General features: G+C 52.7%; 53 protein-coding genes (1 of these 53 running past the window's edge). 27 read left to right on the top strand and 26 right to left on the bottom strand.

Going from position 1 to position 57,671, the window contains the following annotated elements:
• Nucleotides 1-1,243 carry the 5' portion of an MFS transporter gene (locus EI42_RS24770; protein WP_111325332.1) on the bottom strand. 164 nt of this gene lie to the left of the window's left edge, so the window shows 1,243 of its 1,407 coding nt (coding positions 1-1,243); it begins with the start codon at nt 1,241-1,243; its stop codon lies off the left edge, out of view.
• Between the two features lie 571 nt (nt 1,244-1,814).
• Between EI42_RS24770 and EI42_RS24765 the strand changes: the two genes are divergently transcribed.
• The 14 genes from EI42_RS24765 (at nt 1,815) to EI42_RS24700 (ending at nt 17,221) form a co-directional block, all read left to right on the top strand.
• Nucleotides 1,815-2,168, top strand: coding sequence for an NADH-quinone oxidoreductase subunit A (locus EI42_RS24765; RefSeq protein WP_111325331.1), 354 nt, complete (start codon nt 1,815-1,817; stop codon nt 2,166-2,168).
• Complete coding sequence (locus tag EI42_RS24760) at nt 2,159-2,764, top strand: NADH-quinone oxidoreductase subunit B (protein ID WP_246046336.1); 606 nt, start codon at nt 2,159-2,161, stop codon at nt 2,762-2,764. The genes EI42_RS24765 and EI42_RS24760 overlap by 10 nt, the downstream gene beginning before the upstream one ends.
• 233 nt (nt 2,765-2,997) lie before the next feature.
• Entirely contained in the window at nt 2,998-3,642 is a 645-nt protein-coding gene (locus EI42_RS24755) for an NADH-quinone oxidoreductase subunit C (protein ID WP_111325330.1), read from the top strand.
• A 24-nt stretch (nt 3,643-3,666) separates the two neighbouring features.
• Complete coding sequence (nuoD, locus tag EI42_RS24750; protein ID WP_111325329.1) at nt 3,667-4,920, top strand: NADH dehydrogenase (quinone) subunit D; 1,254 nt, start codon at nt 3,667-3,669, stop codon at nt 4,918-4,920.
• Nucleotides 4,917-5,429, top strand: a complete 513-nt coding sequence (nuoE, locus tag EI42_RS24745; RefSeq protein ID WP_111325328.1) for an NADH-quinone oxidoreductase subunit NuoE — start codon at nt 4,917-4,919, stop codon at nt 5,427-5,429. The genes nuoD and nuoE overlap by 4 nt, the downstream gene beginning before the upstream one ends.
• 17 nt (nt 5,430-5,446) lie before the next feature.
• Entirely contained in the window at nt 5,447-6,739 is a 1,293-nt protein-coding gene (gene nuoF, locus EI42_RS24740; RefSeq protein ID WP_111325327.1) for an NADH-quinone oxidoreductase subunit NuoF, read from the top strand.
• A 67-nt stretch (nt 6,740-6,806) separates the two neighbouring features.
• Entirely contained in the window at nt 6,807-8,981 is a 2,175-nt protein-coding gene (nuoG, locus tag EI42_RS24735) for an NADH-quinone oxidoreductase subunit NuoG (protein WP_111325326.1), read from the top strand.
• On the top strand, nt 8,974-10,212 hold the full coding sequence (gene nuoH, locus EI42_RS24730) for an NADH-quinone oxidoreductase subunit NuoH (protein WP_111325325.1): 1,239 nt from the start codon (nt 8,974-8,976) through the stop codon (nt 10,210-10,212). Before nuoG ends, nuoH begins: the two co-directional genes overlap by 8 nt.
• 147 nt (nt 10,213-10,359) lie before the next feature.
• On the top strand, nt 10,360-10,977 hold the full coding sequence (nuoI, locus tag EI42_RS24725) for an NADH-quinone oxidoreductase subunit NuoI (protein ID WP_111325324.1): 618 nt from the start codon (nt 10,360-10,362) through the stop codon (nt 10,975-10,977).
• Nucleotides 10,978-11,053: 76 nt separating this feature from the next.
• Nucleotides 11,054-11,590, top strand: coding sequence for an NADH-quinone oxidoreductase subunit J family protein (locus EI42_RS24720; RefSeq protein ID WP_111325323.1), 537 nt, complete (start codon nt 11,054-11,056; stop codon nt 11,588-11,590).
• A 12-nt stretch (nt 11,591-11,602) separates the two neighbouring features.
• Nucleotides 11,603-11,923, top strand: coding sequence for an NADH-quinone oxidoreductase subunit NuoK (gene nuoK / locus EI42_RS24715; protein WP_111325322.1), 321 nt, complete (start codon nt 11,603-11,605; stop codon nt 11,921-11,923).
• Between the two features lie 11 nt (nt 11,924-11,934).
• Nucleotides 11,935-13,914: an NADH-quinone oxidoreductase subunit L gene (gene nuoL, locus EI42_RS24710; protein ID WP_111325321.1), complete on the top strand. Its 1,980-nt coding sequence runs from the start codon at nt 11,935-11,937 to the stop codon at nt 13,912-13,914.
• Between the two features lie 7 nt (nt 13,915-13,921).
• Complete coding sequence (locus tag EI42_RS24705; protein ID WP_111325320.1) at nt 13,922-15,487, top strand: complex I subunit 4 family protein; 1,566 nt, start codon at nt 13,922-13,924, stop codon at nt 15,485-15,487.
• Nucleotides 15,488-15,547: 60 nt separating this feature from the next.
• The gene (locus EI42_RS24700) at nt 15,548-17,221 is read left to right on the top strand and encodes an NADH-quinone oxidoreductase subunit N (RefSeq protein WP_111325319.1); all 1,674 of its coding nucleotides are present in this window, start codon (nt 15,548-15,550) and stop codon (nt 17,219-17,221) included.
• A 73-nt stretch (nt 17,222-17,294) separates the two neighbouring features.
• On the opposite strand, the gene EI42_RS24695 is transcribed toward EI42_RS24700, so the two are convergent.
• The gene (locus EI42_RS24695) at nt 17,295-17,801 is read right to left on the bottom strand and encodes an NUDIX hydrolase (protein WP_111325318.1); all 507 of its coding nucleotides are present in this window, start codon (nt 17,799-17,801) and stop codon (nt 17,295-17,297) included.
• A 450-nt stretch (nt 17,802-18,251) separates the two neighbouring features.
• On the opposite strand from EI42_RS24695, the gene EI42_RS24690 reads away from it, so the two are divergent.
• On the top strand, nt 18,252-20,189 hold the full coding sequence (locus tag EI42_RS24690; RefSeq protein WP_111325317.1) for a S9 family peptidase: 1,938 nt from the start codon (nt 18,252-18,254) through the stop codon (nt 20,187-20,189).
• Between the two features lie 174 nt (nt 20,190-20,363).
• Nucleotides 20,364-21,902 carry a carboxypeptidase M32 gene (locus EI42_RS24685; protein WP_111325316.1) on the top strand — a complete coding sequence of 513 codons (1,539 nt, stop codon included), beginning with the start codon at nt 20,364-20,366 and terminating at the stop codon, nt 21,900-21,902.
• A gap of 107 nt (nt 21,903-22,009) precedes the next feature.
• Here the strand turns inward: EI42_RS24685 and EI42_RS24680 are convergent, their stop codons facing one another.
• Nucleotides 22,010-22,795 carry a class I SAM-dependent methyltransferase gene (locus EI42_RS24680; protein ID WP_111325315.1) on the bottom strand — a complete coding sequence of 262 codons (786 nt, stop codon included), beginning with the start codon at nt 22,793-22,795 and terminating at the stop codon, nt 22,010-22,012.
• A 308-nt stretch (nt 22,796-23,103) separates the two neighbouring features.
• On the opposite strand from EI42_RS24680, the gene EI42_RS24675 reads away from it, so the two are divergent.
• Complete coding sequence (locus tag EI42_RS24675) at nt 23,104-23,967, top strand: heme NO-binding domain-containing protein (RefSeq protein WP_111325314.1); 864 nt, start codon at nt 23,104-23,106, stop codon at nt 23,965-23,967.
• A gap of 93 nt (nt 23,968-24,060) precedes the next feature.
• Here EI42_RS24675 and EI42_RS24670 read toward each other — a convergent pair whose 3' ends face one another.
• The 3 genes from EI42_RS24670 to groES all read right to left on the bottom strand — a co-directional run bounded on the left by EI42_RS24670 (nt 24,061) and on the right by groES (nt 27,444).
• A complete protein-coding gene (locus tag EI42_RS24670; protein ID WP_170142890.1) occupies nt 24,061-25,140 on the bottom strand; it encodes an FUSC family protein in 1,080 nt (359 codons plus the stop codon).
• 308 nt (nt 25,141-25,448) lie between these two features.
• A complete protein-coding gene (gene groL, locus EI42_RS24665) occupies nt 25,449-27,080 on the bottom strand; it encodes a chaperonin GroEL (RefSeq protein ID WP_111325312.1) in 1,632 nt (543 codons plus the stop codon).
• Between the two features lie 70 nt (nt 27,081-27,150).
• Complete coding sequence (gene groES / locus EI42_RS24660; protein WP_111325311.1) at nt 27,151-27,444, bottom strand: co-chaperone GroES; 294 nt, start codon at nt 27,442-27,444, stop codon at nt 27,151-27,153.
• Nucleotides 27,445-27,747: 303 nt separating this feature from the next.
• Between groES and EI42_RS24655 the strand changes: the two genes are divergently transcribed.
• A complete protein-coding gene (locus tag EI42_RS24655; RefSeq protein WP_111325310.1) occupies nt 27,748-29,796 on the top strand; it encodes a serine/threonine protein kinase in 2,049 nt (682 codons plus the stop codon).
• Between the two features lie 48 nt (nt 29,797-29,844).
• Here the strand turns inward: EI42_RS24655 and EI42_RS24650 are convergent, their stop codons facing one another.
• From EI42_RS24650 to EI42_RS24635, 4 genes are all read right to left on the bottom strand, one after another.
• Nucleotides 29,845-30,501, bottom strand: a complete 657-nt coding sequence (locus EI42_RS24650) for a RecX family transcriptional regulator (protein ID WP_170142889.1) — start codon at nt 30,499-30,501, stop codon at nt 29,845-29,847.
• A gap of 154 nt (nt 30,502-30,655) precedes the next feature.
• The gene (gene panD, locus EI42_RS24645; RefSeq protein ID WP_111325308.1) at nt 30,656-31,069 is read right to left on the bottom strand and encodes an aspartate 1-decarboxylase; all 414 of its coding nucleotides are present in this window, start codon (nt 31,067-31,069) and stop codon (nt 30,656-30,658) included.
• 241 nt (nt 31,070-31,310) lie between these two features.
• Entirely contained in the window at nt 31,311-31,568 is a 258-nt protein-coding gene (locus EI42_RS24640; RefSeq protein WP_111325307.1) for a hypothetical protein, read from the bottom strand.
• Between the two features lie 16 nt (nt 31,569-31,584).
• Nucleotides 31,585-32,166: a ribonuclease FAU-1 family protein gene (locus EI42_RS24635; RefSeq protein WP_170142888.1), complete on the bottom strand. Its 582-nt coding sequence runs from the start codon at nt 32,164-32,166 to the stop codon at nt 31,585-31,587.
• A 92-nt stretch (nt 32,167-32,258) separates the two neighbouring features.
• On the opposite strand from EI42_RS24635, the gene EI42_RS34485 reads away from it, so the two are divergent.
• Together EI42_RS34485 and EI42_RS24630 are read left to right on the top strand one after the other, a co-directional pair.
• Entirely contained in the window at nt 32,259-32,393 is a 135-nt protein-coding gene (locus EI42_RS34485; protein ID WP_281278945.1) for a hypothetical protein, read from the top strand.
• A 42-nt stretch (nt 32,394-32,435) separates the two neighbouring features.
• Nucleotides 32,436-33,854 (top strand): class II fumarate hydratase, encoded by a 1,419-nt coding sequence (locus EI42_RS24630; protein ID WP_111325305.1) that lies wholly within the window; start codon nt 32,436-32,438, stop codon nt 33,852-33,854.
• A gap of 167 nt (nt 33,855-34,021) precedes the next feature.
• On the opposite strand, the gene EI42_RS24625 is transcribed toward EI42_RS24630, so the two are convergent.
• Together EI42_RS24625 and EI42_RS24620 are read right to left on the bottom strand one after the other, a co-directional pair.
• Nucleotides 34,022-34,324: a hypothetical protein gene (locus tag EI42_RS24625; RefSeq protein WP_111325304.1), complete on the bottom strand. Its 303-nt coding sequence runs from the start codon at nt 34,322-34,324 to the stop codon at nt 34,022-34,024.
• Nucleotides 34,321-34,758, bottom strand: a complete 438-nt coding sequence (locus EI42_RS24620; protein ID WP_111325303.1) for a hypothetical protein — start codon at nt 34,756-34,758, stop codon at nt 34,321-34,323. Before EI42_RS24620 ends, EI42_RS24625 begins: the two co-directional genes overlap by 4 nt.
• A 306-nt stretch (nt 34,759-35,064) precedes the next feature.
• On the opposite strand from EI42_RS24620, the gene EI42_RS34990 reads away from it, so the two are divergent.
• The gene (locus tag EI42_RS34990; protein ID WP_371860000.1) at nt 35,065-35,244 is read left to right on the top strand and encodes a helix-turn-helix domain-containing protein; all 180 of its coding nucleotides are present in this window, start codon (nt 35,065-35,067) and stop codon (nt 35,242-35,244) included.
• A gap of 159 nt (nt 35,245-35,403) precedes the next feature.
• Here the strand turns inward: EI42_RS34990 and EI42_RS24610 are convergent, their stop codons facing one another.
• Genes EI42_RS24610 through EI42_RS24590 form a run of 5 tightly spaced genes read right to left on the bottom strand, consistent with a single transcriptional unit; the run spans nt 35,404 to nt 37,200 of the window.
• The gene (locus tag EI42_RS24610; RefSeq protein ID WP_111325301.1) at nt 35,404-35,853 is read right to left on the bottom strand and encodes a hypothetical protein; all 450 of its coding nucleotides are present in this window, start codon (nt 35,851-35,853) and stop codon (nt 35,404-35,406) included.
• The gene (locus EI42_RS24605; RefSeq protein WP_111325300.1) at nt 35,843-36,391 is read right to left on the bottom strand and encodes a hypothetical protein; all 549 of its coding nucleotides are present in this window, start codon (nt 36,389-36,391) and stop codon (nt 35,843-35,845) included. The genes EI42_RS24610 and EI42_RS24605 overlap by 11 nt, the downstream gene beginning before the upstream one ends.
• Nucleotides 36,388-36,642, bottom strand: a complete 255-nt coding sequence (locus tag EI42_RS24600) for a hypothetical protein (protein ID WP_111325299.1) — start codon at nt 36,640-36,642, stop codon at nt 36,388-36,390. Before EI42_RS24600 ends, EI42_RS24605 begins: the two co-directional genes overlap by 4 nt.
• Complete coding sequence (locus EI42_RS24595; protein ID WP_111325298.1) at nt 36,639-36,869, bottom strand: hypothetical protein; 231 nt, start codon at nt 36,867-36,869, stop codon at nt 36,639-36,641. The genes EI42_RS24600 and EI42_RS24595 overlap by 4 nt, the downstream gene beginning before the upstream one ends.
• Nucleotides 36,862-37,200: a hypothetical protein gene (locus EI42_RS24590; RefSeq protein WP_111325297.1), complete on the bottom strand. Its 339-nt coding sequence runs from the start codon at nt 37,198-37,200 to the stop codon at nt 36,862-36,864. Before EI42_RS24590 ends, EI42_RS24595 begins: the two co-directional genes overlap by 8 nt.
• A gap of 206 nt (nt 37,201-37,406) precedes the next feature.
• Here EI42_RS24590 and EI42_RS24585 point away from each other — a divergent pair, with 206 nt between their 5' ends.
• A complete protein-coding gene (locus EI42_RS24585; RefSeq protein ID WP_137686142.1) occupies nt 37,407-38,645 on the top strand; it encodes a helix-turn-helix domain-containing protein in 1,239 nt (412 codons plus the stop codon).
• A gap of 82 nt (nt 38,646-38,727) precedes the next feature.
• On the opposite strand, the gene EI42_RS24580 is transcribed toward EI42_RS24585, so the two are convergent.
• Nucleotides 38,728-39,066 carry a hypothetical protein gene (locus EI42_RS24580; protein ID WP_111325295.1) on the bottom strand — a complete coding sequence of 113 codons (339 nt, stop codon included), beginning with the start codon at nt 39,064-39,066 and terminating at the stop codon, nt 38,728-38,730.
• Nucleotides 39,067-39,272: 206 nt separating this feature from the next.
• On the opposite strand from EI42_RS24580, the gene EI42_RS24575 reads away from it, so the two are divergent.
• A complete protein-coding gene (locus EI42_RS24575) occupies nt 39,273-40,505 on the top strand; it encodes a helix-turn-helix domain-containing protein (RefSeq protein ID WP_111325294.1) in 1,233 nt (410 codons plus the stop codon).
• 31 nt (nt 40,506-40,536) lie between these two features.
• Nucleotides 40,537-41,673 (top strand): hypothetical protein, encoded by a 1,137-nt coding sequence (locus EI42_RS24570; RefSeq protein ID WP_111325293.1) that lies wholly within the window; start codon nt 40,537-40,539, stop codon nt 41,671-41,673.
• A gap of 136 nt (nt 41,674-41,809) precedes the next feature.
• Here the strand turns inward: EI42_RS24570 and EI42_RS24565 are convergent, their stop codons facing one another.
• On the bottom strand, nt 41,810-42,361 hold the full coding sequence (locus tag EI42_RS24565) for a GNAT family N-acetyltransferase (RefSeq protein ID WP_111325292.1): 552 nt from the start codon (nt 42,359-42,361) through the stop codon (nt 41,810-41,812).
• Between the two features lie 266 nt (nt 42,362-42,627).
• Between EI42_RS24565 and EI42_RS24560 the strand changes: the two genes are divergently transcribed.
• The gene (locus EI42_RS24560; protein ID WP_111325291.1) at nt 42,628-43,293 is read left to right on the top strand and encodes a DUF6915 family protein; all 666 of its coding nucleotides are present in this window, start codon (nt 42,628-42,630) and stop codon (nt 43,291-43,293) included.
• A gap of 45 nt (nt 43,294-43,338) precedes the next feature.
• On the opposite strand, the gene aspS is transcribed toward EI42_RS24560, so the two are convergent.
• Entirely contained in the window at nt 43,339-44,646 is a 1,308-nt protein-coding gene (aspS, locus tag EI42_RS24555; RefSeq protein ID WP_111325290.1) for an aspartate--tRNA(Asn) ligase, read from the bottom strand.
• Between the two features lie 455 nt (nt 44,647-45,101).
• Nucleotides 45,102-46,403, bottom strand: coding sequence for an MFS transporter (locus EI42_RS24550; protein ID WP_111325289.1), 1,302 nt, complete (start codon nt 46,401-46,403; stop codon nt 45,102-45,104).
• Between the two features lie 466 nt (nt 46,404-46,869).
• On the opposite strand from EI42_RS24550, the gene EI42_RS24545 reads away from it, so the two are divergent.
• Entirely contained in the window at nt 46,870-47,376 is a 507-nt protein-coding gene (locus EI42_RS24545) for an NUDIX domain-containing protein (RefSeq protein ID WP_281278999.1), read from the top strand.
• A 29-nt stretch (nt 47,377-47,405) separates the two neighbouring features.
• Here EI42_RS24545 and EI42_RS24540 read toward each other — a convergent pair whose 3' ends face one another.
• From EI42_RS24540 to EI42_RS24530, 3 genes are all read right to left on the bottom strand, one after another.
• Nucleotides 47,406-49,028: a PrsW family intramembrane metalloprotease gene (locus EI42_RS24540; RefSeq protein ID WP_111325287.1), complete on the bottom strand. Its 1,623-nt coding sequence runs from the start codon at nt 49,026-49,028 to the stop codon at nt 47,406-47,408.
• Between the two features lie 464 nt (nt 49,029-49,492).
• A complete protein-coding gene (locus tag EI42_RS24535) occupies nt 49,493-53,005 on the bottom strand; it encodes a DNA polymerase III subunit alpha (protein ID WP_111325286.1) in 3,513 nt (1,170 codons plus the stop codon).
• Nucleotides 53,006-53,174: 169 nt separating this feature from the next.
• Entirely contained in the window at nt 53,175-54,305 is a 1,131-nt protein-coding gene (locus tag EI42_RS24530) for a lysylphosphatidylglycerol synthase transmembrane domain-containing protein (protein ID WP_170142887.1), read from the bottom strand.
• 241 nt (nt 54,306-54,546) lie between these two features.
• Between EI42_RS24530 and EI42_RS24525 the strand changes: the two genes are divergently transcribed.
• A complete protein-coding gene (locus tag EI42_RS24525; RefSeq protein ID WP_170142886.1) occupies nt 54,547-55,191 on the top strand; it encodes a TetR/AcrR family transcriptional regulator C-terminal domain-containing protein in 645 nt (214 codons plus the stop codon).
• A gap of 29 nt (nt 55,192-55,220) precedes the next feature.
• On the opposite strand, the gene EI42_RS24520 is transcribed toward EI42_RS24525, so the two are convergent.
• Nucleotides 55,221-57,284 carry a prolyl oligopeptidase family serine peptidase gene (locus tag EI42_RS24520; RefSeq protein ID WP_111325283.1) on the bottom strand — a complete coding sequence of 688 codons (2,064 nt, stop codon included), beginning with the start codon at nt 57,282-57,284 and terminating at the stop codon, nt 55,221-55,223.
• Nucleotides 57,285-57,331: 47 nt separating this feature from the next.
• Nucleotides 57,332-57,671, bottom strand: a 340-nt coding sequence (locus EI42_RS24515) for a zinc ribbon domain-containing protein (protein ID WP_146505420.1), incomplete at its 5' end; no start/stop codon positions are given.

The raw sequence follows: 57,671 nt of genomic DNA, 5'->3' as shown, positions 1-57,671 counted from the left end.
CCAGCACGACAGAGTACAGGCCCATGACCGCGCCACGTTTGCCAGGCATGCTTTCAGCAATGGCGTTCATCTGAGAGAGCGCTACCGGCGTAAAGCCAGCCAGCAGCAGCAGACCAACCACCGCAAGCACCAGCATCGAGATGGCAAACGGCAGTATCCCGGCAGGCAGGCTCTCCATCGTGCCACTCAGGCTATTGACGATCGAGAGGGAGGCAATCAGCAGGGCCAGCCCGGAGAGACCGATATACATCACGGTTGAGCGACGCATGCGCGGGACAATAAACATCCACAGGCCCATTCCTATCAGGAAGAAGAGCGCGAACAGTCCCACCCACATCGTCGATGCCATGCGATCGAAGCCGCCGTAGAAGAGCTGTCCCGGATGACGTGCACTGGCGGCGGGCTCTGGATAGGTCATAATCAGCAGAATCTGGTTCGGGAGTGCGCCAATCAAGGCGTTCACGGCGAACCATGCCGGGATAAAGGTGAAGATGCGGCGATGGCGGATCATCGCGAACCCTTCCCAGATCGAAGGGTGAGACGCTGTCTGCTGCTCACCGATGTGATGGCTCTCTTTTATGCCGAAGAAGGACACAGCGACGATGGTCAAGTAGAGCGCAAGCACGATCAGGAAGCCCGTCGTCCCGGCCATTTTGCTGATTGCCCCACCAAGCGGGATTGCTAGCGCCAGTCCGGCCACCGTGACGACCTCAAAAGCGGTATTTACTTTCGCGCGCAGCTTCTCAGAACCAATCGTCACATCTGTGAAATAGCCGAGCGTGCCGGGCACATTCATGCCAGTGGTGGCACCTTCGAGCAGACGCCCAACCAGAATGACGCCGAGCAGGATCAACAGATGCAGATTGAACTGATCCGCGTTCGGGCTCGGGTAGATGCGCGAGATGGTGAAGAAGCCGAAGACAGCAATAGCTGCCGGAAGCGGACCAAAGACCAGGAAGGGACGGCGGCCAAAGCGGTCTGAAAGGCTGCCGATGATGGGAGAGAGAAACAGTTCAGTCAGGTAGTAGGATTCAAGAACAAGGGTGACCAGGAAGGCCGATTCAAAATGCTCTCCCAGGTAGAAGGTCAGAATAATAAAGCTCACACGCCCGGCGACACGAAGCAGCAGGGTCGACAAAATGATGACCGCCAGGGATGAGATACTGAGTTTTGGTGTGGTTTCAGGCTTTTTTACGAGCTCCCTTGGAGGACTCTGTTCATGTGAATTGGTATTTGTAATCATGCAGGCGTAGCTTTCCAATCATGAGTAAAGAATAGGAACAGAAAAACTTCTACCATGTTTATTTAAGGAAAAAAGGAACGCCGCGCCGTAATCCATGCCAGAGATGCGATAACAGGAAACAGGGCAATGGTCGGCCACGTGTGCCCCGAAAAAGCACTTACTCTTCAGAAGAGTATACGTGTCATGTGTCGAAAAAGTTTGTCAAAAGTGTCGCGATCCTGTCTCAATTGTGTATGCTTCCCCAGTATACAGAATTGTGCGTGAACTGTGATGGGTCTGGAGACGGATCATCGGGTAGTCTCCAGATGGGTTATTGCTTTTCAGCAAGTGAAAAGAGCGTCACCTGAAGATGCCAGAAGGCGTAAAGGTATTTCTCCCTGTATCATGGTAACGTGGAAAGGCAAGAAAAATCAAAGGTGGTGGCCCTTTCTGGGGGATGAAAAGGCAATTTGACACTCCCCCTTGACTATACTACAATAGACACTGAGGAAGTGTATTTTTGACACTAGCTCGTACATGTCGATGTGTGTATAGGGCGTATTATTACGGAATAAAAAAGGAATCCCGTCTTATGGGAACACCACTCCCCATTTTTATAATGGTTACGCTGGCTGTACTCTTCGGCATCCTGGTAATGGTTGTCTCAAGCATTCTGGGACCGAAAAAACCGACACCGGCAAAGCTAGCGCCATACGAATGCGGTATCCAGGAGGTTACGCCGCCAAAGCGACGCTTCCCTGTCAAATATTTGTTGACAGGTATGCTCTTTATCGCGTTTGACATTGAGATAGTCTCGTTTTATCCGCTCGCCGTCCTGATGAATAAGCTGGAAGTGTTCGGGCTTATCGAATTACTGGTCTTTCTGGCAGTTCTGGCGGTGGGCTACATTTTTGTTTGGCGGAAAGGGGCTTTTACATGGGAGTAAAGAATCCCTGGGAGCCAGTACAGACGTATTCCAATACGCAGACGCCGCGCTTGCGCAAAGAGTTGAACGTCCATAACAAGGATGGCAGCTTCGGCATTCTGACCACTCAGGTAAGCAAACTGATTGATTGGGGCCGTAGCTCTTCTCTGTGGCCCGCGCTATTTGGTCTGGCTTGTTGTGCTATTGAAATGATGTCCACGACTGGAAGTCGTTTCGACCTTGCTCGCTTTGGAGCCGAGGTGTACCGTGCTTCACCGCGTCAGGCTGATCTGATGATTGTTGCCGGGCGCTGCTCGGTGAAGATGGCTCCTGTGCTGCGGCAGATTTATGACCAGATGCCCCATCCGAAATGGGTTATTTCGATGGGGGCATGCGCCTCCTGTGGTGGCGTCTTTAATAATTATGCAATCGTACAGGGTGTAGATAAAATTGTTCCTGTTGATGTCTATGTCCCTGGCTGTCCCCCGACGCCTGATATGTTGCTGTTTGGCTTTACCGAATTGCAACGCAAGATCCGTGAAGGTATCCCCAATCCACCTGATCCACTCGAAGCCAGCGGCCTCAAGCTGGTGGGTCCCGTGGGTGAGGACCAGTAGAAGCCGGGTGAACAGGACACCCACAAGAACAACCACGAAGAGTTTCGGGCCAAGCGTTGGAGGAGAGAGAAAAGCCCGCACCTGAGCGAAACATGCCTGCTGGTTGGCGCAAACCACAGAGGGGGAAACAGGTTTTACCCCCTCTTTCTGGCGTTTAGGCGGGTTTTTCAGGGACCAAACGACGTCACTGGCCTGCTCGGGCTTTTTATGTTTTAGTGTAGGGATGTAGATATATGGTCATAACAGCAGCTTCGACAGTGGATGTGGTACGGGAAACGTTCCCGCAAGCTGTGGTTGAGATCGTCGAATCCAATGGCGAACAGACGATTGTGCTCAAACCAGAATATCTTCTGACCGTTTGCGCGCATCTGCGCGACAAGCTGGGCTATGATTTTCTGGAGACCGTTACCGCTCTCGACTGGCTTGAGCGTGTACCACGTTACGATGTTGTATACCACGTGTTGTCGTATTCAAACCGCTGCTTCATCCGCTTGAAAGTACGCGTTGGTGAGCGCGGTGAAGAGTACCCTGTTGTTCCAAGCGTCGTGCGCATCTGGCCCGCCGCCAACTGGTATGAGCGCGAGGTCTATGATATGTTCGGGATCAAGTTCAGCAACCATCCCGACCTGCGACGTATCCTTATGCCGCCCGATTGGACAACACACCCGTTGCGGAAAGATTATCCCCTTTCCGGCTTTGATCTCCCTGAGCCCCACTGGGGTGGGCAGGTTCCTTATGACGTTGATCCCGGTGTGGGCTCCTATTATGAACAGTCGCTTCGTAGTGCAGAGGGCCGCCAGGTAGATGATCCTCGTCGTGTGCTGAATCCCAATCAGGAACCGGGAACGCTTCCACAATCGAACGAAGAGACGCTTTAAACGGTTATCTGCAAGAGGATGTCTATGCAGCAGAAAGAAAAGTTGAGTATCCCGGCAGGAACGTCCTATTCCCTTGAAGAGGGATCGCCTCTGGTCGATGGGCGCCATGACGATACTATGACGATCAATATGGGACCGCAGCACCCGAGCACTCACGGTGTGTTGCGCCTGATCCTGACCATCGATGGCGAGACCATTGTGAAGGCTGTTCCTGATATTGGTTTTCTGCATACCGGGATTGAGAAAACCGCCGAGTCCAAGTCGTATCATCAGGCGCTGGTGCTGACAGACCGTATGGAGTATCTGTCTCCACTCTGCAATAACCTGGCTTACAGTCTTTCGGTTGAACGGCTGCTCGGCATTGAAGATCAAATCAATGAGAAGATCAAGCATGCTCGTGTGGTGTTGGCCGAATTGCAACGTATCGCCAGCCACTTGATCTGGCTTGGCACCTCGGCTCTCGACCTGGGCGCACAGAGTATGTTCCTGTACTGCTTCCGCGAGCGTGAAGTCATCCTGGACATCTTTGAGATGGTCTCAGGCGTTCGCATGATGACCAGCTACATTTGTCCCGGAGGCTTGCAGGCCGAGCTCCCTCCTGGCTTCGATCAGAAGGTGCGCGATTTTCTGGACTACTTCCCGGAGCGCTTGCATGAGTATCATGACCTGCTGTCCAACAACCAGCTCTTCCTTGATCGCACCAAAGATGTCTGTAAGATTACCAGAGAACAGGCGATTGCCTATGGTGCGACCGGCCCGGTGTTGCGCGGCAGTGGCGTGGTCTGGGATATTCGCAAGGTCTTCCCCTATTCAGGGTATGAGAAGTTTGAGTTTGATATCCCGGTTGGCTCAAATGGCGATGTCTATGATCGCTATCTGGTGCGTATGCTTGAGATGGAAGAGAGCATGAAAATCATACGCCAGGCGCTCGATGGCATGCCAACTGGCCCTTATCGCGTGCTTGACCGCAAGGTCGCGCCGCCGCCGAAATGGCAGATTACCGGCAATATGGAGGCGCTGATCCATCATTTCAAGCTGTTTACGGAAGGATATCGTCCACCGAAGGGAGAAGCCTTTGTTCGTACCGAGGCTCCGAAGGGCGAGCTTGCAATCTATATGGTAAGCGACGGCAGCCCCAAACCGTACCGTATGCATGTACGCGCTCCTTCCTTTGGCAATTTGCAGGTGCTTCCAGTGATGATTGAGGGAAGCCTGCTCTCAGATGTCATTGCTGCTATTGGTAGCGTTGATCTTATGCTCGGGGAGGTTGACCGATGATTTCAGAACAGGCCAAACAGCGCATGCGTGAGCTGGCGAAGCGCTATCCGGCTGCCCGTTCGGCGGTGTTGCCCGCGCTCTATATCGCACAGGAAGAAGAAGGCTATATTACCCGTGAGGGCATCGATGCGGTCGCCGATGTGATCGGTATTACGCCCGATGATGTGGAGAGCGTTGCGACATTCTACACCATGTATCATAAGCAGCCTCCCGGCAAGAAGGTGATCAAGGTCTGTACCAGCATCTCCTGCTATCTGCGCGGCTGCGATAAGCTCATGCAGCATCTGGAACAGCGACTCGGGATCAAGGCGGGCGAGACGACTCCTGATGGGAACTATACCTTGCAGGGGGTGGAATGTCTGGCGTCCTGTGGTACCGCTCCTGTGTTGCAGGTCAATGGCGAGTTCGTGGAAAATGTCTCGCTCCATGATGCTGATGCATTGCTGGATGAACTGGACAAAGAGTTAAAGGCAAAAAAATATGAGCCCAGAACCGAAGCCCGGTTGTAGGGGAGGAACCCGATAGCATGCCAGAGATGGAAAAATTTCTAACGAAACATATTGATGTTCCCGGCATTGATACGCTGGACGTCTATCGCCAGTATGGCGGATATGAGGCGCTGGCGAAGGCACTGCGTGAGTATCAGCCCGACCAACTGATCGAAGAGGTGAAGAAGTCGGGGCTGCGGGGGCGTGGTGGTGCGGGGTTCCCTACCGGCATGAAGTGGAGCTTTCTGGCCAAGAACGATAAACCGCGCTACCTCTGCTGTAATTGCGATGAGAGTGAGCCGGGCACGTTCAAAGACCGGATGCTGATGGAGAAGATCCCGCATTTGCTCGTGGAAGGCGTGCTGATTACCAGCTATGCCTGTCGCATTTCGACTGCATTTATCTACATTCGCGGTGAACTGGCCCTGGCCGCCCGCCAGGTCGAGAGAGCCGTCAAAGAAGCCTATGAGGCCGGCCTGATCGGTAAGAATATTCTGGGTTCTGACTTCAGCGTGGATATCATTGTGCATCGGGGCGCCGGTGCCTATATCTGCGGTGAGGAGAGCGCTTTGATGGAGTCACTGGAAGGGAAGCGCGGATATCCTCGCCTCAAGCCGCCTTTCCCGGCTGCGGTTGGCCTCTATGGTGGCCCGACCGTGATCAATAACTGCGAAACTCTCTGTACGGTTCCTGCCATTATCCGTCATGGAGCCGACTACTATGCATCCTTTGGCACGGAGAAGAGTAAAGGAACGCGTATCTTCTGTCTCAGTGGTCATGTGAAGAAGCCCGGTAACTATGAGCTGCCGCTTGGTATTCCTATGCGCACCCTGATCTATGATGAGCAGTACGGGGGCGGTGTCCTGGGAGACAAAGCGGTAAAGGCCATTATCCCTGGTGGCTCGTCGACCTTCTTCCTGGGACCTGATAAGCTGGACACTCCGCTCGATTACGAGTCGATTGCCGCGGCTGGCTCAATGCTTGGCTCGGGCGGCGTCATCGTGCTGAACGAAGATACCTGTATTGTCGGGGCTATTTTGCGTGCGGTTGAGTTCTATCGCGATGAGTCCTGTGGCAAGTGTACGCCCTGTCGCGAGGGAACATTCTGGCTCACGCAGATTCTGGAACGCCTGGAACATGGCGAGGGCAAGATGAAGGATATCGATTTGCTGACAGATATCTGTAGCAACATCAGTGGCAAGTCCTTCTGTCCGCTCGGTGACGCGGCGACCAGTTTGATTACCAGTGGTGTGCGTCTCTTCCGCGAAGAGTTTGAGTATCATGTCAAACACGGACACTGTATGGTAAGCAGTCAGCCCGCGCTGGTATAAAACCTGAAACGTATGCTCGTTTGACATCTTACGGCGAAGAAGCCGCCTGAACAGGTAGAAGTACATTATGTCAGAAGAGAAGAAAGACGAACTCGTACACCTTACCATTGATGGCATTCCCGTTGAGGTGCCTCCTGGTACGCTGGTGTGGGCTGCGGCTCAGAAGGCTGGCATCGAGATCCCGATTTATTGCTATCATCCCAAGATGCCGCCGCTGGGTGCATGCCGTATGTGCTTTGTCGAAGTTGAGGGAATGCCCAAACCTCCACAGACCGCCTGTACAACACCGGTCAGTGAGGGTATGGTTGTTCATACAAAGACAGAGAAAGTGCAGAAGGCGCGCCGTGGCACGTTGGAATTCCTGTTGATTAACCACCCGCTGGACTGCCCGATCTGTGATAAGGCAGGCGAGTGCGATTTGCAGGATTTCACTTTGCGTCATGGCCCGGGGAGCACGCGCTTTGATCTGCATAAGCGCCATTATCCCAAGCCGATTCCTGTCAGCAAGGACATCAATCTTGACCGCGAGCGCTGCGTGCTCTGTCAACGCTGTACGCGCTTCAGTTCAGAGATCTCGATGGACAATGGCCTCGTAATGGTCAAACGAGGCTACCGTACAGAGGTCGGTACGGCCCCTGGACATGCCTTCGATTCGATCTTCTCGGGCAACACAGTTGAGATGTGCCCGGTTGGGGCGCTGACCGCGACCAGCTATCGCTTTAAGGCGCGGCCCTGGGAATTGAAGCGTATTCCAAGTGTCTGTAACAATTGCAGCGTAGGGTGTAATGCCCGCGTTGATGTGCGTGTTGACCGCGTGACTCGCCTGTATTCGCGCAACAACGACGCGATTGATGATGGCTGGCTGTGTAACCGTGGTCGTTGGGGGTTTGAGTTTATCAATAACCCGCAGCGCCTGCGCACGCCGCTGATCCGACGCAATGGCCAACTGACCCCGACCTCCTGGGAAGATGCGCTGCTCTATATCGCACAACGCTTTAAAGAGATCGGCGATGCGCATGGCGCGAAGGCAATCGGTGGCATTGGCTCAACGCGAACCACAAACGAAGAAAATTATCTTTTCCAGAAGCTGCTGCGTGAGGTTGTGGGTACCCCGAACGTCGATCACCATCACGGCTATTTCCTGGGTCCCCGTGATCGTTTGACCGGGCGTCCCTGGATGATGACCAATAGTATCGCTGATATGGAAAAGGCGTCGCACATTATCCTGGTAGCCTCCGATCCATACCAGCGTCAGCCGATTCTCAATCTGCGCCTCAAGAAGGCGATGCGGAACGGCACGCGCATTATCATTATCAACGATCAGCCGACCGAGATGGATCGCTTCGAGAAGAACGAGCTCTATGCGGTCACGAAGATTACAATCCCTGAGAAGAGTGCTGGCCTGGCCGCCAAGCTGCTACTGAAATATGCTGTGCAGCACGGAGCCGTGAAGGTTGAGGGCTATGAAGATGTCCCGAGCCAGCTTCTACGCGAGTCCTCGCAGTTGGAAGAGGCGGAACGCTCTTTCGGCGAGGAAGCTGTCAAGCGCTTACAGGCGACAGCGAGCGAGCTGGTTGATGCCCGAGCTGCGATCGTGCTGTACGACGAGATGGCAACGCTGGAGGAGGGCGCGGAGAATCTAGCAACCGACCTACAGGCGCTGGCTTTCCTGACCGGCAATATCGATAAGCCCGGTGCTGGGGTGGGCCCGCTCTTTGAGGATGCGAACTCGCTTGGCGCCCGCGATATGGGCGTATTGCCTGATGCGCTGCCCGGCTATCAGCTCGCCCCTGAAATCGGTATGACCTACTCGGAGATGCTGAATGGCACTGGCCTGAAAGCGCTCTATGTAATGGGTGCGAATCCACTGCGCCATGTGGATGCGCTGCCACAGAGCCTGGAATTTCTGGTTGTGCAGGATATCGAGCTGACCGAGACGGTAAAGCAGGCTGATGTGGTGCTGCCGGCGGTCACGTTTGCCGAGAAGGATGGCACTATGACCAATGTCGATCACCATGTGCAGGTGATTCGCAAGGCGCTGCGTCCGCTGCCGGGGGCAAAGGCTGACTGGGAGATCTTACAGGCGGTCGCGCACAAACTGGGGGCGCAGTGGAACTACACCGGCCCGCGTGAGATCTTCCGGGAGATCGCCGATAGCAACCCGTTCTATCTCGGCCTGACCTATGAAGAGCTGGGCATGCAGGGACTGCGCACGCAGGAAAAGGAGGCTGCTCATGCTTGATTTCCTGAACAATGAAATCGTGGCCTCGGTCATTAAAAGCATCATCCTGATCTTTATCCTGCTGACCATCTTTGCCTACATGACGCTGATCGAGCGTGTGGTGCTGGCACGCATGCAGGGGCGCCTGGGGCCGAACCGCGCTGGCCCCTTCGGTATGTTCCAACCGCTGGCAGACGCGATCAAGATGGCGTTTAAGGAACAGTTGGTGCCAGCTCAGGCGAAGAAGTTCATCTATATGCTGGCTCCGGTGATCTCGATTGTGGTGGCGCTGTCGGCTTTTGCAGTGATCCCTATCGGCATGCCCTGGAGTGGTGATGTCAGCAAGCGGGGGCCCTGGGACCCCTTTATCGGCGATGTCAATATTGGCCTGCTCTGGCTGCTTGCCATGTCGTCGTTAGCTGTCTATGGCATTGTGCTCGGCGGTTGGTCGTCGGGAAACCGCTACTCGCTGCTTGGCGCATTGCGCAGTGCAGCACAGATGGTCTCCTATGAGACCAGCATGGGGCTTGCGCTGGGTGGCATTCTGATGTTCTCTGGAACGCTGAGCATGGTCGGTATTGTGCAGATGCAGCGTGATATGGGCATCTGGTTTGTGGTAGCGCAGCCGCTTGGCTTTGTGATCTATGCCATTGCGGGTGTTGCCGAGGTGAACCGTGCCCCGTTTGACCTGCCAGAGGCGGAGCAAGAGCTGACCGCTGGATATCTGACCGAGTATGCGGGGCTGCGTTGGAGCCTCTATCAGATGTCCGAATACATCAACATGATCACAGTCAGCGCTGTGGCATCAACCCTGTTCTTTGGTGGTTGGAGCTTCTTCGGATTGGAAAACATTGCGCCCATTCTTTCGGTGGTGTTTTTCGTTATCAAAGTCGCTTTCTTCCTGTTCATTTTCATGTGGCTGCGTGCAACTCTGCCGCGTATTCGCTATGACCGCCTGATGATGTTTGGCTGGCAGTTTCTGTTACCGCTGGCCGCGTTAAATGCGGTGATTACGGCGACAACGGTTGCACTTCATCTGCCCTGGTTTGTCAGTGGTATTGCCGGATTGCTGGTGATTGTTGTTGTGCTGTTCCTGGTGCGCCGATATGAGGTTATCAAAGGGCTGCGCTTTGAGGAGGATAGCAAGAAAGGCAAGTTGGTACTGCCTGCGACCGTGCGCCTGGTGAAGTTTGAGGCCTCTGCACCCTCGAATGGCTCCACTGAGAAAGACACAACACCTGTGCAGGTATAGCGTCACGTCGCACCTTGTTCCGTGTGAAGTGGATCGCGTGATATGAAAGCATGAAAGACACCGTCCGAGCCATCACTCTGCCTGTTTCCGGGGGTATCAAAGGTTGCAAGCAGGGGCGGCTCGGACCGCGTGATAGGAGCATCTACAATGTCAATGGAAATTCTCAAGGGGATGGCAACAACCCTCAAAAATATGGTGCGTAAGCCTACCACCGTTTCGTATCCAGAGGTAGAGCGTGAACTGCCGGCGCGTTTCCGTGGTCGTCATGTGCTCCATCGCTATGAGAATGGGCTTGAGCGCTGTGTTGGCTGTTATCTGTGTGCTGGTGCCTGCCCGGCAGATGCCATCTATATTGAGGCGGCGGAGAATACCGAGGAACAACGCGTCTCTCCGGGTGAGCGCTATGCCCGGGTGTTCGATGTGAATATGCTGCGCTGTATCTTCTGCGGGTACTGTCAGGCGGCCTGCCCGACCGGCGCCATTACCCTGGAAAAAGAATATAAGCTGGCTTCGTATTACCCGGAAGATATGATCTATCATAAGGAACAGTTGCTTGAGCCAGTCGGACAGTCAACGATCGGCTCCGCTGCCGTGTGGGCTGATCCCGCACCGCCAGAGGCAGAAGAGCAGCCTGTTCCTCAGGCAAATCTGGTCTTTGATGGTGCACAGGCCAGTGCGGCAGCGGTCGGTATGGGAAACCTGAAAGCCGAGCGCCCTGTCCTGCTAGAAGACGAGGAGCAAGACGCCGACAGACGGACGCTGTAAGTGAGGGCTGGCACGGTATCGGGCTGCGGTAGCGTGTCAGCGTTTGGTTCGGCTTCGATTCGATGAGGAATTCGTTATGACACCTGATATAGCAAATATGTTGGCGTTCGGCGTGCTGGCGCTTGCCAGCATTGCTTCTGCCATAGGAGTTATCGCTTTTAAGAACGCGGTACACAGCGCGCTCAGCCTGATTCTCACGCTGTTCTTTGTGGCGATGTTCTATCTCCAGCTCGGGGCGATGTTTATTGCCGTGGTGCAGATTCTCATTTATGCCGGTGCGATCATGGTTCTCTTCCTCTTTGTAGTGACAATGCTCTCACCGGACACACAAGAGATGGAGAAGAATCGTCTTTCCTGGCAGCGGTATGCAGGTATTCTGCTTGGCATCGTTCTGGTGGGCGCCTTGAGTTACCTGATCTACTCACAGGTCTCATCGGGGAGCATCATGCAAACTCAGCATGAGAGTCTGCAACAGGTTGTGCAGAAGCAGGGAGATATCCAGGCTTTTGGTCTGGCGCTCTTTCATGGCTTTGCCTTCCCCTTTGAAGTGACCAGTTTGTTGATTGTTGTCGCGATCATTGGCGCTCTGGTCTTCGGGCGCAGGTCGTCGTAGGGAGGAATGCTGATGCCAGCAGTTGTCAATTTGCCGCCATTGTCGGCATATCTGGTGGTAAGCGCCGTCCTGTTCACCATTGGGGTGCTGGGTGTGATTATTCGGCGCAACCCGCTGATTGTCTTTATGTCGATTGAGTTGATGCTGAATGCCGTCAATCTCTCTTTTCTCGCTTTCTCACGTTTTCTTGACTCGGCAGATGGACAGATGTTTGTGTTTGTTGTGCTCACCGTCGCGGCAGCCGAGGTCGTGGTGGGACTGGCAATTATCGTCACCATCTTCCGCACGCGCCGCAACATCGATGTAGATGAGATGAATATGTTGCGCGGCTAAGAGAGGGAAGTATGCAGAATTTTGGTTTATGGATGTTGCTCCCTCCCCTGCTCGGTTTTATCATTCTGGGGTTGCTGGGCAAGGTATTCTCGCGGGCCGTGATCCAGACGGTGGCCTGGGCTGCCTGTGGCATCTCCTTTCTGGCTGCCGGGTTGAACTTTCTGGTGATGCTCGGCACCGCGCCAGATCAACGGGTGAGCGACGTCGTTCACTATACGTGGATGGCCTCTGGCCTCGCGTCCGAATTCAAGGTCGACTTCGGCATTCTCTATGATCCCCTGACGGCAGTAATGATGCTGGTGATCACCGGGGTTGGCCTGCTGATTCACATCTATTCCGCCGGGTACATGAAAGATGATCCCGGTTTCTGGCGTTTCTTCGCCTACCTGAACTTCTTTATTTTCTCAATGGCGCTGCTGGTCCTGGCGAACAACTTCCTGTTCCTGCTTGTCGGGTGGGGGTTGGTCGGTCTGGCATCGTTCTTGCTGATCGGTTTCTGGTATCAGCGTCCCGCGCCTGTCGCGGCGGCTCGCAAGGCATTCGTCATCAATATTATTGGTGACTTCGGCCTGATGATTGCGCTGTTCCTGATCTTCAGCAATTTCGGATCGCTGCAATATCAGGAGGTCTTCAGCCATACCGCGAAACTGGCAGCGGGTAGCACTACCGCTATCGTGATCTGTCTGCTGCTCTTTGTGGCCTGTGCGGCCAAGTCGGCGCAGTTGCCGCTCTATATGTGGTTGCCGGATGCAATGGAGGGCCCGACTCCGGTCAGTGCCCTGATCCATGCTGCGACGATGGTTACTGCCGGTGTCTATCTGGTGGCTCGCACGCATGTGCTGTTTGAACTGGCTCCCACTGCGCTACTGGTGGTTGGCATTATTGGTGGCCTGACCGCGCTGTTTGCCGCGACGATTGCCCTGGTCCAGCTGGATATCAAGCGGGTGCTGGCGTACTCCACAATCAGTCAGCTCGGCTACATGTTTATGGCCGAGAGTGTACATAACTATGGCGCGGGCATCTTCCACCTGATGACGCATGCCTTCTTTAAAGCGCTGCTCTTCCTGGGCGCGGGCGCGGTGATTATCGCGCTTGCTCATGAGCAGGATATGCGCAAGATGGGCGGCCTCTGGAAGCGGATGCCTATCACGGCCTGGACCTTCCTGATTGCGACATTGGCGATCAGTGGTGTGCCTCCGTTCGCTGGCTTCTGGAGTAAGGATGAGATTCTCAGCACGCTGTTCGCGCAGGCTATGTCGACCGGGAACGCGGTCTATTATGTGCTCTGGGGTCTTGCCCTGCTGACGGCTGCGCTGACGGCTTTCTATATGTTCCGCCTGTTCTTCATTGTCTTCACTGGAACGTATCGCGGCGAGCAGGCTGTGGTGCGTCGCCATGAAGAAGAAGAGGAGGAAGAGGAGGAGCCGGGGCACCACGCCACTCCTGTTCCGTACTATGAGATCAGAGAAGTGCCGGGTGTGATGTCGACGCCTTTGGTCCTGCTCGGTATTCTCTCGGTAGTTGGCGGCTTGATCGGTATGCCCTTCTGGTCTCCGTTCGGACAGTTCCTTGAGCCAATCTTCCACGGCGTTGAAGCTCCGCACCTCTCTGGAGGGATGGAATGGGTCTCTGTGATCCTGAGCCTGGTCGCGGCTGCCATTGGTTTTGGCGCGGCATGGTCCATCTATCGCAAGGGCTATGCGTACAGAGAGAAGCGGAACCCGTTCTATCAGTTGCTCTTCAACAAGTATTATGTTGATGAGCTTCTGGATGCAATCCTTGTGAAGCCGATTCTGGCTCTGGGTCGCGGTCTGACTACCGCGCTGGAAAACTTCACGCTGGAAGGCGTCAGCCGTGGTATTGCCGGGGTCTTCCGGGGAACCAGTTCAGGGCTGCGCACACTACAAACCGGCTACATGCGGAACTATGCGTTTATTATCCTGGTAGGTGTTGTGTTGATCATCCTGTACTACGTGGTGATGAGGGGGTAGAAGTCATATGTTTCAGATTGTACTTCCTTTGGTCGTCCTCCTCCCCATTGTAGGAGGGATTCTTACACTCTTCTTGCCGCAGGCCCGACATGGCCTGATCCGAGGCTTTGCGCTGGCTGTCTCTGGGCTGACCCTGCTTGGCAGCCTGGTCCTGGCGCTGGTATATGCACAGAAGACGGTGAGCCTGTTCAGTGAAGCAACCTATGGTATCAGTCTTCCCTGGATTCCGGCAATTGGTATTAACCTGACGCTGAATGTTGATGGTATCAGCGTTGTGTTGATTGTATTAACCGCATTGCTGGCTCTGGTCTGTATCGGTGCGTCCTATCGGCTGGAGACAAAGGTCAAGCATTACATGGCCTTTATGCTCCTGCTTGCGGGCGGCATTATTGGAGTCTTTGCCGCGTCGAATCTCTTCCTCTTCTACATCTTCTGGGAGTTGATGCTGATTCCGGCTTATTTCCTGGTGGGAAGTTGGGGAAGTGGACGCCGCGTGTATGCTGCGCTCAAGTTTGTGATCTTTACCTCAGTCGGTAGCTTGCTCATGCTGGCAGGAATCATCGCGCTTGGTGTGTTCTACCAGCGTTCGACTGGTTGTGCCTATACGCTCGATCTGGGAACGTTACTCAATGGTATCGTTGATCCGGCGACCGGTCAGGTATCCTGTAAGCTCTCGCTGGATCACACCGCACAAATCTGGCTTCTGCTTGCGTTTGCTGCTGCCTTTGCGGTAAAGATCCCGTTTGTGCCGTTCCATAACTGGCAGCCCGACACCTATAGCGCGGCTCCTGCTCCCGTGACCGCCCTGATCGCCGGTGCGATGTCGAAAGCTGGCGCGTACGGCTTCCTGCGCTTCTGCATTCCGTTGTTCCCGCTGGCTATCCAGGATCTGGCTCCGCTTTTCCGCACGCTGGCGGTAATCGGTATTCTCTACTGTGCGGTCCTGGCGCTGGTACAGGTTGATGTCAAGCGCCTGCTGGCCTATTCCAGTATCAGTCACCTGGGCGTGGTTATGCTTGGTATGTTTGCCTTTAATGCTCAGGGGGCCGAGGGCTCGGTGCTACAGATGGTAAACCACGGTATCACTACCGCTGCCCTCTTCCTGATCGCAGGCTTTATTGAGGAGCGCACCGGAACACGCAAACTGACCGATTTTGGTGGCATCGCAACAAAGGTTCCGGTACTGGCAACAGTCATGCTGATTGCGGCGCTCTCTTCTCTTGGCTTGCCCGGGCTCAACAGCTTTACCGGTGAGTTCCTGTCTCTGCTCGGGGCATTCCGTAACAATGTCTGGTTTGGTACTATTGCGACCATTGTGGTAGTCCCGGCAGCGTGGTATATGCTCCGCTTCTTCCAGGGTATGATGGTTGGACGCCTGCCCAAAGCGGGCCCGGTTGTCGCCCAGTTGCGGAAAGGGGCATTGCCTGATATTCGTCTGGGCGAGTTTGTGGTGATCTTACCATTACTGGCGTTGATCGTGTACATCGGCTTGCAGCCGAACTTTATTACAGCGTTGCTGCATTCGTCGGTGGCGAATACGATTCAGAATCTTGGCGTATTATTCGTGAAATAGGCCGCCGGGGTGCCTGTTCAATGTGGGCGGGCACCTCCTACTACGAGGTAGAGTTTGTTTATGACGTTCACATATACCGTCTCCGCTGCGGATTGGGGGCGAATAGCGCCAGTACTGGTCCTGGTAGGCATGGCACTCGTGGTTATGCTGGTGGATGTGGTGCTCCCGCATGCGGGAGGAAAGCGCACGAAGGATACCGGGCCGGAAAACTTTGTTGTTCTGCCTCTCCTGGCGTTCCTGGGAGTGCTTGGCGCTATTGCCGCTACCATTGTGCTTTTTGTCATGGGCGACCATCAACCCGCGTTTAACAACATGGTGGGTTCGGATTATGGGGCGCTCTATGCAAATCTGATTCTCTTGACTGCAAGTGGCCTGGGTATCTTACTTTCGCCCCAGTTCCTGAAGCGCTTGCAACTGGTTCATCAGGGTGAATACTATGCCCTGTTCCTGTTTGCGACTGTTGGCATGATGTTGCTGGCTTCGGCAACGAACTTTGTGACGGTCTTTCTGGGCATTGAGCTTCTTTCGCTGGCTCTGTATATTCTATGCGCCTTTGTGGCTCGCCGCAGGGCCTCGCAGGAGTCAGGCATGAAGTATTTCTTGCTCAGCTCGTTTGCCTCGGCCTTCCTGCTCTATGGGATCGCGTTGACCTATGGCTCGACGAATAGCACGTCGTTTCGGGGGGCCGCGGATGCGGTCTCGCTTGTAATGAAGGGTGGGAATGCTGCACCGGCTATGTTGCTGGTTGCGATGGCGCTGATGTCGGTCGGCTTTGCCTTTAAAGTGTCGGCTGTGCCGTTCCAGGCCTGGACGCCTGACGTATATCAGGGCGCTCCGGCTCCCGTGACCGCCTTTATGTCGGTGGGCACAAAAGCGGCCGCGTTGATTGCATTTGCCCGCGTCTTTGATGTGGTGCTGTTGCCGGCGCATGCGACGTGGATGCCCGTTATCTGGGCGATCGCGGTGCTAACGATGGTCGGCGGCAACATTATGGCGGTTGCGCAGAAGAACGTGAAGCGAATGCTTGCCTATTCAAGCGTTGCGCATGCTGGTTACCTGATGATCGGGATCGTTGTTGGCGGCGTCGACGGAATAGCCTCCATTCTCTTCTATCTGTTCTGCTATGCCTTTATCAACGTTGGCGCTTTTGGGGTCGTCTCGTTCCTTGAGAGATTGGACAACTCCGGCAGCGATGCAAGCGCTCTGCGTGGTCTCTGGCATAGACGCCCGGTGCTGGCTGGTCTGCTGGCCTTCTTCCTGCTATCGCTGGCCGGTTTTCCGCCGATGGCTGGCTTTGCTGGAAAATACTATCTGTTCTATACCGCTCTGGTCGGTGGGCATCCCGAACTGCTGATTATCGGCGTGCTGGCGAGCGTTTTTGGTATGTACTACTACCTGCGCTTTATCGCGACCATGTTTATGGAGGCACCAGAAAAAGAGGTTCAGCCCGCGGTGGCGCCTGCGGCCACGCCGGTGCGCCGTGCTTCCGGAAAACTGAGCACACCTTCACGGGGTGGCACTGCTGTTGCGGTGAAGCCCGCTGCTGAGAAAGAGGTGAAGGTTGAGTCCGGGGTGGTCGCTGAGGTCGTGGATGATGAGCCGAGGCACAATCTGAACTGGATGGCCTGGCTGTCTCTGGGACTGTCCGTTATTGGAGCGCTGGCGATGGGGACTGTGCTGCCTTTCTGGCTGGTTGATCTAGCCCGGCAAGCGGCAGAAGCAATGTTGAAGTGACAAAACTGGTTGCGGTTTTTGAGGGTCGGGAACGAGTACGTCCCGGCCCTCTTCCTTTGCCGCAGAGAGCGCTTCAGGAGACCCGGGTTACGGTTGGATGAGAGGTTTGCTGGTTCTGCTGGGAACGCTTACGATAGGCGAGATAATCATCAAGAATGCGCAGTGAATGCTTGCTCATCACCAGGCGCAATTCTTGCTCCGACATCCAGCAGGCGGATCCTTCAACGGTTGGATGTAGCCGCCCGCCAACTACCTCACCCGAGAAGACAAAACTATTGGTGCTCATGTTGGTCCAATGGTCGCTGACCAGCGAGTAGACATTGATACAATCCTCTGCCTGGATCTTCATGCCGGTCTCTTCTTCTCCCTCACGCTCTGCTGACTGCTGCGGTGTTTCGCGCCAGTTCATAAAGCCACCTGGGAAGACCACGCGATTCCCCGGGAGGCGAACGACCAGATAGCGATTGTTCTGTTCAACGACGACTGCTGCGCTCCCAAAGGGTGGAATTCGGTTGCCGGTGATGAGATTGATCAGATGAAAGAAAAGGCTGACACATTTTTTTAAGAGATCATAGAACATAGGTCTTTCTACTCGCTTTCCAATAGCTGTAACTGATTCAGAGCCGAAGAGTGCCCTGACACTTTCCCCTTGCTACTGCCTATTATCGTCGATGATTGTCATAACAGTATCATAGAGTTGTCGCAGAGCTGTCATAGATGAAAGTAAGCTGTATATACTTTTACTGATAGGGAAGCAAGAGGGACTCACTTTTGAGGATGGATGCATTATATTCCTCTAAGGAAAAAGGGGAGTGTCGATGACGAAGGTTCTCTCTTTGTCGACAATAAGAATGAGAGCATCCTATAGGAATGGGCTGTAACAGGCAATGAAAACTCAGCAATACAATTGCGTTTTTACTTCGGTTGAGGCGCACCTGGGCTATTGCAAGCGCCAGGTTAGATAGTGACTGGAAAATTGTGTTAAGATAGCTATGTGAATGAAGAAAAAGCATGGAGAATTGAATCTGGTATGAGGAAGCCACATATTACCCCTTACGGCTCGTGGAAGTCTCCCATCACAACTGATATGCTTGTATCGGAGACCATTAGAGTAAACGAGATCGCACTTGATGGACAGAATGTATACTGGATTGAGGGGAGACCGTCTGAAGGGGGCCGCAACGCTATTGTAAAGCGAAACGTTGACGGGTCACAGGTCGATGTCTTGCCTCTGCCGTTGAATGCTCGTACAATGGTTCACGAGTACGGTGGGGGAGATTACGCCGTCAGTCAGGATACGGTCTTTTTTGCGAACTTCAGTGATCAGCGGCTTTACCGCTTGCAACCGGGCGCGGAACCGGAGCCGATTACCCCTCCCGAACGGAAACGCTATGCAGATATGGTGGTCGATCAGCAGCGGCAACGCCTGATCTGTGTCTGTGAGGACCACACGCATTCTGATCATGATCCAGCAAACACGCTTGTCAGTGTGCCGCTTGATGGTAGTGGCAAGCTCTGCACGCTCGTGGCGGGGAATGATTTCTACTCCACGCCGCGTCTGAGCCCTGATGGCTCAAAACTCTGCTGGCTGACCTGGAATCATCCCAATATGCCCTGGGATGGCTGTGAACTCTGGGTTGGCTCTATTGATGCAAATGGCTATGTCAGCTATGCCGAGCATGTTGCAGGTGGCGAAAGCGAATCTATTTTCCAGCCGCAGTGGTCTCCTGATGGGGTTCTGTATTTTGTCTCTGATCGTTCGGGCTGGTGGAATATTTATCGCTTAAACGCTGACGGCACGATAGAGCCGATGCATGAGATGCAGGCTGAGTTTGGCTCTCCACAGTGGGTTTTTGGCATGTCTACCTATGGCTTCGCGTCTGCTCAGACCATTATCTGTCGCTATACAGAGGGCCAGGATAAGCTTGCCAGCCTGGATACCCGCACCAAAAAGTTTACCCCGATCCCTGTTCCTTATACCGTCATCTCAGACGTGCAGGTGACCCCAGAACACGTGTTTTTTATCGGGGCGTCTCCAAGCGAGTTCCGCTCGGTCGTAGCGCTGGATTTGCAAAGTAGGCAGACGACTGTGCTGAAGCGTTCCAGCACGCTCGCCCTTGATCCGGGCATCATCACCGAGCCGCAACTGATCGAGTTTCCGACCGAAAACGGCCAGACGGCCTATGGCTATTATTATCCGCCTCGCAATGCTGCATATGAGGCTCCAGAGGGCGAGCTTCCCCCGTTGCAGATCTGGAGTCATGGCGGACCGACCAGCCAATCGGTCGCGGTGCTGGATTTAAGTAAGCTCTACTGGACGAGTCGTGGTTTTGCCATTCTCGATGTCAACTATGGAGGCAGTACCGGCTATGGGCGGGCGTATCGTGAGCGGCTCAAGGGGCAGTGGGGCATTGTGGATATCGACGATTGTGTGAATGGAGCGCTCTATCTGGCGAATCAGGGCCTGGTTGATAAAGAGCGCCTGACGATTCGTGGGGGAAGTGCGGGCGGCTATACCACCCTGGGGGCGTTGACGTTCCGCGATGTCTTTAAGGCCGGTGCCAGCTTCTTCGGTGTCAGCGATATTATCGGGCTGGCCGAACACACCCATAAGTTTGAGTCACGCTATACTTTCGGTCTGGTTGGCCCGTATCCCGAGTGTGCTGATCTCTATCGTGAGCGCTCTCCGCTGAACCACGTTGAGCAGCTCTCCTGTCCAATGATTCTCTTCCAGGGCCTTGATGATAAGATCGTGACGCCCGATCAGTCACAAAAGATGGTTGAGGCACTGCGGGCCAGAAAGATTCCGGTTGCCTATATTGAGTTTGAAGGCGAAGGTCATGGCTTCCGGCGGGCCGACTCGATCAAGCGGGCGCAAGAGGCAGAACTGTACTTCTACGCAAAGGTGTTCGGCTTTGAGCTGGCCGAGCAGGTTGAGCCGGTAGAAATCGAAAATTTGCATAGTTGAGGACTCTGCTGCTGCGATATAATTGAGGTGAGGTCGAGAAGCGCTCTCTTGCGTCTGTGCAGGAGAGACGACATGTTCATTCTATCCCTCGGGCGTGAGGATCATCAGCCTCACGCTTGCTTTGTTCAACTTCATTGATGTGTTTGCATAAACAGGAAAGAGAGACAATAGCACGTGGCAGAACAGAAGATTGACTTTACACGTAGTGATGACCGTATTAACACGTTGCTTGAATATGTACAGGAGATCGTCGATCTGAGTTCTCTCGCCGCTCTGGCCGACTGGGACCAGCAGACCGCGATGCCCGATGGTGCCAACGAGGTCCGCGGTCATCAGATGGCAACTATGAGCGGCTTGGTGCATGATCGGCAGACCTCTCCGCAGCTTGGCGAGCTGCTCAAGAGCCTGGAGGATGTGGTTCATCAGCCTCAATACTCTGATGCTGATCGCGCTCTGGTCCGCGACACCCGCCGCGCGTATGATTTCGCTGTCAAACTGCCCCGCGAACTGGTGAAGGAGATGGAGATTGCGCGCGTTGATGCGTTCAATACCTGGGTGAAAGCGCGCGCGAATAATGATTTTGGTCTCTTTGCTCCCAAGCTGAAAAAGATTATCGAGTTCCAGCGTGAGGTGGCTGATCGCTGGGGCTACAAAGAGACGCGCTACGATGCCCTGCTTGATGCCTACGAGCCCGGGTTTACTGCGGCGAAGGTGTCGGCTCTCTTTGAGCCGGTACGCGATGTCAGCAAGACCATGCTCAAGCGCATTCAGCAGAGCGGCAACAAGGTCGATATGAGCTCCGTGAGTGGTCAGCGTTTCGATGTTGAGAAGCAGAAGGAGCTGTGCATCAAGGCCCTGAAGGCAATGGGCTATGATTTCAACCGGGGCGAACTGCGTGTCTCCGCACACCCATTTACCACCAGCTTTGGTTCTCCTTTTGATGTGCGTGTCACCACGCGCTATCAGGAAGATTATTTGCCGATGGGCCTGATGGGTGCGCTTCACGAGGGCGGCCATGCGGTCTATGAGCAAGGAGTGGCCCCGACCCTGGTACGTACGCCGCTGGCAAGTGGCGCGACGATGGGCGTTCATGAGTCGCAGTCCCGCCTGTGGGAGAACATTATTGGTCGCTCTACAGCGTTCTGGAAGGGACAGTTCGGCCTTGTACGCGAGTGCTTCCCCGAGCAGTTCCAGCAAGTGTCTGCGGAAACGTTTGCCCGCGCTTTGAACAACGTTGAGGCCAGCCTGATTCGTGTCGAGGCGGATGAGGTAACCTATAATCTGCATATTATCATCCGCTTTGAGATGGAGCGTGCAATGATGAATGAGGATGTCTCGGTAGAGTCGCTGCCCTCAATGTGGAATGCTAAATATCAGGATTATCTGGGTATTACTCCTGATAGCGATGCCAATGGTATTCTCCAGGATGTCCACTGGACCTCTGGCTTTGGCTACTTCCCGAGCTATACCTTTGGCAATCTCTATAGCGCCCAGATCTATAACACGCTGCGCAAGGCATATCCTGATTTTGATGAGCGCCTGGCTGGCGGTGATGTCTCCTTCGTGCTGAACTGGCTGCGCGAGAACCTCTATGCCTACGGCACGATCTATCAGCCAGAAGAGCTGATTCAGCGCGTTACCGGAGAAGCGCCCAACCCACAGTATCTTGTTGATTACCTGACCAACAAGTTTTCACAGATCTATAACCTCTAGCATGAGAAGGGGCAGGAACTCTTTCCCTGCCCCGTTTTTTTGATTGAGCACGTTTCTCCTGGCCCTTTCAACTGACCTGTGAAGGCTCTCCGCTGTTCAGAGAGGTATCAGGCCTTCCATGCGCACCAGACAGTCCAGCGACATTGCTCCACAATTTCGCCCTGCTGATCGCTGTAACGCTCTCGTATATACTCGGCTAGCTCCTGTAGTTCTGTGTCGGTCAACTCGTGAAGAATTGAACGTCCCTTACGGGTTAGAATATGCTCGGTCAGTTTCTCAATGTTCGGGTACACCTCTTTAATTTCCCAAAGGTGGCGTTCTTCAATACGGGTAAAGCCTGCCTGCTGTAGCGCTGCCATTGTTGTGACACTGTTTGGGCGCCTGCTGGTCTCAATAGTCAGCAAGCGAGGGAACTTCTCAAAGAAATAGCCACGTGGGTTTGTGTCGCTTCCAGGAAGCTGACAATCTTCCGGGGTGCGGTTCTGTACAAAGAGCACGCCACCCGGGCGGAGCAGGCGATATGCCTCGGCAAAGCAGGCCGGAAGCTGTTCCTGTTTCAGATGATGTGTCAGTCCCCGTTCCAGGATCACATCAAAATGGGCGTCCGCCAGACCGGTGTGCAGCGCGTCCCCCTGCTGGAAGGAGACGGTATCATAGCCGGAGCATTGTTCGCGGGCGTCTTGAAGCATCGTTTCGGAGAAGTCAACGCCGGTAACATGGGCGGCTCCCATATCGGCGAAGGCAGCAGTATAAATGCCTCCTCCACAGCCGATATCCGCGATATCTTTTCCCTCGATTGTGATAAGTGCGCGCATAAAGTCGCGCCATGTGCTGTCTGCCTGGCGATCAGCGTATGAACGATGATTCCGTGTGGCATGAAAATCAATAGGCATGAGCAGCCCTTTCTTTGAGAGACATCGATGTACTCTCTATTCTTACGTATCTTTCTGCCATGCAGAGAATACCACACCGAGGGATGAGAACACAAATGGGAAGGCTCGGCTGTTTTCATTCTAGTAATAATGTACCATTACCCCGGTAGGAGGCAGTATCAGCTTTTTGTGATGCTATTGTGATCTGGCCAGCAGAGATTTATGAGCCTTGTCCTCTTGCGTTACGGTTACACAACGCGGTATGATACTTTTGAATTATATAATGAGTGAAACCATGAGAAAAAAACGAGATAGAGAGGGATGAAGGCATGTTAGGACTGGTTTTCTCGACCTGGGAAAAATATCTTGCGGGTCACTTCGATGCGGCCGTTTTACAGGCGTATCGCGAGGCGCTCGCTGGGCAGGTAGAAGCGCGTCCTCTGGCGGGTCGGGTTTTTGCAGATGATGCATTTATGTACGGTCTACAGGTCGTCAGTCAGAGAACCGGTATCCATCAGCAGCGATTGCTGCGCCAGTTCGGACACTATTTCATTACCAATGGGCTGACGCGTCACCATTGTGCTTTTCTGCTTTCGCAAACAAGCTGTGCGCGGGACCTTGTATTATTGATGCGTGATGCACATATCCAGATGGCAAAGGGCCCCGATGGCCTGACTCCTCCGGTATTCAACTATACCTATCTCTCGGAGGATCATTCCCGTTCTAAAATTCTGTTCCGGTACGACAGTCCCAGAGCCCTCTGTGGCTGGTTCTGGGGTGCGGTAGAGGGAGCTGCGGAGCGGTTCAAGGAAAAAGTATATGTGAAGGAGCTTTCCTGTGTTACTCGTGGTGCTCCACACTGCTATTTTGAGGTACAATTTCAGGCTCGTACGGCAGAAAGATCCCGGAAGACGCCAGAACAGCGGGCCCGCTGGGAAGCGCAACAACGGCTCGCGATGCTGGTAAAGACGGTCCTGCCAGAGCATGAAGGGGAGGGGATGACATTGTTTGAGCTTCAGGGGAAATTGAATACTTTGAATGCTTCCTCTCAGCCGGTCCGTCTTGGTCAGCTGCTGGAAGTCTTGCAGATGCTGCAACACGCTGGCTTGCTGGCTTCAAATGCCAATCAGCCGGGTGATAGTCTGGAGACGCGCCGGTACTGGCAGGTTCCAGCTGCGATGGGTCAGCGATAGCGCGAGGGTAAGGACCTGTTTCACGTGAAACGCCGATGCAACATGGTCCCTCTCCTCGGGAAAAGAAAGCAAGGACTGTTTCACGTGAAACACTCAGCGGAGGTGCTGGATCTCAGAAAGCATTGCATCCAGCTCGTAGAGAATCGCCGCATGCAGCATAACACGTTTCTCCTCCTCGATAATCCCTGTATCGGGGTGGAGAAGGTGACGCAGACAGCGCTGCGTCTCTGCCAGGGCGATGCGGGTAAGTTCCTCGAAATCTTCCGGCTGCTTCTGCGCATCGAGCAGTGCCAGGCGAAGCAGCTTTCCATTGAGTTCAAGGAGGCGGCTATACCGCATCAACCAGCGTTGTTCTTCGGGAGCAGCAAAGCAAGCGGCACCGGTCAGGAGCGAGAAAAGGCGCTGCATACGGAGACGGAGCTGTTCCAGCGTTTTGAGTATATGGGTGTGGTTGGCAATGAGTGAGCGGGCTGGTTTGGCCCAGAGATCAAGGCGGGCACTCTCAAGGGCAAACGAGACCATCTGACGGCTTGCGCTGATCTGTCGCTCAAGCGTCTGTAACTGCTGTTCTAGCTGTGTCTGGAGTTGCTCGTTGAACTGCCCGGAGAACGCGGCGGAGAGCGTGGAGACAGTTTGAGGGAAGGCTGTCAGCACCTTCTGGCTGGCAGCGTGAGCGCGAAAAATATGGAACGGGTGCGAGAAGAGGAGTGTGATGAACAGGCCAATCCCGCCCCCGAGACAGGCCCCGAGCAGGCGCATCAGTGGATACGAGGTAGCGTGTGGATCGGTCGTCAGGGTAATCAGCGTGAAGAGTGCAGTGATCGGGATCTGAACGGCAACATAGGCGGCGCGCCTCTGGAAGAGCAGGCCGAGCACATGAGCGCAGAAGACAACCAGAAAGAGTGTCCAGACCGTTAGCGGGAGAAACGAGAGAAAGAAAAGGACCAGAATGCTCCCGATCAGGACAGCTATCACGCGCTCGATGCCCTTGCGGAGTGTCTGTATTGAACTTGCCTGCGTGACAACAAGCCCGGCGGTTGCCGCGAGAGAGGCATTGCTTTGCCCGACAAGGAGGCGTGCGAGTTCCCAGGAGAGGGTAACGGCCAGCGTGATTCTCAGAATATGCAGAATTTGCGGGAGGTACTCATGTCCGCGGTCAAAGAGTTTTTGCATGAAGGCGGATGGCTCTTCAGAGATGAGGAACGGCTTTTTCGCTACAGGTATCATATAGACTCCACTGACTCTTAATGCTTTTGAGTTGCAGCATTGAATTGGTTTTTTTGAAGAAAGAAGCGGGGGAATGCGAGAAGAAAGGGCTTCCCTGCTTGCCTGTTTCAGTATAGTGCAGCGGGATTATAAAGTCCAATATATATATTCTTCTTATTTTGATAGGGAAAATCCTATGTAGATGAGGAGAAAAGAAAGGAGCCTCTCATACGAGAGACCCCTTTCGCTTTCTTGCTGTCTGATCAGGAGGCAGATTACATCATGCCGCCCATTCCGCCCATACCGGCGGCGGGATTGGCTGCGGGCTGCTCCTCAGGAATATCGGTGACCAGCGTGTCGGTGGAGAGCACCATTCCGGCAATGCTGACCGCGTTCTGTAGAGCGGAGCGCGTCACCTTGACCGGGTCGATGATACCGGCCTCGAACATGTTCACATACTCGCCCTTCAGCGCGTCGAAGCCATAGCCCTCTTTGCCGTTGCTGCGGACACCAGCCACGATCACGGAGCCGTCAAGTCCGGCGTTGGTTGCGATCTGGCGCAGAGGCTCTTCGAGAGCGCGGCGCAGAATGGTGACACCGGTTGCCTCTTCACCCTCGGCCTGAACCTTATCAAGGGCGCGAGATGCGATCACCAGTGCGGAACCGCCACCCTGAACGATACCCTCTTCGATTGCGGCGCGGGTTGCGGACAGAGCGTCCTCAACGCGGTGCTTCTTCTCTTTCATCTCGACCTCGGTCGCTGCGCCAACTTTGATGACGCCAACGCCACCGGCCAGTTTCGCCAGGCGCTCCTGGAGCTTCTCGCGATCGTAGTCGCTGGTAGTCTCCTGGATCTGGGCACGGATCTGAGCAATGCGAGCCTGAACGGCCTGATTGGAGCCTGCGCCCTCAACAATGGTGGTGGTCTCTTTGGTCGAGGTCACGGTGCGGGCGCTGCCCAGATCATCGAGGGTTGCGCTCTCAAGCTTGAGACCCTTCTTCTCGGTGATCACAGATGCACCGGTCAGAGTAGCGATATCCTCAAGCATTGCATCGCGGCGCTCGCCGAAGCCCGGAGCCTTGACACCAAGCACATTGAAGGCACCGCGCATCTTGTTCAGAACCAGCGTGGCAAGGGCTTCACCGTCGATATCTTCGGCAATGATAACAAGGTCCTTGCGGCCGCTCTGCAACACCTTTTCGAGCAGGGGCAGAATGTCCTGAATGGCGCTGATCTTCTTGTCAGTGACCAGGATATAGGGATCATTCAGTTCGGCAACAGTGTGATCCTGATTGGTGGCCATATATGGGGAGATGAAACCGCGATCGAACTGCATACCCTCGGTATACTCTTTCTCGGTCACGATACCGCGTCCCTCTTCAACGGTGATCACGCCATCCTTACCGACTTTCTCCATGACCTCAGCGATCAGAGCGCCGATTTCAGGATCAGCGGCGGAAATAGCTGCGACCTGTGCGATCTGCTCGCGGGTCTCAACGGGCTTGCTCATTGCCTTGATTTCGGCGACGACGGCATCTGCCGCGCGCTCCAGACCACGGCGCAGGATCATCGGGTTTGCGCCTGCGGCGAGGTTCTTCAGGCCCTCGGTGACAATCGCATGTGCCAGCACGGTTGCGGTGGTGGTGCCATCACCTGCAACGTCATTGGTCTTGGTTGCCGCTTCTTTGAGTAGCTGGGCGCCCATGTTCTCAAATGAGTCGGGCAGCTCGATCTCGCGGGCAATAGAAACGCCATCATTGGTGATGGTCGGTGCGCCGAACTTCTTATCAAGGACGACATTGCGGCCCTTTGGACCGATGGTTACACGAACCGCGTTTGCTACAACGTCCATACCCTTTTTCAGGGAGTAACGTGCCTTCTCATCAAACTGTAATCGCTTTGCCACTGTATCTCAACTCCTACGTTTCGGATGAACTATTCAACGCTCAGATTGACTATGGATAGTCGGGCTCGCTTTATTCAACGATGCCCAGGATGTCGCTTTCGCGCATAATCAGGTAGGTCTCGCCTTCCAGCTTGACTTCTGTGCCGGAATATTTGGCGAAGAAAACGGTCTGACCAACGCTGACTTCAGGGGCAACATGTTTCCCGTTGTCCAGCACTTTTCCCGAACCAACGGCCAGAATCTCGCCCTCCTGGGGCTTCTCTTTGGCTGTATCGGGCAGAACAATGCCGCTCTTTGTGACGGCCTCTCGATTCAGGGGTTTGACAACAACGCGATCACCAAGTGGTTGAAGCTTGACACTCACTTTTGGCTACTCCTTTTTCGTTTTCCCTGTCTGTCTGCTTGTCTCCGCAATTGCTGTTGTATTGCTAAAACTTTTTTGCTGAGATCTGGAATTAGCACTCTATAGGTGAGAGTGCGAACCGTCATTATCATACACCATCATTTGCCATTACGCAAGGGGATAACCGCTGATGAATGACATACACTTCCCTTCTTTCTTTTTAGATGCTATACTGCACATAGGCGAAAGTTTGTCACATGTACCGTTTGAGTGCTCAGAAGTGTGTTTTGAAAAGCGCTGAATGGTATTCTGAAAAACAGGCCGATGAAAGAACAGCAAAAACCTCTAAAAGAGCCATTCGGTCTCGCTGGCGAGGTGCGCGGATTCGGCAACTATGATCTGGTTCGACGCATCGACGTGGGTGGCATGGGAGAAGTGTATCTGGCGCGTCAACGTACGGCCTTCGGGCGTGAAGTGGCGGTGAAGATCATTCGCTCCGATCTGGCTTACGATACGGTTGCGCGGAAACGTTTCTTGCGAGAGGCTGAGGTAAGTGCTCATCTAAAACATGAACATATTCTCCCTCTGTTTGAGTTTGGCGAAGAGCAGGGACGCCTTTTCCTGGTGACTCCATATATTCAGGGGGGCACCCTGGCACAGCGCCTGCAACGTGGACCGCTTTCTTATGGTGAGATCCATCAGCTTTTTACCGCGCTGGTACAGGCCGTTGCCTATATTCATAAGCGGGGCGTCATTCATCGCGATCTCAAGCCGAGCAACATTCTGCTTGATACGGCAGATGACAGCGATCAGGTCTATGTGCGCCTGATCGATTTTGGTATTGCCTCTATGCTTGGCTCGCTTGCCAGCCCGCCTTTAACTGAGAATGGCCGGGAAATAGGCACAATCGAGTATATGGCTCCCGAACGAGCAAACGGCATCTCAGCCCCAAGCAATGATATCTACTCGCTTGGTGTCATTCTTTTTCAGATGCTGACCGGCAAACTCCCATCCGAGGCTCGTGGTGCCAGAATTGCCGCGCCGATGATTGAGGTGCTGAAGCGCAGTATGGCTCCTGATCCGGGCGATCGCTTTGCCAGCGCCGATGAGCTGCTTCAGGAGTTCGAGCGAGCTTATCTGGCCTTGAACGTCTCTCCCGAGGAACTGCCTGCCTCTCTTTCGCGACAGGAAACGGCCCCCCGGCCGGTCCCCAGAGCGCAACAATCTGAGCCTGATACAAAGGTGAGTGAGCCCCCAAAGCAGGCCCGCGTGAAGGCTGTCCCGACAATGCCTCCTTTGCCGAAGAAGAGAAACGTGCAGGAGCAGATTGTCTTACCGCGTGAGGAGATTATTCTTCCTCCTCCACGAGGTGGCCTCTTTGACGATCATGATGCACCGACCTCCTCGGTTGCTCCAGACGACTTGAAGGCGATGTTGAGTAACCGCAGAGGGATGAACAGTCAGCCTCCGAAGCGACGTAAGCGCTCGTTATTGCCCTTGCTCTCTATTCTGACAGTGATCCTGGTGCTGGTCGTTGTGGCCCTGAGTTTCTTTACGTTTCAGGCCGCGCAATCAGCCACAGTGACCATCACGCCGCAGGTGCGACCCCTCAATAAGGTCGTCACCCTGACGGCACGAACGGGAATTCAGAATCCTGATCTTGCTTCCGCCTCGATTCCTCTAAGCACATTGACAAAGACGAAAACAACGACAAAGACCGGGCCGGCCACTGGCCGCCCGTTTCTGTGCTTTATCAAATGCCCGAAGGTGGTATCAAGCGAGGACGTGGATAATCTGGTTCTACAGGCCAAGCAGGAGCTCGAAGAGCAGCTCAAACAGGAGATGACGACTGACCTGCAAAACAGGGGAGCGGTGATGGTTGGTGAGCCGTCTTTTATCAGTAAGGATGGCTCGTATGAGCCTGAGTTAGGCAAGAAAAGCGAGACGGTTTCGGTCACACTGACTCTTCAGGGAACTGCGAACTATTATAGCAATCGCGAGGCGCAAAATCTGGCTCAGAAGATGCTGGAAAAGGAGGCCGGGGACGGTTTTCAGCTCATGCCGACCTATACAAAAGTGGGCCAACCAGTGGTCAAGAACAGCACTGATAGCACGATTACGCTGGCTGTTCCTGTCGCAGGAGTGGCGAAATACCGGTTAACACCGGAAAAACTGAAAAATATTCAGGAACATATCAAAGGCATGAAGGTACAGGAAGCCCGCACCTATATTACAAAACAGGCGGGCGTTGATCCCACGAATGTTGTGGTCAAGGTTTCATTTGGTGAGATGGTTCCAGCGGAGATTGAACAGATCAAAATAGGGACGGCTGAACCAACGAATATCCCGCAGGTACAACTGCCGAAAGCATGACTGACTGGCTCCTCTGAGTAATCGTTCTCGGAGGAGTCTTTTTCTCTCTCACTCGAAAGGTTCGTCGATGCTTTCCTGCTTTTCCGCTTCCCAGAAGTGTTTGACGGTTCGCATTGTGATCTCATAGTTGAAGCCGCGTCTCTGCAAAAAGGAGCCAAGCCGCCGCTGGAAGGCAGGATAATCGATTCCCGGTTGTCGCAGTAGAGAGAGCGCTTTTTTCTCGGCGGCCCGCAGCGCTCGCTCCTCATCCTGTTCCCCGTCGACCAGTGTGTCAATGATCTCGCGCTGTACCCCTTTCTGCTGAAGTTCATTCTTCAAGGCATAGGAGCCCCGCGGGCTGAAGTGTTCTCTGTTCTCGACCCAGAAAGAGGCAAACTGCTGATCGTTAAGCAGGTTGAGGTCATGCAGACGCTGCACAATTCCCTCGATCATCTCGGGAGGGGCGTTCTTGCGCCGCAGATAGTTCTTCACTTCCCGGGTGCTTCGTGGTCGCAGCGACAGATAGTTCATGGCGCGGTCCAGCATTTGCTGAAGGGCTTCTTCCTGCCGCAGCCGTTCTATTTGTGCCTCTGTTAGCTCCTGTCCGACCTTCAGGCCCATTTGCAGGACGAGCAGGGCATGGACACCGAGGAGGAAGGTATGATCAACAAAAATGTTGACCCGTTCTGGATTGTGTACCTGTGCTTGTAAGGCTGTAATGCGCATATATCTATTATACCTTCTTTTCGCGGGGCTTGAAGCCGGGGAAAGGGAGTGGGGGAAAGGGAAAGGAAATACCTTACAAACGTTTGATAGGCTGCGGGCAAGTAGTAATTCATTCAACCACCGGGGTCGAATGAACCTACTCGAAGCGGGACTCTTAGAAGAGTGCCATCGCTTCATCTGCCTCTGCTGGCAGCATTTCGTGAAGGGGAACGATCTTTCTTTCTGTCATTCGATTGTTTTCGTCAACAAAAACGATCCGCGGACGCAGGCTGCGAATTTCTTCCTCGTTAAAGTCACCATAGCTAATAATAATAACAAGATCACCTTCCGCAGTCAGACGGGCCGCAGCACCATTCAGGCAGATGACACCAGAACCACGCTCACCGGCAATTGTATAGGTTTCGAGGCGAGCGCCATTGTTGATATTGACTATCTGCACCTTTTCATAGGGGAAGATTCCAGCGGCGTCGAGCAGGTCCTGGTCAATCGTGATGCTGCCAACATAGTTGAGATTGGCCTGGGTGACGGTAGCACGATGAATTTTCCCTTTGCACATGGTACGCAGCATAGTAACGGTATTTCCTTTCCCTTTTCAGCTTCTTTCTCAGTTTGTCTGGTTCGTTTCTAAAACAGATTTACAAAAACGACTCTATGGAGATATTTGCCTATCCCCATGTCTATTATAAATAACGTTTGACAAGCCTATTATAACCACAGATATATTCAGATTTCAAAATGTATGGCCGAGAACCATTACTATTTGGTTGCTCCGACAGGATACGCCCGAAAACTCTCTTCCTTGCAAAACGCTATGATGAAGCCTGCTGGGCCCGGTCAATCAATGCCAGAATTCCGCGAGCGTAGGCTTCTGGCACGCTTTGGGCATCATACATGTTTTCGGATAGTAGAAGACGATAACGGCACTTCCAGCGCCGAGCAGGCCAGTCAGCCAGCCGAATCAATGTGTAGGTCGGAGTGTACCGTTCGAGCGCCTGACGAAGCGCGACTTCGTCCAGATCGGTGATGCCGTGCTGGCGGAGCCGCTGCTGTATTTCTTCTGGAATCATTGTTTTCACCACAAGACTACATTGAATTCTGAGGCCCTTGCAATGCCGCGTGAAAGGCTTTGCGTATTTGCTCTACAGGCAGAGTCATCACATCTTTTGTTGGCAGGCGGCGCGGCAGGACGCTAAAGGGCCCACTCCAGGTTTTCGCCTGCTGTTCCAGTTGTTCCAGCGCCTGATAGGCCTGTTTCTGTACCTGTCTGACGATCGGGTACTGTTGTGCGGCCCGTTCAAAGACCTCGTGATCTTTGGTAAAGACGCTGAAATTATCGCGCACAACAACGTCAATATACAGATCCGTATAGATCAACTCGCGTGCACTACTGGTATAATCGTGGTTGGGCAGGACAATATCGCAATAGGCCTCGCGGAAGCGGCCATCAGGATAATAACTGAGGTGTATAGTATACCATTGATCGGGCCAAAAATAAGAGATACCGTACGCTTTGCTGATCCAGGTTCCCGGTTTCCATTGCATGGCGGTTCCTATCGGGGTCCAGATCGTGACATAGTCAGAACTCAGGGGAAGTTGATAACCTTTCCAGCCACCCCACTGCTCACCGCTTACAAGCATTTTTCGGACATTCGCTTCTAAAAGCATACAATAGCCTTTCTGCTGTACCTTGTTCGGTTCTGTCTGATCGTATAGCTGTTCGTTCCGTTGAGATTCCAGGAGCCCTGTATAGTGAAAATGTGAAGGACTGTGGCTCTCTGAACCGGGACGAATGGGTCGTGAAAGAGGCCCTCTATTATCAGGTACGTGTGAGCGCATGGTTTGTGTTGCAACTGGTCATTCTCTTTATCTGTCGGTCGTTCTCCATGATATAATGCAGAAAGCATAAAAAAATACTCAATGAGGAGTAGTCAATTATGGTACAGACTCAACAGACCCGCATCGAGCGCGACTCTATGGGCGAGATGCAGGTACCTGTCAATGCATATTATGGGGCAAGCACGCAGCGTGCTGTGCTGAATTTCCCGATCAGTGATCTGCGCTTCCCCCGGGAATTTATTCGCGCTATCGGGCAAATCAAACTTGCGGCAGCACAGACAAATGCGGAACTGGGAACCGTTGATCACCAGATCGCGGAGGCTATTGTCAAGGCCGCGCAAGAAGTGATTGACGGCAAGTTTGACGAACATTTTGTCGTTGATATTTTCCAGACCGGTTCCGGTACTTCGACCAATATGAATGCAAATGAGGTGATCGCGAATCGGGCCAGCGAGCTTCTCGGCGGCTCTCGTGGGTCACGCAAAGTACACCCAAACGATCATGTGAACTTCGGCCAGTCCTCAAATGATGTTATCCCCTCTTCTATTCATGTCTCTGCTCTGGTGAGCATTGAGCAACAGCTTATTCCTGCCCTGGAGGAATTGAAAGCGGCAATGCAGGAAAAAGCTGATGCGTTTATGGATGTGGTCAAGACCGGGCGCACCCATTTGCAGGACGCTACCCCGATTCGTCTGGGCCAGGAGTTTCTGGGCTATGCGGGACAGGCAGAGCGTGGTATTGCCCGCTTGCGCCATGCACAGCAAGAACTCTCTGAGATTGCGCTTGGCGGGACGGCAGTTGGCACCGGAGTCAACACCCATCCAGAGTTCTCGGCTCGCGTATGCAGGCGCTTGAGCGAGATGAATGGTGTCGAGATTCGCGAGACCAGCAACCATTTTCAGGCGCAGAGCACGATCGATGGTGTGGTAGAGGCCAGCGGCGCGCTGAACACGCTGGCAGTCAGCCTGATGAAGATTGCCAATGATATTCGCTGGCTTGGTTCCGGGCCCCGTGCAGGCTTCGGTGAGCTGGAAATTCCTGCTGTGCAGCCTGGAAGCTCGATTATGCCCGGGAAAGTCAATCCGGTCATTGCCGAGTCGCTCTGTATGGTCTGCGCTCAGGTGATTGGTAACCATACAACTATTACTGTTGCCGGGCAATCGGGAAATTTCGAGTTGAATGTGATGCTCCCGGTTGCAGCCTACAACCTGCTGCAATCGATCAGCCTGCTTGCTGCTGCTGTGCGGAACTTCACCGAGCAGTGCGTCAAGGGACTGAAGGCAACCAGCAAGGGACCAGAAATGGTCGAGAAAGGTCTGGCGATCTGTACATCTCTGGCCCCTGTCATTGGCTATGATGCGGCGGCAGCAATCTCGAAAGAGGCTTTCCGTACTGGCAAGACGATCCGTGAGGTTGCACGCGAGAAGACCGATCTCTCAGAGGAAGAACTGAACCGCATTCTTGATCCTGCCAGTATGACAAAGCCCGGGCTTGAGGGGGGACCCGCTGCCGGTTAAGCAGAAAAAGGGAGGGTCGGCGCAGCCCGGCCTTTCCCGGCTCGGCATTTTCAGCACGGCTGTATAGAGTCCTTTGTTCAATTTGGTTATATTCATGTTCGCTCTTTGAAATCCGAACGTACCCGGCCACTTCTACGGTAGGGCCGGCAATCCCGGCCCTGATACGTCTATTCTTGCGCAGGTGTGGTCGCCTGTGGTGGCTCGGTGTAGAATTGTCTGGCAATCGCTAGCCGGGAAACGATTTCTTTTGCCCGCCCCTCCAGGTGTGGGGTGAGCTTTCCGGCCTGCACGAGGCTCTCGATAAGAGCTGCTGCTTCCCGGAAAAGGGGGGCCAACACCACTACCTCCGCTAAAGAGGGCTCAAACAAGATTGCTACCACTTGATCATGCTCATCCCGAATGAGAGCAGCGATAGCCATGTCTCCGTTTGGTTTCTGCACCAAAGTGAACCCGCCATGTCGTAACTTCATTTCTCCCCTCTCGCTTCCTTCTTTCCACATGACCGGCATATCTGACAATCATGAAGTTGAGCCCAAACGTGCCGATAGTGAAGCAGGCAAGCTTTCAGGTTATATTCCTGAGGGTCAAAGTAAATTGATACCTCAAGCAGCCGCTTCGTCGCATCCTCACTCGCTACAATCGCGTGTGAAAATCCCAGGAGAAAGCCGAAATTCCATTCCTGGAATCGATTATCACGTGTTTCTATCTGTGAAATCATGCGTTCCAACAGAAACGCGTGTGTTTCCTCTGCGTCCATTGGCTTACCGCGAAAATGACGGTTGTAGTAAGCCGCACCGACGCGGTAACCACCCTGGAATGCGTCACTGCCGGATACAATCGTTGAATACCCGATAACCGTTTTAAATGGCTCCATCGCTACCAACCTTGCGTGTTTCAGCATCATTGCTCCTCCTTGCCAACTGCCCCCGCCACGTGCTACGATAGCACTGGAAGAGGCTTTAGTACGTTTTTTTACCACTCTTCTGTCAACCGCCTGTGACAGCAGGCGGTTTTTTTTGCTCTTGTCTTGCTCTTACCTCCTCTTTCTGCAAGTTCTACAGACAGTATAAGATCTTTCTGGTTATTTTTCAACCCTTTAAGTTATCTTAAGTTATTTTGGGGTTCGTTTTGTTGATCTTTAAAAGGAGAAGACTTACAATAGTAAAAAAGGAAGGGGGTACCAAAGGTGGAACCGGAAAAGCCAGAGCCAATGTTAACCGTTGAGGATTTATGTGACATTCTACGACTCAACAAGAAAGCTGTACAAAAAATGCTCAGACAAGGTACAATAACAGCTCACAAAATAAACAATAAAGAGTGGCGGGTAAGTCGTGCCGCCCTTCAGGACTATCTAGACCGAACAAGCAACAAACCGGGTAGCAAGCAGTAACTTATTTTGAAAAGCAAGCCCGCAGGGGGTTGATAGGGTCGCTCATACGGGCTTGCCAGCAAAAGGCAGTGTAAAGGATATCCGAGTTGGTCTGAAAAGAAGCCCCGGGAAGAGGCAGAGGGAGGAGTCTCCCGGGGCTTCCACCGGATAGCCCGACAGTTAAAAAGAGGGAGTTTTCTTCTCGGGTTTTCGCTCCTTCCCCCACTTTCTTCGCTCCTCGGCGTCCAGTCGTTGTATATCTGGATGTCTGTTCAGGAAGTCCTCCAACTTCTCCTCATCCATATAGAGGTAGACCAACCCACATCTCTGATATGCCTCTGTCAACACATCGCCGTTGGGCAATGTGATCTTGTATTCAGGCGATGTCATGGGGACGCCCTGATACTGGCTGATGGTTCCCTCTGGATAGACCAGCGTCATTTGCTCCCTGTCGGCACTGGGTGTCACCTCACAGCCGGCATGACGGAGATATTCGATCACCCCGATAAACATACCGGGCACGGTGCGGGTTCTCGCTTTCCTATCCACTAGCTTTTCTGGTGGATAGAGAGCCGTGTCACGGGCATCAGATCGGAGTGGAACCGGGTTCATGGGGGATTCATGCCTCATTTTGCACCTCCTCTTTTTCCCAAACCAGATGGAAGACAACAAAGCGCGATGGCCGGACAATTGTCCCTATCTTCTTTTCCCCTTCCCATAATTGACAGTACATATCGTCGTCCTTCTCTTCCGTGTGCTGTTCGAGCCGGACCGTCTGTGGAAGGAACAGGGAAAAATAGCCATAGGTGGGTGTGCCCTCCGGGGTGAGCCCTTTTTCCCTATAGGGTTTCACCTTTATGTGGTGCTTTCGCAAAACGGGCCTTTCTTTGGTCAGGTCAAAACTGAAGACACGATGAATAACGTGTTGCTCCGGGATGTAAAACGGCCTGAAGTTCTGCGGCATCAGATAGCCCTCCTGTCCCTGTACCGGGATGGTGTGATAACGAAGGTAGGATAATGCATCTTTTGCCTCCTGTGCCCACATAGCTCTCTCGTCACGCGAAATGGCATTCGCGTAACGTGTACAAGACAGCAGATAGTGTCGTTGCATTGCCCGATGAGCGCGGGCCGTTGCCTGTTCACGCTCTTCCTGGGTGAGTATCCTCATTTCCACAAATCTTTCTCCTGATCTGTCAATCCAGACAACTGCAAAAGTAGCCCAATCCGATTTCGAACACTTTCAAGCAGATAGGCAAGGTACCGATGTTCCTCTGTCGGGTTCGGATACTGCTGTTGAAGCAGGGAGAGCCGCCAGAACAGCGCGTCCTGTATGGCGACAAGCTCCCAATCGGAGAGTGTCAGGTGCCAACGCCCTCGCTCATCAAAGCCGGGTGGTTTCTGTGACTTGATTCCGTTCAAACTTCACCCCTTCCTTCAATCACCCGATCAGCTATCGTCACCACAGCGACGCGGGCCGGTTCTTCCCCTACCAGCTTTTCCAGCTTCGCCATATACTGGTAGATGTTCTCATAGCGCTGGTAGATGATTTGATGTCGGGCGACACTGGAAAGCCCCGTGAGCCCTTCCTTCATTGCTTGATATTCTTGTTCAATCTGCTGTTTTAACCTGGTTACTTCGCTATCCATAGTGCCCCCTTTTAGGGAGGTCTTTATCCCAGTTTGCAACTAACAGCGTGTACGCGATAATATCCACTGATGAAATAATAAGCTTGCTTAATCTACTATAGTATTCATGTGATTCACGTATAATCACATGATGGTCAGGGAATATAATCTCCCTTAGTTCTTTCAATGGGGTGCGTTCTTTCGGCACTCTTTCGGCATCGATTGGTAGGATAACGATACTTTTCCCCTCGCCAGGACAACCATCTAAGCGGCATCCCAGAAAGAGCAGGAATTGCTCTTCTAGCGGCTTTAGATCTTCCCTCAAGAATATCGTTCTTAACATGTTTGCCATGAGCCCCCCCCTTGAAATCAGCGTTGCAATGTTTCATAATGTATATCAAGCAAGCATTTATATGTCGGTCTACTGCAAATAGTATTGTAAAACAGACCCTATTTTAAAAACCGAGTTAATAGGGATGTAAATATGATATCTCCTCGGATTTACAAGATAAACGTGCAACGCTATAATTGAGATAAAAATAGTCAACAAGGTGGTTGATGATGGCATTGCATTCTCCAGAAAATCCTATTTCAAACCGTGAGGAGATAGGTGAAATTATCAAGAAGGCACGTAAAGGCAAGAAATGGAGTGCGGAATTTTTAGGGAAACTTTACGGAACGGCGATCAAAGGAAAGCCCGTTTCTTCTGATGCAATTTACCAGATAGAAAAGGGGGAAATACCACAAGATATGAAAAGACGTGCAGTTTTAGCAAGGCTTCTTGACATCCCACCCGCAGCGCTCGGGCTTTCTGGTTTGCAAGATGAGATGCTGATAAGCCCCACAAAGAAGGTTAACCTCAATGGAATTGAAAAATTGTTAATGGTTTACTGGGAACAAGGGGCAAAAGACCCTCACAAAGCGCTAAAAGATCTGTCTGGAAAGATAGAGTTGCTCCATCGCAATGTCTTGTACATGACCAGTCCACAAAAAGAGTATGCCAAAAAATTGTTATGTTCATGCCATATGAGAGTAGCTTATATCTGTGGTGAACTGGGGTATCACAATAAGGCGCTTGACCACCTCTCAAAAGTTGTTCGTCTGGCAAAAGATGAGGAGCTTGACGATCTGGAAACAATCGCATTGTATAGAAAGGGAGAATATCTTTTCGATAGACGTGACCTCAAACCTGCTTGCCAATACCTGGGAGCAGCATATAATAAGGCTCTTTCCACTCCTCTTCCTCCACACGTGATAGGCCGTATAATGGCTTTGTATGGGCTTGCCCAGGTCCGCATTGCTCGAACTCAGGAAGGCTACAAGCAGGGGAGAAAGTTTATTGATAAGAGTGAAATGCTTGTTCGAGAGGATCAAGGGCCACTGGAAACGGCGGCGCTTTACACTCTTGCTAATACCCGTAGCTTTTATCTACAAATGCAAGGGAAAGGAGCTATTGAAGCCCCGGTCAAAAATCTTCAGAATGCCCATCAGACGCTTGAAATAGCAGATGAGTTAGAGGAAGAAAAACATCCAGACAAGAAGCGATTTAATCAGTATGTCGTACTGAACTGTAATCTGTTAAGATCACAAGCCTTTTTCTCACAGGGCTATTATGAAGTAGCCACAGAGACAGCTAAAGAGGCTGTAAATAATATGTTTAATATGCGAACCTTCGTTCATCTCCCCACTATGAAGGTGTTGTATGAAAAGCTTAAAGAATCTTCTTATGGGAACAGCGAGGCCGTAGCTGAGTTAGGAGTTTTGATCCTCTTTAATGAACTTGTAGACATATTCTAGGAGACAAGGGAGTAGCAGAAAAACTACTCCCTCTATACTGGGCCTGATCGCGGAGAATGGGTGTCTCAGGTTGGCTCCTTCGCTATCTATACGTGTCCTCCATCGGGCTTTCTTTCTGCCATTCATCTATCAATATTCTGTAAGCGGTAAGATCACGAGGAGAGATCATGATCTTGCTGAGCTGGCAATAAACATTGTATATCTCTTTTATGGTGACGTTGCTGAGGGGAAAGTACACAAGCCGCAAGTCTTTCATCGGGGTTCTGCTTTCGGAAAGCCGGGTAGCTTCTTGCGGCAAATGAACAACGGATTTTCCTTCACCGGGGCATCCATCTAAGCGGCATCCCAGAAAGAGCAGGAATCGCTCTTCTAGCGGCTTTAGATCTTCCCTCAAGAATATCGTTCTTAACATGTTTGCCATGAGCCCCCCTTGAAATCAGCGTTGCAATGTTTCATGATGTATAGCAAGCAAGTGTTTATATGTCGGTCTACTGCAAATAGTATTGTAAATCAAGGACATGAGGATAATTCCAAAAACGGAATGTAATCAACCGGTTTTTTGGAATTTACAAAAAAAGAAAGCAACGCTATACTTATTACCGAATAAGACAACAAGGGGGTTGAAAAGTGTTGCTTTCTCAAGAAAGTTCCCTCTCTAATAAAGAGATAGGGAAAATAATAAGAGCTGCACGAATAGAAAAAGGTTGGAGTGTAGAAATAGTAGCTAAATTATATGGTGAAGCGTTACGTGGTAAGTCAGTTGACGTTAACACCATTTATTGCATCGAAGAAGGGATAGTACCAAAGGACATGAGAAGACGAGCGGTACTTGCGGAGATTCTTAATATACCTCCAATGTTGTTGGGTCTTGACCTCTCTGTGGGTGCATTGGATGAAACACCTCCTACCAATTCTAAAAAGATAAGCGCTAAGATCGTTGAAAAAGCTCTGCTATCATATTGGGAACAGGGACCGAAAGAGCCGCATCGGGCAATGAAGGATCTGGCGAACAAAATTCAAAGTCTTCACAATAATGTTTTGTACACATCATCACCAGAAAAAGAGAAAATGAAAAAGCTGCTGTGCGCTTGTCACATTCGACGGGCATATTTAGCTAACGAATTAGGGCTATCATCTGTTGCCTTAGACCATCTAGATAAAGCTATCCTTCTCGCTCGTGAAGAAGGTCTTAAAGACCTAGAAATCATCTCTTTGTACCGTAAGGGAGAGTTCTACTTTGATAAATGGGATTTAAAAAAGGGGACACCTCTTTTGCAAGCGGCTCTCGACGGAGCCAAAGCAGCAGCACTACCAACTTCTATTAAAGGACGTATACTAGTCATTTATGGTCTTGCTTGTGCAAGACAAGCAACTGGCCAGAAAGATGTACAGCACTCCATAAAAATGATAGAACAATCGGAACATTTTATAGATGGCGGGCGGCTTGAAAATGGCATTTATACATTAGAACACGATCGCTTCTTTCTGTTCCAAAATCTCGGAAAAGGTTTCGTTGAAACACCTAAACTGAAATCACCTCGTAACGCTATAGAGATTGCAGATGAGATGGAAAAGCTTTCTCATCCAAATCGGAAAAGATTTTATGCTTACGAAAGTCTCAACATGACGCTCATTAGGCTACAAGCCTATCAAGCGATGGGCTACCAAGAGATTGCTATAGAAATGGCACTTCAAGCTTTACAAGATATGAAAAAAATGCACTCGTTTGTGCATCTACCTGTACTTACCCGTACCTATGAGAACGCAAAAGAGACTCCCTACGGTCGTCATAGCGAAGAGGTGGCCGAATTAGGAGTGCAGCTTTTATTCTGCCAATATTCAGGATTGTTCAAAAAGTAGGAGAGAGCTTTTCCGGTAGGTGAAGTCCTGTATGCATATTGGCGTCGTTCAAAGCTTTCCAAAGCAGAACTTGCACGCCTGTATGGGGCCATCCGAAAGGTTTATCAGAGTGCTATTGAGTCCAGAGAATAAGGATAAGCCGAAAGATACAGAAAGACGGAAACTGCTTGCAGACATTTTAAGGATCTCTCCTGTGCTACTTGGTTTGCAGGTGGCAATGGTGGCGGATGCTGCATCGCCGCTCATCACGTATATCGACAGTCAAAGGCTGATGGCATATGAAGATGTTCTCTCTATGTCATGGTCACTGTATCGATTTGGCGATTTCCAGATTGCCACTCAAAAATCAGCGTTATGGGTCTGGCAACTGGAAAATATGGTGCGTGAGGCCTCTTCAAGCGTTGAGAAAGATCAAATAGCTACATTATTGTGCCAGTTCTATCAGGTGGCCGCTGCAAGCGCACGTGATAGGGGGTCATACCGCGACGCTGTAGCAGCAGCAAATCAAGCTGTAAAGCTCGCTGAACAACTGAACAATCCATCTCTACTAGCCTCATCGCTATACCACAGATTCCGCGTTTTCATCCAGTGGGATAAATATCCAAAGGCCACCAATGACGTTGAGCATGCCCACTCGTTTATACAGAGACTCCCTGATACGCTAAAGTGCTCACTCTATTCAGCAGCAGGTGAAGCATATACATATAGAGCTTTATATGAAAAAGACAAACAGGCCCAGGTAAAAAGCCTGCATATGTTTGATAAGGCTGCTGAATGGGGCCGTAAGCACAACAATGTCGAGGTTGGCAACGGTTTGTTTAGCGGGCTCTATAAGCCGCTAGTGGAGCGAGCCTACAGTCTGGCTGACTACGGGGAGATAAATGATGCCACTGAGTGCCTTGTCCTTGCCGAATCAAACATCAAACCGAACAACCTGTGTGGCTTGAAGGACTATTATCTCTCTCTTGCGAAGATCAGCATAGAGCAAGGGGACGTAGAGGCTGCAAGTGAAGCAGCTTTGAAATGTTTGGAACTGCACCATGACACGACCTCTAAAAGCAATGTGGGGTGGCTCCATCAAATATACAAGCAATGCCAGAAAATGGAGCCGAATAACAGAAAAGTGTTGAAGTTTGGCAATACTCTTTCTGCATATGTGGATCTCTAGGGGGCTTTTTAAGCCCCCGAACCCTGATCGCGGAGAATGGGTGTCTCAGGTTGGCTCTTTCGCTATCTATACGTGTCCTCCATTGGGCTTTCTTTCTGCCGCTTTTTGGTAAGATCACGAGAAGCGTTAGTCCGTTTCAAAGTGCCCGTCCCAGAATGACATAGGGCAGCGGATTGCCGGAAAAATAGAAATCGTGTAAGATGATTTGCCAGCCTCTCTTCTGATAGAAGCGCCGGGCAGGTAGGTTCTCGTGTTGCGTGGAGAGAATCGCGGTACGATGAGGGAGACCATAGAGAATCGTATCATGAAGCATTCCTCCTATTCCCTGCCTCTGAGCTGCGGGATCAACGCCGAATGTCACGATCTCATACCCGTTGCTAAACCATTGCTGATATTGTGCCTCGCTCAGGTATGGTGCTACCTGATCGTGCCACCAGAGCCCCTTCTTTGTGGTGTGGCCGTAGATAAAGCCGAGGAGTGTTCCCGTCTCCAGTGAACGTGCGATACAGAAGCGAAAATGCTCGTTCTTGCTATGGTGCACGATCTGGCGCGAGACGAAATGCTGTGCATCTGCCAGGCTCTCATTATGAGGCGGCAGCGAAAAGGCACGGTAATAGACCTGACGCAATTGCTCCTGAAAAGGGATGAGTTCAGCTTCTGTCGTCAATGTCACAATCTCGATAGACATAAGAATCCTTTCCTTTGTCTTCTAAGTTGTTCCATCTTTCCTCTTTCTATTGTAGATCATCTTTTGCGTTCGGTGGGCTTTCTCCTCGCGATGGTTACCGCTTTTCGATGGAAGGGGAAGAAAGGACAAATAACGATAGTTGTATAGGAGAAAGGATGCTGCATGAAGAGAGAGCAAACGTGTTATCAAGAGAGGCCTGCGGAGCGAAAAAAGCGCTCTGGCGTGACAGGAGAGGGCGTAGTGACACCATATGATGAGGTGCACTGATGGTTCATGCTCTATATCATGCTCGTTCTTCTGCCCGGCAGTTTGGCGGAAGTGAAAGCGATTATCTCCCGCTCCATCAATTTCTAGACCAGACAAAAGCATATGTCCCCGGGAGCCTGCATCGCCTGGTGTTGCATAACACATTTGGCATCCAGTTGTGCGAGGAGGTGTACGGTGTCGAATGGCAGCGCCCCTCCGATGGAAAATTAATCGCGACCCGCTTGCTTGTTCAGCAGCATATTAACGAGGATTTTGGCTTTGTGCCAACGCTCTCCGAGTGCTTTCAGGATCATCCGTTTTATCATGAGCAGCAGGTGCATCCCTATACGCCTGCTGAAGTTCAGGTGGCGCTGGCGCATACACTGAAAGGTGTGCCTGAAGATTATCGTGAGCTGGTGAACTGGTTCTATAAGCCTGTGGAGCTGTTGGAGAACCCACAATTCTTCTGTCTGCTCGGGAACAGTTTTGGCACCTTCCTGGCGGAGGCGCGCTTTGGTATCGCGCTGCAGCGGGCCTCTGATGGGAAAGAGTTGCCAACGCAAACGGTTGCTGAGTGGCTGGTGCGTCTCTCTCTGGGTTTTTTGCCAACCCTGACGTACTTCTTTCGGGGGATGCCGCTGCTCTCCTGGATGAGCCGCTGCATTTCCCTTGATATCGAGGAATAGGGAGCGTGCAACCAGAACATGTATCGCTGGTTGCACGCAACGTACTCAGGGGACAAGGCGTGTCAGGTCGCGTGGGAATGTGGCTGCCAGTTTCACATTTTGCAGGCCGAGTAACTGCATCAGCAGGCGCTCTGAGCCGATTGCGAAGCCTCCATGTGGAGGCATTCCATAGCGGAAAGCCTCAAGGTAATGCTCGAACGGTTCCAGCGGGAGCCCGGCCTTCTGTAGGGCCGTCAGATAATCCTCATAGCGGTGCAAACGCTGTCCGCCTGTGACCAGTTCTGTGCCGCGGAAGAGCAGGTCAAAGGAGTTAGAGAACTCCGGGTGCTGTGGATCGGCATGCGTGTAAAATGGCCGCTTGCGCATTGGATAGCCTGTCACTGCCAGGAAGTCGCTGCCGAACTCCTCTTTGGCCCAGGCTCCTAGCCACTGCTCATCCTGTGGGGAAAGATCTGGCTCACCGCGAACGTCCACTTTGTGCAGTTTGTAAATGAGTTCCTGCGCGTCACTGAAGTGAATATGGGGGAACTGTTCCGGGATGGCCGGAACCTCAGCCCGAAGGAGTTCCAGTTCTGCGGCGCACTGTTCTTTCAGCGTGGTCAGGATGCCTGCAAGTACAACACGCAACATTTCCAGCACCGTAAAGTGGTCCTCGATAAAGCCGAACTCGACATCCAGACTCACATATTCATTGAGGTGACGGGTTGAGTCATGTGGTTCCGCACGAAAGACCGGGCCAACCTCAAAGACACGCTCAAAGACGCCTACCATGATCTGCTTGTAGAACTGAGGGCTTTGCGCCAGGTAGGCAGGCCTGCCGAAGTAGTCAAGCTTGAAGACGTTTGCACCGCTCTCCGTTGCCGAGGCGGTAATTTTCGGCGTCTGGATCTCGGTAAAGCCCTGTTGCAGGAGCGTCTGCCGAAAACCATACAGCATGGCCGAGCTGAGCTTAAAGATCGCTCGGCGCTGTGGATGGCGATTGGTCAGAACGGCATGGTCGAGGAGAGTCGGAATGCTGGCCTTGAGATTGCGCTTGCTCAAGGTGACGGGGAGAACCTCTTGAATCGGGCTGAGCACCTCTATATGCAGGTCGTGTAATTCCGCGCCTCCGGGGGCCTGAGGCATCGCTTCGATGCGGCCTTCGACCGTAATGATACTCTCTACTCCGGCGTTTGCCTGTTCCAATGGGGCGATCTCCTGCGGCGTCTCTGCTACCGCTTGCGCGGTCCCCCAGCCATCGCGAATAACCAGAAAGTTAATCCCGCCAAGTTGACGAAGCGAGTGCAGCCAGCCCTGAACTCGGACTCGCTCCCCAATATGTTCCTTCATTGCGGTTGTACGTGTGCGTTTCATGGAAAACCACCTTTCAGTCTTTGTCGGAGGAGAAACGAGGGGAATACACCTGTCCTCCGCACGTTGTGACGTCAGGTGTATTCCTGTCAATCGTGAGCGTTATCGTCGTCATCTGAATCCATACGCGCTCCCTTGCAAACAAAAAGCCCTCGATCCTCTCAGGAGGACGAGGGCTGAAATTGCAATGCCTTCTCGTGGTGCCACCACCAATTTGCCATAATAACTTATGGCCTCAGTCGGTTCTCTCTGTACAAAGGGAACCGTTGCGCGCTAACGGGCGCGACCCGAAGACAGCTAGTATGGTTTCTGGCCGGTTCACTGCCTGGCTCCAGGGTGTCATTGAGTGGGCCCACAGCCGCGCTTTCACCAATGTGCGCCTGCTCTCTGCGTGTTGGGCGGACTACTCAATCTGTCCCTTTCACAGCTTTTTCTGCTCTTTGCAATGATTATCATGACTATAGCATATCTTTTTGGGAGTCGTCAAGCGATATGTGCTGCTCGCTCTGAAGGGTTGCCTCGATCGGCTCCATTGTGGCGGGTACCTTTTCTTTCCGCAATGCCGCGATGAAGAATGGAATAATCGGGCTTAACAGCGCCCCTGTTGTCAAGAGAGCCGCACGAATGCCAAAGCGTTCACCGATATAGCCGACGCCAGGGCCTCCAGCAATCTGCCCGATCGCGTCAACCTGGCCGGCAGTCGAGAAAACGGTTGCCCGGACTCTGGATTCGCTATTTTGCGCGATCCAGGTCATATAGAGCGGGCGGCTTGTTCCGCGCAGCAGCTCAACACTCCAGAACGCAAGCAAGGCCAGATAGAAGTGGCTGGCCAGGCTAAAACAGAAGATGCCCCCGATAACGCCCAGGTTCAGCACAAACAAGGTGCGCCCGACCAGATGCGACTGTGTGATATCGATGCGCCTCCTGATAATCTCCGTTATGATGATAGAGAGGATCAGGCTTCCCGCGTTGATAATACCCATCCAGATTACCGAGGAAAAGTAGGGGAACTGGAAGTTGTTGACAAAATGGGCAGTCTGCAAGCGATCGAAGCCCTCACTACTCAACCCCAGGAAGAAGGTAACGCCAAGAATGCCAAGCAGTACCGGACTGCGACGAACAGCCTTGCTCCCTTCGCTCAACTGGCGACCCATTGAGTGCCAGGTGTTTCGCTCCGCTTTTGGCGTTGGCTGAAAGTGCTTTTCTGGCATCACCCAGAGCAGTGTAAGGCTGAGAAGAAGCCAGATAAGCCCGCCCACCACTACCGGCAGATTCAGACGAATTGAGCCAAGCCAGACGCTGAACGGAATGCCAATGAGTGAGGCAAGCTGGCCGAGCTGTGCGCCTCGAGTGAAGATGCGGCCGGCCTGGGCCTCGCCGATTTCGTCGGTAATCCAGGCTTCCTGGGCTCCATCAATACAGGTGGCTCCAATTCCCCAGAGCACCTGTGCAAACAGGATTGTTTCAAAGCGTGGTATCAGTCCCTCGAGCAGAAACGCACAGGCGGTCAGGAGATAACCAAGAATTACCGAGAGGCGGCGGCTATACAGGTCGGCAATGATGCCGGTTGGAACCTGACTGAGAAAGCACACGGTTTCAAGGGAGGTGCCGACAAGCACCAGTTGGAGGGGATTCAATTTGACCATCTCGACCTGATAGAGCATGTTCATGGTAAAGACGGTGGTCTGTGCAAATGCTCCGATTGAGACAATAAGTAAGTATACAGGTAATGCGGGCAAATTGAAGCGCTGTAAGGACATAAAGCGAGTATCCTTTTTCTTGATAACATGTCAGAACACAGAATAAAATGCGTGTGGACAGCGCAGCATATAAAAGGTGTGAGGTATAATGAGGTGAAAAAAGTGCGGGGATTCGGTGAAGAAGAGGCCTTCAGAAAAGGTTCATGAAGTTAATGCAGAAGAGAAAATAGAGAGCTTTTCTCACTCTGATGGCTGGAATAGAACGCGCCTCTTCTTCAGCGAATCCCCCCCTCTGCCACGCTATGAATAGAGGTGTATTGAGGCATGTCTGTTGATGCTCCTTTTCCATGAGGTATGTGGGCGAAGCGTTCACACGCCCAATAGAACCAGTATATAGAACTATGGAGAGAAAATCAAGCCCGAAGGAAGAGCCGTGACCGACCTTCGCTCGCGTTCGTCGGGAAGTGTAGAGAGATGTTCATTTATGAAAAAGAGGGCAGGTCTATGGCGATGTTGAGTGTGAGCGCTGTTATTTCTAGAAGAGGGGCGTGTGCTACTGATGCAGCGCGAAGATCTCCGGTGTTGGAGTTTGCCAGGAGGCATGGTTGAACCGGGAGAGGTGGCATCCGAGGCGGCCAGAAGAGAAGTTTTTGAGGAAACGGGAATCAACGTTCACCTGACACAGTTGGTCGGGGTGTATGCAACGCCTCATTTTGATAGGGGGCATAAAATGCTCTTCGCGGGCTATCCGTCAGGAGGGACCTTGCAGCCCTGCCCAATAGAGGCGCTGGACGCAGGCTATTTCTTGCCGCAACGGCTTCCAGAAACGTTATTGTGGTGGCATCGGTATATGATCGAGGATATGCTAAAGGGAGTGACCGGAACGTTCCAGATACTCAATGTGCGCTGGCCACCTGAGTACCCATCTCGTGCTGAGGCATTCGCTGCTCTTCGGGAGGATGCAGGGCTCTATGTGACCTTCCAGAAACACTTCTGTACGGGGAATGAGGACGATAGAGAGATCATGTGGTGAGGGAGAGCCGGAAGGCTGTAGCGGTGATGCTACAGGCCTGCCGGACGATTGTATGACATTCCCGGAACCTGCTGCGGATAGAAGGCGGCAGGTTGCTGTATATGCACTGACTGCTGGTTTGGTGAGGCGTTGTCCGTCGGGACCTTTCCGCGCAGTTTGAAAGAGACAAACACGAAGAATGCCAGCATCAGAAGGGCCAGAGTGGCATAGACAAAGATCATAACGGGAAGCTCGGCTGTTCCAATCGTGAGTGTGTTTGCGAAGAACGGAATGGTCTCAAGCAGTGTTGAACCGTTCCATAGGCCGTGCTGGAAGATCGCATATGCGATGCAGAGGATACCAAGTAGGATATGGTTGTACTTCCCCGTTTCCTTCGGATGGAAGAGATAATACACGCCTAGCGACACCATTGCTGCGCCGAAGCCATGTAATAGCCCGGCGGCACTGCGGAGCAGCGCAATTTGTAGCCAGTCATTATAGCCCTGGCTGATATACATGGTTGTCTCTACCAGATTGAAGCCGATGCCACCGGCCAGACCTATGATAAACGCTTCCCCGGCACTGCGTATCCGCCCGAGCATGACAAAGGTTCCGATTGGTTTGACCAGCTCCTCAACTACCGGGGCAACCACTGCCAGAGAGATGAACAGGTAGAAGAGCTTTCCCGGATCTGTTGGGAGTTTATCCTGTGAGAGAATATCTGAACCGATGCCAATTTGCAGCATGAAGATATAGCCCACCACCATTTCTAAAATCATCGCAAGAAGGATGGAGAGCGTTGCGCCGCTGGTCAGGGACAGGGTAAAGCGTCGCCATGTCGTGGGCCAGAGTGCTCGCCTCGGATAGTGAATAATGCGCGTGCCCAGGGCCAGAAAACCCAGGGCCGGCAGGAGCGCTGCCAGGATAATGAGAGTCATCGCGACTGGAAGGCCAGGAAACTCAGTCTGTGTGGAGGCAATCGCGAAGGCAATCCCGATGACAATCCCGTATAGCACGAAAAAGATCCAGAACCAGGGGAGTTGAAAGTTTGCCGACCGCTTCTTGAAGAGCGCCCGTAGGCTGTGATATGAGCTGAAGAGTCCACCACCCAGACCAGCAATACTCAACGTGATGAGCAGGGCTGTGCTGGCAAACTCCTGGTCTGGTGTTAATTCCCGACTGTATTGTGCAGCGCGGATAATCAGGGGCAAGAGTAACAGACAGATAAGGCCGCCAAGAAAACTCAAAAGCGAACAAACCAGCGCAAGAATGCCTACAATAAGCTGATAGAGCCGTTGCCCATCGCGTCTGGGTTGCAGCATGTATGGCGCATAGGGATAGTTCGGTACCGAATAGGAATAGTTCGGGTACGGTGGCTGATAGGGAATATGCTGAAAAGGCGGAGGTGAGCCAAAATGTTCGCTCGCTCCCGGCGTGGTTGGTGGTTCTTGCCCATCGGCTGCCGTAGGTTTGTCATTATTCAAGTAGCCGGTGATATGCTCTTTAAAGATAGGCTCTTCGATATATCCTACATCTGCTGTACGAGGAAACGAAAAAGGCTGTATACGTTCCCTATCCTGAACATGTTCCTGATGAGAGGGCGTAGAGGCAGATGCGTCGGAATGATTTGGCGTGTTGGGGTCTGTGATGGGACCCTGGCGTTCAGAATCCACGGTTTTTTCTCAACCTTCTCCTAAGTACTCAGCGGATATCGTATCCTGTTATCATCTGGTTTTCAACCCGCAGCGGTCTCTCACCCTGCTGTAAAACGCAACCTCGCGGTAGCGGTCAGAAGATGTGCCGGTGATTGTCAACAACCCGGGATTGTGTGTTCCATGAGTGTGAGCGAAGCTACCTTTGAAAGGTTCCATTCCCAAAACAGGTTTATTATCCTGCACTAGAAATACTACGTTGCAGTTTGTAGAAAGGTTTCTATCTACTATAACGCCTGGAAGGCAAATTCGTAGTCCGCAGAGGTGGTTTCGGGTAGAACCTGGGGACTTCTTCGCTATGCGTGCGTTATCGTAGAAAATTGTGCCACAGAAATTGAAGGATGTCGCACACCCTCTTGAGTGCGTGTGGCAGGGGTCCAATATGCGAGCTATTGGACCCCTGTGCTTTGCCCGGTATGCCAGCCCTAGTTCAGGACCTTGACCTCGATCGAGCCGGCGCCGAGCGTCTCTTCCAGCTTGTGATGAAGTTCTTCAGAGTACTGCATGGTGTTATTGGTGGGTGTCAGGCGTGCCTGCCATTCCCCATTGCAGACCAGAATCTCGTACTGATCGCGTCCAGGACGCTCCGTAATGTAGCGGTGCGCATCCTGCACTTTCAGAATATCGTTTGAAACCGAAAGGGTATCGGAGCCGCTGACATGAATCGTGAGCCAGACCTGATAGAGCTTGCGGTTCATGGCCTCTTCCGCTGTTTTGAGCGGTTCAACACTATCACAGAGAATGCCCGGTTCATCGCGGCGCACCTGCACAGTGCCTTTCACCAGCACAACGGTATCTTCAACCCACATCTCTTTGGTTTCTTCATAGGTGCGCGGGAACACGGTAACGCCGATCGTACCAAACATATCTTCAATCTGGACCACGCACATCTCATCGCCTTTTTTCGTAGTGATCCGCCGCGCTTCTTTAATCAGGCCACCGATGGTAACCTTACGCCCGTCAAGCTCCTCCGCGATCTGTCCGATGGAGTGGGTCGTGCGTTCGGAGAGAATATCGCTGAGGTATGCCAGCGGGTGACGCGAGATATAGAGGCCGAGCAGTTCTTTTTCCCATTCAAGCAGTTGCTTGCGCGGGATCTCCTCCGCATCGGTTGTCAGCGTGAACTCAAGCGAGGTGCCGACCTCTTCCAGATCACCGAACAGGCTCATCAGGCCGCGCTCTTTGGCGGCTCGCTCGCTCTTGCCGAATTGCATCGCGCGCTCAACCGAGGCAAGGAGCACATGGCGCTGATTGGGAGCCAGCGAGTCCAGCGCACCGACTTTGATGAGTGCCTCAATCACGCTTTTGCCCACGAATTTGGGATCGGTGCGGGTACACAAATCGGCCAGCGAGGAGAACGGGCCTCCTTCCTGCCGGGCACGGAGAATCTCGCCAATCGGGCCTTCACCGATGCCCTTGATTGCCAGCAGGCCAAAGCGTACCCCTTTGCCCTCAACGGTAAAGCCGCGCTCGCTCTTGTTGATGTCGGGGCCGAAGACCTCAACGCCCATGCGCTTACACTCGGCGATGGCGTTCGCGATCTTCTTGGCATCTGCTGCCTCGGTCGTCATGGTGGCGGCCATAAACTCGGCGGTGTAGTTCGCCTTCAGGTAAGCTGTGTAGAAGGCGACGACGGCATAACTGGCGGCGTGCGCCTTGTTAAACCCGTAGCCACCGAACGGCAGAATCAGTTCAAAGAGCTTCTCCGCGATATCCGGCTTCACCCCGTTCTGGACACACCCTTGCAGGAAGTCGCTCTTGTAGCCTTCGACCTCGTCCATCTTCTTCTTACTGAGGGCTTTACGGAACTTGTTCACCTTGCCCCAGGAGAACCCGGCCAGGTTCACGGCGATCAGCAGCACCTGGTCCTGATAGACGATGATGCCGTAGGATTCTTCGAGCCATTCTTTCAGGCGGGGGTCCAGATACTCAACCTTTTTGCGACCGTGTTTAGCAGCAATAAAGTCGGGGATACTATCCATCGGGCCCGGGCGGTAGAGCGCGACCATCGCAGTGATATCCTCGATGCAGGTCGGTTTCAACTGTTTGATGTACTCGCGCATCTTCGCGCCTTCAAGCTGGAAGATACCAGTTGTCTCGCCTTCAGCGAGCAGATCAAACGCTTTCTTGCGCTTCTCATCAAGGACCGGATCGCCTGTCGGGTCCAGCGGGATCTTTTCCAGCACGAGGGTCTCGCCACGCGATTCCTTGATGTAGCGAAGCGTGTTATCCAGAATGGTCAGGTTGGAGAGGCCCAGGAAGTCAAACTTGATCAGGCCGAGTTCCTCAAGGTGCATCTGCTCGTACTGGGTAATCAGGCCCTTGCTCGGATCCTTGTAGTCACGGAGCTGGAGTGGAACGAACTTATCCAGAGCCTCATTGCCGATCACGACACCTGCCGCGTGAATACCGGTATTGCGGACCGAGCCTTCCAGCTCAAGCGCCTGATCGATCATCTCACGGGCCTCAGGACTGCGTTCATAGAGGTCGCTCAGATCTTTGACGCTTTCCAGCGAGCCCTTAAGCGTCACCTTCGGGCCGGTCGGGATCAGACGGGTGATACGGTCTCCCAGATCCTGGCGGCCAAGCGCGCGCGCCACATCTTTGACCGACTGCTTGGCAGCCATCGTGTTGAAGGTGACCATCTGTGCCACACATTCAGGGCCATACTTATTCGAGACATAGGCAATCACCTGATCGCGGCGGTCGTCCGGGAAGTCCATATCGATATCAGGCATGTCGTCGCGTTCCGGATTCAGGAAGCGCTCGAAGAGCAATTGATAGCGCAGGGGATCAACGTTGGTGATGCCAAGCACATAGGCAAGCAGGCTTCCCGCTGCCGAACCGCGAGCGGAACAGCGAATGCCGTGCGAGCGAGCATAGTTGACATAGTCCCACACCACGAGGAAGTAGGGGACAAAGCCCTTTTGCACGATCAGTTCAAACTCATAGTCAAGTTGCCGTTTGATCGGCTCGGTCAGCTCACCGAAACGCTCCTTAACGCCTTCAAGACAAAGCGCGTAGAGGAATTCACGGTCGGAACTGTACTGAGGTGGGACCTCTACCTTTGGCAGTTGGGCTTTGTAGGCGAGCGGGTTGACCTCGCATTGCTCTGCCAGCCGGACGGTATTGATCAGCGCGTCGGGAAGCTCCGGGAAGAGGCGTAGCATCTCTTCGGGGCTCTTTAAATAATATTCTTTACTGTCAAACTTAAAACGTTTGGGGGAGTCAAGCTGCTTGCCAGTTTGAATGCAGAGCAAGACATCATGCGTATGTGCGTCATTGGCGTTGATATAATGCAGATCATTGGTGGCGATCATCGGGATCTGGAGATCTTTGTGCATCTCATAGAGCAGATGGTTGACCTCGGTCTGTGGAGAGGCCTTTCCATCCCAGACCCCATGATGTTCCTGAATCTCCAGATAGAAGTTCTCTTTCCCAAAAACATCCTGATACCAGCGAGCCGTTTTATAGGCTTGCTCTTTCTGGCCTGCAAGCAGCATCTTGGGGATTTCGCCCGAGAGACAGGAGGACGTGACAATCAAGCCCTCGGCATATTTCTCAATCGTTTTCTTGTCGATACGAGGGCGGTGGTGATAGCCTTCGGTATTGGCAATAGTGGTCAATTTCAGCAGGTTGCGATAGCCGGTATTGTTTTTGGCAACCACAAGCAGATGGTGATAGTCATCACTGAAGCGCTTGGAGTGATCATACATATCTTCTGTGAGATAGGCTTCACATCCAAGAACGGGGTTGATTCCTCCCGCTTTACATGCCTTGTAGAACTCGATCGCTCCGTACATGGCGCCGTGATCGGTGATCGCCAGATGCTTCATGCCCAGATCTTTCGTCTGCTGAACCAGCTTCTTGATCCGGCTGAAGCCATCAAGGAGCGAGTACTCTGTATGGACATGTAAATGCGCGAAATCTATCCCCATACCTTGCCTCCTTTACAACGGACAAATAGAAATACATTTAGAACATATATTCAGGGTAGAAAACAAAGAGAATGCATCACTAATGCTTTTTTGACTGGCTGTCAGTATCATATCATATGCTCTGGCGTGCCGCGACGGGCTTTGGACTTTCGGATGAAAGAGAGCCGGGCTATACCCGGCTCTGCTTCTGCTGTAGCTTCTGAAGAATGAGCCTTCCCAGGAACGCCGCCCCGAGAAGTTGCCCATCAAGGATCAGGGTCAGTAAGAGCGCCTGGCCGCTGGAAATGCCGGCTGCCATGAAGGCGCTAATCAAGGCCAGCTCACGCACTCCCCAACCATTATAGGAGAGTGGAAGATGGTTCAGGAGTTCAGCCAGGGCAAGCGCCAGGCAACAGACTGCAAGTGGTAATTGGAGACCCAGGGCCAGTGCATAGGCCTGACAGTTCATCAAGACGATGAGCCATGAGAGCGTGCTATAGAGAAGGGCTTTGCCCAGGCGGTGGGGCTTCCGCAATGTCGCGTTAAGGATGCTGCCTGTGTTCATCAGGGTTACCATAAGCGGGTATTGCGACCAGGGACCGTATGCCAGTTCCGGGAATAGTTGCGCCAGCAGCAGGGCAACGCTGATCGCGGCTATCGTGCAGAGTGTCAGGACAATAAACCAGAGAATCAGAGGGGGGCTGAGGTACTGAGCACCGAAAAACAGCGAAGGAATGGTCAGAAGCAGCATGCTCAAAAAGCCGACCAGTTTATTACGTACGGCTGCATGCTGCGTGCCATGTAGATTTCGGGCAATCCTCCCGATATAGCGGGCCTTCAGCTCCTCACCTCTGAGGGCTCCACCCGGGTGAAGATAGAGAAAAAAGGTGCCAAGCAGGTAGAGCTTGATCAGATCTGCCATTTCAAAGTGAATACGCTCCATCAGCAATAAGCTGCGCCAGCGATAGGCCTGAATCAGTATTCCTGCAAGTGAGATAAGGCCACCCATCAGGAGCAGACTGCCCTGTATATGAGCCAATGCCTGAGGAAATGATGACCAGATGACACGAGTTATCAGGAAGAAACAGCCTGTAATGGTGAAACTCAGACGGACAAAGAGAAAGAGAACGGTTCGATGACGAAGAAGAGCGGCTTTGAGACACTCTGTCTGGTGTTGTACCAGAAGCGTCGTCTCAGGCTGAAGTGGGTCTGGTTCTTTGCCTGACAGGGGCTGTTGAAGCGGGGCGGAATGGTTCTGAGCGGGCAGGGAGAACTCAAATGCGCCAAAGTCTCGTAGCCGTTTATGTTGCGGTGATTGCATCTTAACATCTCCTATCCTTTCCACATCCACACATAGAAAAATGCAACATGTTTGCACATCGAAAAGATATGCACATCTCTTTGTTTGTATACCGCTATCTATCTCAACGCATTGTTGGACCTGCCGTAACATGCATGAATTTATTGACAGAGAAGTGCTTCCTTGACAAATGAAAAACATACAATGTAAACTTTTCTCATGCGATCAGTACTCGCTCAAACGACAAAGGGAGAGAATGGATATGGCCCGCCCAAAAGCCGGTGAAAAGACGCCTTTGAGCCGCCAGAGAATTCTGGATGCTGCCCTCTGCATCGTTGATCGTGATGGGCTGGAAGCGCTGTCCATGCGTAAAATAGGGGCTGAATTGCAGGTTGAAGCAATGTCGCTCTATCGATATGTGGCGAAGAAGGAAGCCGTGCTTGATGGGATCGTTGAACTGCTGCTACAGGAGCTTGAACTGCCTGCCTTGCCTCCCGATCAATGGGAAGAGTATTTATACCAGGTGGCGTACGAGTTTCGACAGATGTTACAACGCCATCCCGCGGTTTTGCCGATTGTCGCGACGCGACCAGTGAACACTGCTGGCAGTCTGGCCCCGATGGAGCATCTGCTATCGACTCTGCGCAAAGCGGGTTTTGCGCCCCTTGAGGCAGTCTATACCGTGAACAGCCTCGTTGGCTTTGTGATCGGTCATGCCTTTCTCGATTTTGGCACGCTTCAGGGTGTGGAACCGGGAACGTCAGATCTGAAGAATCTTGCGCTGGAAGACTTTCCAGCCGTCAAGGAAATGGCAACTGCACTGGAGGCCCGGCGCTCCGAAGATGAGTTTGAATATGGTTTACGGCGGCTGCTTGCTGGGACCAGACTGATGCAGAAGACAAAATAGGGAGCATCTGAGAATGCTCCCCGGGAAGTTCAGTCTGTTTTCTGTGGTTCCGGATCGATCTCGAACGTTTTGTACAGGAAGATCAACAGGTCACTGAACTCCTCGATCTGTTTAGAAAGTGGCTTGCCGTGCCCATGTCCCGCTTTGGGCTCAATACGCAACAGGATCGGCGCCTCGCCTGCATTGGCTGTCTGTAGTGCTGCCGCGAATTTTTTGGCGTGCGCCGGAACAACCCGATCATCGGTATCGGCGGTGAGAAGCAGGGTCGGTGGGTAGACGGTCTGTTCCCGGACGTTGTGCAGCGGAGAGTAGGCGTAGAGCGTCTTGAACTCCTGCTCGCTTGCCTCCGGGTTGCCATATTCTGGAATCCAGTAGCGCCCGACCGTGAACTTATGGAACCGCAGCATATCCGTGACCGGCACAGAGGCAAGAACCGCTCCATAGAGCTCGGGGCGCTGCGTCATGCAGGCGCTCACCAGCAGGCCGCCATTGCTGCCGCCATAGATTGCCAGACGTTTCGGATTGGTATAGTGCTGCTCAATCAGCCATTCAGCAGCGGCGATGAAGTCATCAAAGACGTTCTGCTTCCTATCCAGCATGCCCGCTCGATGCCACTCGTCCCCGTATTCAAAGCCGCCCCGGATATTCGCCAGCGCATAAACCCCGCCGCTCTCAAGCCAGGCAACCACCAGCGGTGAGTAGGATGGCATCATGTTGATCGCAAAGCCGCCATAGCCATAGAGTAACACAGGATTCTGACCATCAAGCACCAGCCCCTTCTTATGAGTCAGGAACATCGGGACACGGGTTCCGTCCTTTGAGGTATAGAAGATCTGCCGCGTTTCGTAGGGCTCTGCTTGAAAGCCGCTCTCGTCTGGAAACACGAGGGCAAGCGTGTGTGTGGTGAAATCATAGCGATAGATGGTCGGAGCCGCGAGGAACGAGGTAAAGCCGAAAAAGAGCTCGCTTTGCGTCCGTGTGCCTGCTATATCTAGAACAGTGCCGGGCATAGGTAGAGCAATCTCACGCTCAAAGGTGCCATCATGGCGATAGAGCGAAAGCGAGTTATGGGCATCCCGGGTATAGCACAGCACAAATTGATCGTTCACCATCAATGCATTGGTCAGCGTAGCCTCCTGTTCAGGAACAAGCTCACGCCAGTGCTCACGTTCTGGCTGTGTAATATCAATAGCGATGATCCGGTTGCGGGGGGCATTATATCCAGTCAGGAAGTAAAAGAGCGGGCCATCATTCCCCAGAAAAGTATAGGGAGCATCGTTGTCGTCCAGGAGCCGAATGAAATCACCGCCCGTGGTTTCGTCCCGATAATAGAAGCGCGAGCGAATGTCGGTGCCGTGGGTGACATGCAGCGTCAGGTAGCGTTGATCGTCGGTAAGCAAGGGGGCGAAGTGCAGCTCTTTGGCATCGGGCCGTTCATAGACAAGGATGTCATCGCTTTGGGGCGTGCCGAGCCGATGCCAGTACACCTTCATATTGGTTGATTGCTCATCTGAGGGAAGGCCGGTCGGGTCGGGATAGCGATTGTAGTAGAAGCCGCTTCCGTCGTCTTTCCAGGTGAGCGCGGGAGCTCGACACCAGCGCAGGGTTTCTTTGTACTCCTGCCCGCTCTCAAGCTGAAGGATGCGGATTTCCTGCCAGTCGCTGCCGTTTTGTGAGATTGCATAGGCAAGCAGCGAGCCGTCTTTATGAAAGAAGATGTTTTCCAGGGCGACCGTGCCATCACTGCTGAAGCGATTGGGATCAAGCACGACGGTCGCGGGACCGTCCAGGGCGGTACAGCGTTTCAGAACGGGCTGATTTTGCAACCCTGCAAGATGCGTGTAGAAATAGTGCTTCCCCTTTCGTTGTGGGACGCCATAACGAGGATAGTTCATCAGCGTTGTCAGACGCTGTTTGACGAAATCCCGTTTGGGGAAGCTGTCGAGAAAGGAACGGGTCAGAGCGTTTTGCGCCTCTGACCACACTTGCGTTTCCTGTGCGTTCGGATCTTCAAGCCAGCGATAGGGATCCTCAACAGAGATCGTGTGATAGATGTCAACGACCGTATCGCGTTTTGTGGGCGGATACTGCATTGATCCAACCTTTCTGTCCAAGAGCAAGCTAGTCAGAGACCCCCGTCTCAAGAACGGGGGCTTGTGTCTAGACTCCACCGCACCTCAGAGTACCGACGAAGGCGCTCTGCTTTGGCTTCTTTATCCGACACATCAGGGCACTCTGACAAGGTACCCGTACTCATCCAGTCTTGCCGGATGAGTACCGTTCGCATCGCAAGATTTCTCGCACCCACCAGATCGGCATGGAGCGTGTAGTGACATTTCTGACAGACAAACAAGAGCCCTTTGTTAGGACGGTTTGCATCGCAGGTATGCCCACACATCGGACACGCCTTGCTCGTGTTGTTGGCATCGACCGTGATCACCAGACTTCCCGACAATTGGGCTTTGTAGGCAATCATATGT

The organism is Thermosporothrix hazakensis, assembly GCF_003253565.1.
GTDB classification, from domain to species: domain Bacteria; phylum Chloroflexota; class Ktedonobacteria; order Ktedonobacterales; family Ktedonobacteraceae; genus Thermosporothrix; species Thermosporothrix hazakensis.
The sequence above is the reverse complement of the archived record's forward strand: the minus strand, read 5'-3'. Positions and strand labels throughout refer to the sequence as shown.

What these genes read in the sequence shown, in the direction of transcription:
- EI42_RS24765 (WP_111325331.1), top strand. Translation starts at nt 1,815, where the DNA reads ATGGGAACACCACTCCCCATTTTTATAATGGTTACGCTGGCTGTACTC.
- EI42_RS24760 (WP_246046336.1), top strand. Translation starts at nt 2,159, where the DNA reads ATGGGAGTAAAGAATCCCTGGGAGCCAGTACAGACGTATTCCAATACG.
- EI42_RS24755 (WP_111325330.1), top strand. Translation starts at nt 2,998, where the DNA reads ATGGTCATAACAGCAGCTTCGACAGTGGATGTGGTACGGGAAACGTTC.
- nuoD (WP_111325329.1), top strand. Translation starts at nt 3,667, where the DNA reads ATGCAGCAGAAAGAAAAGTTGAGTATCCCGGCAGGAACGTCCTATTCC.
- nuoE (WP_111325328.1), top strand. Translation starts at nt 4,917, where the DNA reads ATGATTTCAGAACAGGCCAAACAGCGCATGCGTGAGCTGGCGAAGCGC.
- nuoF (WP_111325327.1), top strand. Translation starts at nt 5,447, where the DNA reads ATGCCAGAGATGGAAAAATTTCTAACGAAACATATTGATGTTCCCGGC.
- nuoG (WP_111325326.1), top strand. Translation starts at nt 6,807, where the DNA reads ATGTCAGAAGAGAAGAAAGACGAACTCGTACACCTTACCATTGATGGC.
- nuoH (WP_111325325.1), top strand. Translation starts at nt 8,974, where the DNA reads ATGCTTGATTTCCTGAACAATGAAATCGTGGCCTCGGTCATTAAAAGC.
- nuoI (WP_111325324.1), top strand. Translation starts at nt 10,360, where the DNA reads ATGTCAATGGAAATTCTCAAGGGGATGGCAACAACCCTCAAAAATATG.
- EI42_RS24720 (WP_111325323.1), top strand. Translation starts at nt 11,054, where the DNA reads ATGACACCTGATATAGCAAATATGTTGGCGTTCGGCGTGCTGGCGCTT.
- nuoK (WP_111325322.1), top strand. Translation starts at nt 11,603, where the DNA reads ATGCCAGCAGTTGTCAATTTGCCGCCATTGTCGGCATATCTGGTGGTA.
- nuoL (WP_111325321.1), top strand. Translation starts at nt 11,935, where the DNA reads ATGCAGAATTTTGGTTTATGGATGTTGCTCCCTCCCCTGCTCGGTTTT.
- EI42_RS24705 (WP_111325320.1), top strand. Translation starts at nt 13,922, where the DNA reads ATGTTTCAGATTGTACTTCCTTTGGTCGTCCTCCTCCCCATTGTAGGA.
- EI42_RS24700 (WP_111325319.1), top strand. Translation starts at nt 15,548, where the DNA reads ATGACGTTCACATATACCGTCTCCGCTGCGGATTGGGGGCGAATAGCG.
- EI42_RS24695 (WP_111325318.1), bottom strand. Translation starts at nt 17,801, where the DNA reads ATGTTCTATGATCTCTTAAAAAAATGTGTCAGCCTTTTCTTTCATCTG.
- EI42_RS24690 (WP_111325317.1), top strand. Translation starts at nt 18,252, where the DNA reads ATGAGGAAGCCACATATTACCCCTTACGGCTCGTGGAAGTCTCCCATC.
- EI42_RS24680 (WP_111325315.1), bottom strand. Translation starts at nt 22,795, where the DNA reads ATGCCTATTGATTTTCATGCCACACGGAATCATCGTTCATACGCTGAT.
- EI42_RS24675 (WP_111325314.1), top strand. Translation starts at nt 23,104, where the DNA reads ATGTTAGGACTGGTTTTCTCGACCTGGGAAAAATATCTTGCGGGTCAC.
- EI42_RS24670 (WP_170142890.1), bottom strand. Translation starts at nt 25,140, where the DNA reads ATGCAAAAACTCTTTGACCGCGGACATGAGTACCTCCCGCAAATTCTG.
- EI42_RS24655 (WP_111325310.1), top strand. Translation starts at nt 27,748, where the DNA reads ATGAAAGAACAGCAAAAACCTCTAAAAGAGCCATTCGGTCTCGCTGGC.
- EI42_RS24650 (WP_170142889.1), bottom strand. Translation starts at nt 30,501, where the DNA reads ATGCGCATTACAGCCTTACAAGCACAGGTACACAATCCAGAACGGGTC.
- panD (WP_111325308.1), bottom strand. Translation starts at nt 31,069, where the DNA reads ATGCTGCGTACCATGTGCAAAGGGAAAATTCATCGTGCTACCGTCACC.
- EI42_RS24640 (WP_111325307.1), bottom strand. Translation starts at nt 31,568, where the DNA reads ATGATTCCAGAAGAAATACAGCAGCGGCTCCGCCAGCACGGCATCACC.
- EI42_RS24635 (WP_170142888.1), bottom strand. Translation starts at nt 32,166, where the DNA reads ATGCTTTTAGAAGCGAATGTCCGAAAAATGCTTGTAAGCGGTGAGCAG.
- EI42_RS24630 (WP_111325305.1), top strand. Translation starts at nt 32,436, where the DNA reads ATGGTACAGACTCAACAGACCCGCATCGAGCGCGACTCTATGGGCGAG.
- EI42_RS24625 (WP_111325304.1), bottom strand. Translation starts at nt 34,324, where the DNA reads ATGAAGTTACGACATGGCGGGTTCACTTTGGTGCAGAAACCAAACGGA.
- EI42_RS24620 (WP_111325303.1), bottom strand. Translation starts at nt 34,758, where the DNA reads ATGATGCTGAAACACGCAAGGTTGGTAGCGATGGAGCCATTTAAAACG.
- EI42_RS34990 (WP_371860000.1), top strand. Translation starts at nt 35,065, where the DNA reads ATGTTAACCGTTGAGGATTTATGTGACATTCTACGACTCAACAAGAAA.
- EI42_RS24610 (WP_111325301.1), bottom strand. Translation starts at nt 35,853, where the DNA reads ATGAGGCATGAATCCCCCATGAACCCGGTTCCACTCCGATCTGATGCC.
- EI42_RS24605 (WP_111325300.1), bottom strand. Translation starts at nt 36,391, where the DNA reads ATGAGGATACTCACCCAGGAAGAGCGTGAACAGGCAACGGCCCGCGCT.
- EI42_RS24595 (WP_111325298.1), bottom strand. Translation starts at nt 36,869, where the DNA reads ATGGATAGCGAAGTAACCAGGTTAAAACAGCAGATTGAACAAGAATAT.
- EI42_RS24590 (WP_111325297.1), bottom strand. Translation starts at nt 37,200, where the DNA reads ATGGCAAACATGTTAAGAACGATATTCTTGAGGGAAGATCTAAAGCCG.
- EI42_RS24585 (WP_137686142.1), top strand. Translation starts at nt 37,407, where the DNA reads ATGATGGCATTGCATTCTCCAGAAAATCCTATTTCAAACCGTGAGGAG.
- EI42_RS24580 (WP_111325295.1), bottom strand. Translation starts at nt 39,066, where the DNA reads ATGGCAAACATGTTAAGAACGATATTCTTGAGGGAAGATCTAAAGCCG.
- EI42_RS24570 (WP_111325293.1), top strand. Translation starts at nt 40,537, where the DNA reads ATGCATATTGGCGTCGTTCAAAGCTTTCCAAAGCAGAACTTGCACGCC.
- EI42_RS24565 (WP_111325292.1), bottom strand. Translation starts at nt 42,361, where the DNA reads ATGTCTATCGAGATTGTGACATTGACGACAGAAGCTGAACTCATCCCT.
- EI42_RS24560 (WP_111325291.1), top strand. Translation starts at nt 42,628, where the DNA reads ATGGTTCATGCTCTATATCATGCTCGTTCTTCTGCCCGGCAGTTTGGC.
- aspS (WP_111325290.1), bottom strand. Translation starts at nt 44,646, where the DNA reads ATGAAACGCACACGTACAACCGCAATGAAGGAACATATTGGGGAGCGA.
- EI42_RS24550 (WP_111325289.1), bottom strand. Translation starts at nt 46,403, where the DNA reads ATGTCCTTACAGCGCTTCAATTTGCCCGCATTACCTGTATACTTACTT.
- EI42_RS24535 (WP_111325286.1), bottom strand. Translation starts at nt 53,005, where the DNA reads ATGGGGATAGATTTCGCGCATTTACATGTCCATACAGAGTACTCGCTC.
- EI42_RS24530 (WP_170142887.1), bottom strand. Translation starts at nt 54,305, where the DNA reads ATGCAATCACCGCAACATAAACGGCTACGAGACTTTGGCGCATTTGAG.
- EI42_RS24525 (WP_170142886.1), top strand. Translation starts at nt 54,547, where the DNA reads ATGGCCCGCCCAAAAGCCGGTGAAAAGACGCCTTTGAGCCGCCAGAGA.
- EI42_RS24520 (WP_111325283.1), bottom strand. Translation starts at nt 57,284, where the DNA reads ATGCAGTATCCGCCCACAAAACGCGATACGGTCGTTGACATCTATCAC.